62 protein-coding genes, 2 tRNA genes and 1 rRNA gene (1 of these 65 only partly in view) are annotated in these 55,323 nt (G+C 48.5%); 27 read left to right on the top strand and 38 right to left on the bottom strand.

Annotation, left to right across the window (positions count from 1 at the left end):
* The 3 genes from AC3B4V_RS14640 to rpoE all read right to left on the bottom strand — a co-directional run.
* Positions 1-487, bottom strand: partial view of a GntR family transcriptional regulator gene (locus tag AC3B4V_RS14640; protein ID WP_023469560.1) — the 5' portion only. 221 nt of this gene lie to the left of the window's left edge; the window shows 487 of its 708 coding nt (coding positions 1-487); it begins with the start codon at positions 485-487; its stop codon lies beyond the left edge, outside the window.
* A gap of 132 nt (positions 488-619) precedes the next feature.
* Positions 620-2,215 (bottom strand): CTP synthase, encoded by a 1,596-nt coding sequence (pyrG, locus tag AC3B4V_RS14635; RefSeq protein ID WP_023469561.1) that lies wholly within the window; start codon positions 2,213-2,215, stop codon positions 620-622.
* 270 nt (positions 2,216-2,485) lie between these two features.
* On the bottom strand, positions 2,486-3,022 hold the full coding sequence (gene rpoE, locus AC3B4V_RS14630; protein WP_235609843.1) for a DNA-directed RNA polymerase subunit delta: 537 nt from the start codon (positions 3,020-3,022) through the stop codon (positions 2,486-2,488).
* A gap of 158 nt (positions 3,023-3,180) precedes the next feature.
* On the opposite strand from rpoE, the gene AC3B4V_RS14625 reads away from it, so the two are divergent.
* From AC3B4V_RS14625 to AC3B4V_RS14610, 4 genes are all read left to right on the top strand, one after another.
* Positions 3,181-3,624, top strand: a complete 444-nt coding sequence (locus AC3B4V_RS14625; protein WP_312192826.1) for a GNAT family N-acetyltransferase — start codon at positions 3,181-3,183, stop codon at positions 3,622-3,624.
* 45 nt (positions 3,625-3,669) lie between these two features.
* Positions 3,670-3,987, top strand: coding sequence for an ArsR/SmtB family transcription factor (locus AC3B4V_RS14620; RefSeq protein WP_023469564.1), 318 nt, complete (start codon positions 3,670-3,672; stop codon positions 3,985-3,987).
* 65 nt (positions 3,988-4,052) lie between these two features.
* Positions 4,053-4,481, top strand: coding sequence for a DMT family transporter (locus AC3B4V_RS14615; protein ID WP_023469565.1), 429 nt, complete (start codon positions 4,053-4,055; stop codon positions 4,479-4,481).
* A 12-nt stretch (positions 4,482-4,493) separates the two neighbouring features.
* Positions 4,494-4,973, top strand: a complete 480-nt coding sequence (locus AC3B4V_RS14610) for a DMT family transporter (RefSeq protein ID WP_035395771.1) — start codon at positions 4,494-4,496, stop codon at positions 4,971-4,973.
* A gap of 399 nt (positions 4,974-5,372) precedes the next feature.
* Here AC3B4V_RS14610 and AC3B4V_RS14605 read toward each other — a convergent pair whose 3' ends face one another.
* The 4 genes from AC3B4V_RS14605 to AC3B4V_RS14590 are packed head-to-tail and all read right to left on the bottom strand — an operon-like array spanning position 5,373 to position 7,631.
* Entirely contained in the window at positions 5,373-5,843 is a 471-nt protein-coding gene (locus AC3B4V_RS14605; RefSeq protein WP_023469567.1) for a heme-degrading domain-containing protein, read from the bottom strand.
* The gene (locus AC3B4V_RS14600; protein WP_488378809.1) at positions 5,831-6,676 is read right to left on the bottom strand and encodes a Gfo/Idh/MocA family oxidoreductase; all 846 of its coding nucleotides are present in this window, start codon (positions 6,674-6,676) and stop codon (positions 5,831-5,833) included. The genes AC3B4V_RS14605 and AC3B4V_RS14600 overlap by 13 nt, the downstream gene beginning before the upstream one ends.
* Positions 6,586-6,879, bottom strand: coding sequence for a hypothetical protein (locus AC3B4V_RS14595; RefSeq protein WP_488378787.1), 294 nt, complete (start codon positions 6,877-6,879; stop codon positions 6,586-6,588). The genes AC3B4V_RS14600 and AC3B4V_RS14595 overlap by 91 nt, the downstream gene beginning before the upstream one ends.
* Positions 6,876-7,631: a DeoR/GlpR family DNA-binding transcription regulator gene (locus AC3B4V_RS14590; RefSeq protein WP_488378786.1), complete on the bottom strand. Its 756-nt coding sequence runs from the start codon at positions 7,629-7,631 to the stop codon at positions 6,876-6,878. The genes AC3B4V_RS14595 and AC3B4V_RS14590 overlap by 4 nt, the downstream gene beginning before the upstream one ends.
* Positions 7,632-7,757: 126 nt before the next feature.
* Between AC3B4V_RS14590 and AC3B4V_RS14585 the strand changes: the two genes are divergently transcribed.
* The 4 genes from AC3B4V_RS14585 to AC3B4V_RS14570 all read left to right on the top strand — a co-directional run bounded on the left by AC3B4V_RS14585 (position 7,758) and on the right by AC3B4V_RS14570 (position 11,257).
* A complete protein-coding gene (locus AC3B4V_RS14585; protein ID WP_488378785.1) occupies positions 7,758-8,591 on the top strand; it encodes an SDR family oxidoreductase in 834 nt (277 codons plus the stop codon).
* Between the two features lie 94 nt (positions 8,592-8,685).
* A complete protein-coding gene (locus AC3B4V_RS14580) occupies positions 8,686-10,251 on the top strand; it encodes a GGDEF domain-containing protein (protein ID WP_488378784.1) in 1,566 nt (521 codons plus the stop codon).
* 12 nt (positions 10,252-10,263) lie between these two features.
* Positions 10,264-10,593 (top strand): potassium channel family protein, encoded by a 330-nt coding sequence (locus AC3B4V_RS14575; protein ID WP_047394390.1) that lies wholly within the window; start codon positions 10,264-10,266, stop codon positions 10,591-10,593.
* A gap of 13 nt (positions 10,594-10,606) precedes the next feature.
* Positions 10,607-11,257, top strand: a complete 651-nt coding sequence (locus AC3B4V_RS14570; RefSeq protein WP_214724209.1) for a hypothetical protein — start codon at positions 10,607-10,609, stop codon at positions 11,255-11,257.
* Between the two features lie 53 nt (positions 11,258-11,310).
* Here AC3B4V_RS14570 and mgtE read toward each other — a convergent pair whose 3' ends face one another.
* On the bottom strand, positions 11,311-12,663 hold the full coding sequence (gene mgtE, locus AC3B4V_RS14565) for a magnesium transporter (RefSeq protein WP_488378783.1): 1,353 nt from the start codon (positions 12,661-12,663) through the stop codon (positions 11,311-11,313).
* A gap of 227 nt (positions 12,664-12,890) precedes the next feature.
* On the opposite strand from mgtE, the gene AC3B4V_RS14560 reads away from it, so the two are divergent.
* The 4 genes from AC3B4V_RS14560 to AC3B4V_RS14545 all read left to right on the top strand — a co-directional run bounded on the left by AC3B4V_RS14560 (position 12,891) and on the right by AC3B4V_RS14545 (position 15,973).
* Positions 12,891-13,628, top strand: coding sequence for a metal ABC transporter ATP-binding protein (locus AC3B4V_RS14560; RefSeq protein WP_488378782.1), 738 nt, complete (start codon positions 12,891-12,893; stop codon positions 13,626-13,628).
* On the top strand, positions 13,625-14,470 hold the full coding sequence (locus tag AC3B4V_RS14555; RefSeq protein ID WP_058264503.1) for a metal ABC transporter permease: 846 nt from the start codon (positions 13,625-13,627) through the stop codon (positions 14,468-14,470). Before AC3B4V_RS14560 ends, AC3B4V_RS14555 begins: the two co-directional genes overlap by 4 nt.
* A complete protein-coding gene (locus AC3B4V_RS14550) occupies positions 14,467-15,384 on the top strand; it encodes a metal ABC transporter substrate-binding protein (protein WP_488378781.1) in 918 nt (305 codons plus the stop codon). Before AC3B4V_RS14555 ends, AC3B4V_RS14550 begins: the two co-directional genes overlap by 4 nt.
* A gap of 76 nt (positions 15,385-15,460) precedes the next feature.
* Positions 15,461-15,973, top strand: coding sequence for a PCYCGC motif-containing (lipo)protein (locus tag AC3B4V_RS14545; protein ID WP_488378780.1), 513 nt, complete (start codon positions 15,461-15,463; stop codon positions 15,971-15,973).
* Between the two features lie 52 nt (positions 15,974-16,025).
* Here AC3B4V_RS14545 and AC3B4V_RS14540 read toward each other — a convergent pair whose 3' ends face one another.
* Positions 16,026-16,394, bottom strand: coding sequence for a VOC family protein (locus tag AC3B4V_RS14540; RefSeq protein ID WP_223040958.1), 369 nt, complete (start codon positions 16,392-16,394; stop codon positions 16,026-16,028).
* Positions 16,391-16,831 carry a hypothetical protein gene (locus AC3B4V_RS14535; protein ID WP_195864325.1) on the bottom strand — a complete coding sequence of 147 codons (441 nt, stop codon included), beginning with the start codon at positions 16,829-16,831 and terminating at the stop codon, positions 16,391-16,393. The genes AC3B4V_RS14540 and AC3B4V_RS14535 overlap by 4 nt, the downstream gene beginning before the upstream one ends.
* A 189-nt stretch (positions 16,832-17,020) precedes the next feature.
* Between AC3B4V_RS14535 and AC3B4V_RS14530 the strand changes: the two genes are divergently transcribed.
* Together AC3B4V_RS14530 and AC3B4V_RS14525 are read left to right on the top strand one after the other, a co-directional pair.
* Positions 17,021-18,034, top strand: a complete 1,014-nt coding sequence (locus tag AC3B4V_RS14530; protein ID WP_206542181.1) for a zinc-binding alcohol dehydrogenase family protein — start codon at positions 17,021-17,023, stop codon at positions 18,032-18,034.
* Between the two features lie 215 nt (positions 18,035-18,249).
* Positions 18,250-20,682, top strand: a complete 2,433-nt coding sequence (locus tag AC3B4V_RS14525) for a HAMP domain-containing sensor histidine kinase (protein WP_488378779.1) — start codon at positions 18,250-18,252, stop codon at positions 20,680-20,682.
* Between the two features lie 61 nt (positions 20,683-20,743).
* Here AC3B4V_RS14525 and wrbA read toward each other — a convergent pair whose 3' ends face one another.
* Both wrbA and AC3B4V_RS14515 read right to left on the bottom strand, forming a co-directional pair.
* The gene (gene wrbA, locus AC3B4V_RS14520) at positions 20,744-21,346 is read right to left on the bottom strand and encodes an NAD(P)H:quinone oxidoreductase (RefSeq protein ID WP_023469582.1); all 603 of its coding nucleotides are present in this window, start codon (positions 21,344-21,346) and stop codon (positions 20,744-20,746) included.
* Positions 21,347-21,555: 209 nt separating this feature from the next.
* Positions 21,556-23,703, bottom strand: coding sequence for a hypothetical protein (locus AC3B4V_RS14515; RefSeq protein ID WP_488378778.1), 2,148 nt, complete (start codon positions 23,701-23,703; stop codon positions 21,556-21,558).
* Between the two features lie 155 nt (positions 23,704-23,858).
* Here AC3B4V_RS14515 and AC3B4V_RS14510 point away from each other — a divergent pair, with 155 nt between their 5' ends.
* Positions 23,859-25,649 (top strand): LTA synthase family protein, encoded by a 1,791-nt coding sequence (locus AC3B4V_RS14510; RefSeq protein ID WP_488378777.1) that lies wholly within the window; start codon positions 23,859-23,861, stop codon positions 25,647-25,649.
* Between the two features lie 88 nt (positions 25,650-25,737).
* Here the strand turns inward: AC3B4V_RS14510 and AC3B4V_RS14505 are convergent, their stop codons facing one another.
* The 4 genes from AC3B4V_RS14505 to groES all read right to left on the bottom strand — a co-directional run bounded on the left by AC3B4V_RS14505 (position 25,738) and on the right by groES (position 29,513).
* Complete coding sequence (locus AC3B4V_RS14505) at positions 25,738-26,700, bottom strand: HEAT repeat domain-containing protein (RefSeq protein WP_488378776.1); 963 nt, start codon at positions 26,698-26,700, stop codon at positions 25,738-25,740.
* A 12-nt stretch (positions 26,701-26,712) separates the two neighbouring features.
* On the bottom strand, positions 26,713-27,333 hold the full coding sequence (locus AC3B4V_RS14500) for a LysE/ArgO family amino acid transporter (RefSeq protein WP_488378775.1): 621 nt from the start codon (positions 27,331-27,333) through the stop codon (positions 26,713-26,715).
* A gap of 222 nt (positions 27,334-27,555) precedes the next feature.
* Entirely contained in the window at positions 27,556-29,196 is a 1,641-nt protein-coding gene (gene groL, locus AC3B4V_RS14495) for a chaperonin GroEL (RefSeq protein WP_029342811.1), read from the bottom strand.
* A gap of 32 nt (positions 29,197-29,228) precedes the next feature.
* Positions 29,229-29,513 carry a co-chaperone GroES gene (gene groES / locus AC3B4V_RS14490; protein WP_023469587.1) on the bottom strand — a complete coding sequence of 95 codons (285 nt, stop codon included), beginning with the start codon at positions 29,511-29,513 and terminating at the stop codon, positions 29,229-29,231.
* A gap of 220 nt (positions 29,514-29,733) precedes the next feature.
* Here groES and AC3B4V_RS14485 point away from each other — a divergent pair, with 220 nt between their 5' ends.
* Complete coding sequence (locus tag AC3B4V_RS14485; RefSeq protein WP_488378774.1) at positions 29,734-30,426, top strand: CPBP family intramembrane glutamic endopeptidase; 693 nt, start codon at positions 29,734-29,736, stop codon at positions 30,424-30,426.
* A gap of 42 nt (positions 30,427-30,468) precedes the next feature.
* Positions 30,469-30,681 carry a DUF4305 domain-containing protein gene (locus AC3B4V_RS14480; protein WP_230088481.1) on the top strand — a complete coding sequence of 71 codons (213 nt, stop codon included), beginning with the start codon at positions 30,469-30,471 and terminating at the stop codon, positions 30,679-30,681.
* Between the two features lie 41 nt (positions 30,682-30,722).
* Here AC3B4V_RS14480 and AC3B4V_RS14475 read toward each other — a convergent pair whose 3' ends face one another.
* From AC3B4V_RS14475 to AC3B4V_RS14460, 4 genes are all read right to left on the bottom strand, one after another.
* Positions 30,723-31,019, bottom strand: a complete 297-nt coding sequence (locus AC3B4V_RS14475; protein ID WP_023469590.1) for a DUF2089 family protein — start codon at positions 31,017-31,019, stop codon at positions 30,723-30,725.
* A gap of 18 nt (positions 31,020-31,037) precedes the next feature.
* The gene (locus AC3B4V_RS14470) at positions 31,038-31,325 is read right to left on the bottom strand and encodes a hypothetical protein (RefSeq protein WP_488378773.1); all 288 of its coding nucleotides are present in this window, start codon (positions 31,323-31,325) and stop codon (positions 31,038-31,040) included.
* A 181-nt stretch (positions 31,326-31,506) separates the two neighbouring features.
* Positions 31,507-32,802 (bottom strand): cation:dicarboxylate symporter family transporter, encoded by a 1,296-nt coding sequence (locus AC3B4V_RS14465; protein ID WP_047394356.1) that lies wholly within the window; start codon positions 32,800-32,802, stop codon positions 31,507-31,509.
* Between the two features lie 179 nt (positions 32,803-32,981).
* A complete protein-coding gene (locus AC3B4V_RS14460; RefSeq protein WP_029342814.1) occupies positions 32,982-34,040 on the bottom strand; it encodes an NAD(P)/FAD-dependent oxidoreductase in 1,059 nt (352 codons plus the stop codon).
* Positions 34,041-34,224: 184 nt separating this feature from the next.
* On the opposite strand from AC3B4V_RS14460, the gene AC3B4V_RS14455 reads away from it, so the two are divergent.
* The 4 genes from AC3B4V_RS14455 to AC3B4V_RS14440 all read left to right on the top strand — a co-directional run bounded on the left by AC3B4V_RS14455 (position 34,225) and on the right by AC3B4V_RS14440 (position 38,014).
* On the top strand, positions 34,225-35,016 hold the full coding sequence (locus AC3B4V_RS14455) for an ABC transporter ATP-binding protein (protein ID WP_023469594.1): 792 nt from the start codon (positions 34,225-34,227) through the stop codon (positions 35,014-35,016).
* 3 nt (positions 35,017-35,019) lie between these two features.
* A complete protein-coding gene (locus AC3B4V_RS14450; protein WP_055969400.1) occupies positions 35,020-35,931 on the top strand; it encodes an iron-hydroxamate ABC transporter substrate-binding protein in 912 nt (303 codons plus the stop codon).
* A 77-nt stretch (positions 35,932-36,008) separates the two neighbouring features.
* On the top strand, positions 36,009-37,010 hold the full coding sequence (locus AC3B4V_RS14445) for a FecCD family ABC transporter permease (protein WP_055969403.1): 1,002 nt from the start codon (positions 36,009-36,011) through the stop codon (positions 37,008-37,010).
* Positions 37,010-38,014 carry a FecCD family ABC transporter permease gene (locus AC3B4V_RS14440; protein ID WP_214724327.1) on the top strand — a complete coding sequence of 335 codons (1,005 nt, stop codon included), beginning with the start codon at positions 37,010-37,012 and terminating at the stop codon, positions 38,012-38,014. Before AC3B4V_RS14445 ends, AC3B4V_RS14440 begins: the two co-directional genes overlap by 1 nt.
* A gap of 56 nt (positions 38,015-38,070) precedes the next feature.
* Here AC3B4V_RS14440 and AC3B4V_RS14435 read toward each other — a convergent pair whose 3' ends face one another.
* The 9 genes from AC3B4V_RS14435 to AC3B4V_RS14395 all read right to left on the bottom strand — a co-directional run bounded on the left by AC3B4V_RS14435 (position 38,071) and on the right by AC3B4V_RS14395 (position 45,677).
* Complete coding sequence (locus tag AC3B4V_RS14435; protein WP_488378772.1) at positions 38,071-38,538, bottom strand: hypothetical protein; 468 nt, start codon at positions 38,536-38,538, stop codon at positions 38,071-38,073.
* Positions 38,505-39,014 (bottom strand): hypothetical protein, encoded by a 510-nt coding sequence (locus tag AC3B4V_RS14430; RefSeq protein WP_488378771.1) that lies wholly within the window; start codon positions 39,012-39,014, stop codon positions 38,505-38,507. Before AC3B4V_RS14430 ends, AC3B4V_RS14435 begins: the two co-directional genes overlap by 34 nt.
* A 13-nt stretch (positions 39,015-39,027) precedes the next feature.
* Positions 39,028-39,480, bottom strand: coding sequence for a hypothetical protein (locus tag AC3B4V_RS14425; protein ID WP_488378770.1), 453 nt, complete (start codon positions 39,478-39,480; stop codon positions 39,028-39,030).
* A gap of 118 nt (positions 39,481-39,598) precedes the next feature.
* Positions 39,599-39,757, bottom strand: coding sequence for a hypothetical protein (locus tag AC3B4V_RS14420; protein ID WP_014971497.1), 159 nt, complete (start codon positions 39,755-39,757; stop codon positions 39,599-39,601).
* A gap of 127 nt (positions 39,758-39,884) precedes the next feature.
* Entirely contained in the window at positions 39,885-43,628 is a 3,744-nt protein-coding gene (locus AC3B4V_RS14415) for a S8 family serine peptidase (protein WP_488378769.1), read from the bottom strand.
* A gap of 224 nt (positions 43,629-43,852) precedes the next feature.
* Positions 43,853-43,928, bottom strand: a tRNA-Ala gene (locus AC3B4V_RS14410).
* 105 nt (positions 43,929-44,033) lie between these two features.
* Positions 44,034-44,813 (bottom strand): twin-arginine translocase subunit TatC, encoded by a 780-nt coding sequence (gene tatC / locus AC3B4V_RS14405; RefSeq protein WP_029342824.1) that lies wholly within the window; start codon positions 44,811-44,813, stop codon positions 44,034-44,036.
* Between the two features lie 7 nt (positions 44,814-44,820).
* Positions 44,821-45,018, bottom strand: a complete 198-nt coding sequence (locus AC3B4V_RS14400; RefSeq protein ID WP_029342825.1) for a twin-arginine translocase TatA/TatE family subunit — start codon at positions 45,016-45,018, stop codon at positions 44,821-44,823.
* On the bottom strand, positions 45,018-45,677 hold the full coding sequence (locus AC3B4V_RS14395) for a redox-sensing transcriptional repressor Rex (protein ID WP_023469604.1): 660 nt from the start codon (positions 45,675-45,677) through the stop codon (positions 45,018-45,020). Before AC3B4V_RS14395 ends, AC3B4V_RS14400 begins: the two co-directional genes overlap by 1 nt.
* A 167-nt stretch (positions 45,678-45,844) precedes the next feature.
* On the opposite strand from AC3B4V_RS14395, the gene AC3B4V_RS14390 reads away from it, so the two are divergent.
* Together AC3B4V_RS14390 and AC3B4V_RS14385 are read left to right on the top strand one after the other, a co-directional pair.
* The gene (locus AC3B4V_RS14390) at positions 45,845-47,746 is read left to right on the top strand and encodes an ATP-binding cassette domain-containing protein (RefSeq protein WP_029342826.1); all 1,902 of its coding nucleotides are present in this window, start codon (positions 45,845-45,847) and stop codon (positions 47,744-47,746) included.
* Entirely contained in the window at positions 47,746-48,168 is a 423-nt protein-coding gene (locus tag AC3B4V_RS14385) for a hypothetical protein (RefSeq protein ID WP_064299193.1), read from the top strand. Before AC3B4V_RS14390 ends, AC3B4V_RS14385 begins: the two co-directional genes overlap by 1 nt.
* A 131-nt stretch (positions 48,169-48,299) precedes the next feature.
* On the opposite strand, the gene AC3B4V_RS14380 is transcribed toward AC3B4V_RS14385, so the two are convergent.
* Together AC3B4V_RS14380 and AC3B4V_RS14375 are read right to left on the bottom strand one after the other, a co-directional pair.
* The gene (locus AC3B4V_RS14380; RefSeq protein WP_064299192.1) at positions 48,300-48,893 is read right to left on the bottom strand and encodes a flavin reductase family protein; all 594 of its coding nucleotides are present in this window, start codon (positions 48,891-48,893) and stop codon (positions 48,300-48,302) included.
* Positions 48,894-48,912: 19 nt separating this feature from the next.
* A complete protein-coding gene (locus AC3B4V_RS14375) occupies positions 48,913-49,311 on the bottom strand; it encodes a DoxX family protein (protein WP_023469608.1) in 399 nt (132 codons plus the stop codon).
* A gap of 183 nt (positions 49,312-49,494) precedes the next feature.
* On the opposite strand from AC3B4V_RS14375, the gene AC3B4V_RS14370 reads away from it, so the two are divergent.
* The 3 genes from AC3B4V_RS14370 to AC3B4V_RS14360 all read left to right on the top strand — a co-directional run bounded on the left by AC3B4V_RS14370 (position 49,495) and on the right by AC3B4V_RS14360 (position 51,104).
* On the top strand, positions 49,495-49,815 hold the full coding sequence (locus tag AC3B4V_RS14370) for a winged helix-turn-helix transcriptional regulator (protein ID WP_023469609.1): 321 nt from the start codon (positions 49,495-49,497) through the stop codon (positions 49,813-49,815).
* 105 nt (positions 49,816-49,920) lie between these two features.
* The gene (locus AC3B4V_RS14365; protein ID WP_411210824.1) at positions 49,921-50,376 is read left to right on the top strand and encodes a flavodoxin; all 456 of its coding nucleotides are present in this window, start codon (positions 49,921-49,923) and stop codon (positions 50,374-50,376) included.
* Between the two features lie 68 nt (positions 50,377-50,444).
* Positions 50,445-51,104, top strand: coding sequence for a haloacid dehalogenase type II (locus AC3B4V_RS14360; RefSeq protein ID WP_023469611.1), 660 nt, complete (start codon positions 50,445-50,447; stop codon positions 51,102-51,104).
* 47 nt (positions 51,105-51,151) lie between these two features.
* Here AC3B4V_RS14360 and AC3B4V_RS14355 read toward each other — a convergent pair whose 3' ends face one another.
* From AC3B4V_RS14355 to AC3B4V_RS14330, 6 genes are all read right to left on the bottom strand, one after another.
* Positions 51,152-51,721 (bottom strand): hypothetical protein, encoded by a 570-nt coding sequence (locus tag AC3B4V_RS14355; protein WP_055969420.1) that lies wholly within the window; start codon positions 51,719-51,721, stop codon positions 51,152-51,154.
* Positions 51,722-51,749: 28 nt separating this feature from the next.
* Positions 51,750-52,757, bottom strand: coding sequence for a tRNA (adenosine(37)-N6)-threonylcarbamoyltransferase complex transferase subunit TsaD (gene tsaD / locus AC3B4V_RS14350; protein ID WP_223040972.1), 1,008 nt, complete (start codon positions 52,755-52,757; stop codon positions 51,750-51,752).
* Positions 52,754-53,209 (bottom strand): ribosomal protein S18-alanine N-acetyltransferase, encoded by a 456-nt coding sequence (rimI, locus tag AC3B4V_RS14345; protein ID WP_023469614.1) that lies wholly within the window; start codon positions 53,207-53,209, stop codon positions 52,754-52,756. The genes tsaD and rimI overlap by 4 nt, the downstream gene beginning before the upstream one ends.
* A complete protein-coding gene (tsaB, locus tag AC3B4V_RS14340; RefSeq protein WP_133208814.1) occupies positions 53,202-53,855 on the bottom strand; it encodes a tRNA (adenosine(37)-N6)-threonylcarbamoyltransferase complex dimerization subunit type 1 TsaB in 654 nt (217 codons plus the stop codon). The genes rimI and tsaB overlap by 8 nt, the downstream gene beginning before the upstream one ends.
* Positions 53,852-54,301: a tRNA (adenosine(37)-N6)-threonylcarbamoyltransferase complex ATPase subunit type 1 TsaE gene (tsaE, locus tag AC3B4V_RS14335; protein ID WP_023469616.1), complete on the bottom strand. Its 450-nt coding sequence runs from the start codon at positions 54,299-54,301 to the stop codon at positions 53,852-53,854. The genes tsaB and tsaE overlap by 4 nt, the downstream gene beginning before the upstream one ends.
* A gap of 119 nt (positions 54,302-54,420) precedes the next feature.
* A tRNA-Met gene (locus AC3B4V_RS14330) sits at positions 54,421-54,497 on the bottom strand.
* A gap of 129 nt (positions 54,498-54,626) precedes the next feature.
* On the opposite strand from AC3B4V_RS14330, the gene AC3B4V_RS14325 reads away from it, so the two are divergent.
* Positions 54,627-55,097: an NUDIX hydrolase gene (locus tag AC3B4V_RS14325; protein WP_488378768.1), complete on the top strand. Its 471-nt coding sequence runs from the start codon at positions 54,627-54,629 to the stop codon at positions 55,095-55,097.
* Positions 55,098-55,203: 106 nt separating this feature from the next.
* Here the strand turns inward: AC3B4V_RS14325 and rrf are convergent.
* Positions 55,204-55,319, bottom strand: a 5S ribosomal RNA gene (gene rrf, locus AC3B4V_RS14320).
* Positions 55,320-55,323 lie beyond the last annotated feature (4 nt).

Genomic DNA, 55,323 nt, shown 5'->3' with positions numbered 1-55,323 from the left:
AATACGTATAGATCGATTTTTGAACGATGTTCTCATCGAGATACATGACGAGATTTTTCCGGAAATAGGACGCTTCGATCGAAAACGGGTGATCATCGACGAGACGCAGTCGTTTGACGTAATAGACCGGTGTACCGACCGGACATTTCATGCGTTCTGCGACTTCTTCGTCTGCCTTCGTCTGTTCGAAAGCGAGAACGCGCGTCTCGACCTTCCGTCCACTGAAGTCGCTCGTCAATCCTTGTAGCTTTTCGAGATTAACGTAATCACTCTTATAATGATCGCGGACGAAGACACCGCTCCCTTGTACTTGGTAAACGTATCCTTTATTGACGAGAATCTCGATCGCCTTCCGGATCGTGTTCCGGCTGACATCGAATTTTTGGGCGTATTCGTCTTCCGTCAACAGTTTATTCGTATGTTGATAGACGTGCTCATTGATCTCGATCTCGATTTGTTCAGCGACATGTTTATACTTCGGAATCAATGATATTCCCCCCTCTATCTAAAATTTGTAGGAATGAATCCGCTACCATTATAGCAGATATGTATTTTGGCGATAGGAATAAATGAAAATAAACCCGTCTTCTTGAAGAAGACAGGTTTATTTGGATACGACTTACTCTCCGAGTGATGCTTGGATGAAGTCATGGAAGAGCGCTTGTGGGCGTTCTGGACGTGAGATCAATTCTGGGTGGAATTGACACGCGACGAACCATTTGTGTTCTGGAATTTCGATGATCTCAACGAGACGACCGTCTGGACTCGTACCTGAGAAGACCATGCCGTTTGCTTCGAACTGCTCACGGAACTCGTTACCGAACTCATAACGGTGACGGTGACGTTCGTAGACGAGCTCGCTTGAATACGCGGCACGTGCTTTCGTTCCGTCTTCGAGTTTACATGGGTAAAGTCCGAGACGGAGCGTACCACCGAGATCCTCGATGTCTTTTTGTTCTGGCAACAAGTCGATGATCGGGTATGGTGTCGCTGGGTCGATTTCCGCTGAGTGTGCGCCTTCAAGGTTGAGGACGTTACGTGCGAATTCGACTGTCGCGAGTTGCATCCCGAGACAGATACCGAAGAACGGTACGTTGTTTTCACGGGCGAAACGTGTCGCTTCGATTTTTCCTTCGATACCGCGTTCTCCAAATCCACCAGGAACGAGGATACCGTCTGCCGAACCAAGCAATTCGTTGACGTTTTCACGCGTCACGTCTTCTGCGTTGATCCAGTCGATTTCGATGTCACTGTTGAAGGCGAATCCAGCATGTTTCAATGCTTCTGCGACCGAGATGTACGCATCACGCAATTCGACGTATTTCCCGACGAGTGCAATCTTCGTAGTTTTCTCGAGGTGCGTCACTGTGTGGACGAGTTGTTTCCAAGCCGTCATGTCAGCAGCTGGTGTATCGAACTTGAAGTAGTCACAGACGAGTTGGTCCATGCCTTGGCGTTGTAAGTTGAGTGGTACTTCATAGAGTGTCGATGCATCTTGTGCTTCGATGACTGCTTCCGGACGTGTGTCACAGAAGAGAGCGATTTTATCTTTCATCTCTTGTGGGACTGGGTGCTCCGCACGTAAGACGATGATGTCTGGTTGAATACCGTAGCTACGGAGTTCTTTGACACTGTGTTGTGTCGGTTTCGTCTTGAGCTCACCTGCTGCTGCAAGATACGGAACGAGCGTACAGTGAACGTACATGACGTTTTCTTTCCCGATATCGTTTTTCACCTGACGAATGGCTTCAATGAACGGAAGCGATTCGATATCCCCTACTGTTCCACCAATCTCTGTGATGACGACGTCAGCGCCCGTTTCTTTTCCAGCACGGAAGACGCGATCCTTGATTTCGTTCGTGATGTGCGGAATGACTTGGACCGTTCCACCGTTGTAGTCGCCACGGCGTTCCTTCTTGAGGATCGTCGAGTAGATACGTCCAGACGTGACGTTCGCGTTCTGGCTCAAGTTGATGTCGATGAAACGCTCGTAGTGACCAAGGTCAAGGTCTGTCTCTGCGCCATCATCCGTAACGAATACTTCCCCGTGTTGATACGGGCTCATCGTACCCGGGTCGATGTTGATGTACGGGTCGAATTTTTGGATCGTGACATTGAGGCCACGGTTTTTCAAGAGACGAGCGAGCGATGCAGCGGTGATCCCTTTACCGAGTGACGATACGACGCCACCTGTTACGAAAATATACTTTGTCATGTTAAATATTGCTCCCTTCTCTAATTCACATCTCAACAATACAGAGGTGGTAAAAACAAAAAAGCAAAAGTGCCCCCATTGGAATAGGAGACACTTTTGCTGAAATAAGCACGTTGCTTAAAGAAGCCCATGACTAACTTACGTCATTCGGAAAACTTCGTCAAGCCTAATTTTTCAAAGAAAAATTTTCGTACTCGTTCGTCAGCCGTCAACGAAAAAACTGCCATTTCTATAGGGAAATAGCAGCTGTACAGTTGTGGTTGATCGTACTTAGACTTCCTCTTCTTCTTCGAAGTCTTCTAAATCTTCTTCGTCGAGATCGTCATCGAGATCATCGATGGCTGCGACTTTTTTGAACGTATCGTCGTCTTCGCTATCGTCAGCTGAATCATAGTCCGCTGTCTTCGCGAATGTATCGAGATCATCTTCGATCGTCTCGAACTCATCTTCTTCTGCATCATAGTTGAACTCTTCTTCAAACTCATCGAGTTCTCCACGTTGACGCGCTTCGATGACGAGATCCTCATCCGACTTATCGAACGGATACCAAGCGCGGAGTGACCAACGGTTCGCTCCGACGTTGACGAAGTTTCCGTCGATGTTCATGTCTGTATAGAGTTGAGCAAGTTTCTCGAACTTGTCTTCTTCATCTGTAAACGTATGGTACTTTTCGATTTCTGACGTGATGTCATCGAACGTGATTGGCTGTTCGCCAGCTTCTTGCAACATTTCGTTGACGAATTCGATCAGCGAAAGATCAGTAATCTCTTCTTTACTTAAACGGCTGAGGCTCATTGTGACGGCCACTTCCTTTCATTTGCGTTCAATCCATTACTTCTCATTATACGCAAAACGTCTTTTAAAAATCCAGTCTCTATTTAAAAAAAGCTCGAATTGATTCTCGATTCGTGTTTTTCTAACTCCTGAAAAAGGAATATCCAAGGGAGAAGAAGGAGGAATGACAGATGGAGATAACAATCGAACGGGTCAACGATTTTGATGACTTCAACTGGTTACCAATCTTATCAAAGAGTACACAGGAAGGCTATCCCTTTATTGAACGGATGCTACGTGAACGCCGAAATGAAACGTATCGAGAAGACGGAGAAGCAATGTTCGTCGTTTTGTCGCTCTCCGGTCACGTCATTGCGTGCGGGGGTTATATGAAACAAACCGACGCGATCGACGTCGGTCGGATTCGTCATGTCTACGTCTTACCGGAAATGCGACATCACGGTGTCGGTACGCAACTGCTTGAGAAAATCATCCCAGAAGCGCTGTTGACGTATTCCGAGCTCTGGCTCTATACGGACGATGCCAGTACATTTTATGAACGATTCGGTTTTGAGCCGTATACGGCAACCAAAGTGACACATCGACTTTTAAAGCATGCATTCGTCCAACCTTAAGTGTCTTGGATTGACATATCGAGAATCATCGATTAGTTTAAGCGTATGACAAATCAAGTGGATCTATTCAAGGCATTATCGAACGAGGTACGTCTTGATATCTTACGCTGGCTCAAGGATCCCGAGACTCATTTCAATAAGCCGACGGCCCATCTCGCGACGAATCTGTCGGACAAGGGAGGCATTTGCGTCGGAGATATCCAAGAGAAGGCGAACTTATCTCAATCGACCGTCTCCCAATATCTTGCGATGTTGCAAAAAGTCGGATTGCTCGAATCCGAACGTCACGGCAAATGGACGTATTACCGGCGAAATGAAGAAAAAATCCAGGAGCTCGCAGCGTACCTCAAAGGAGAACTTTGATCCGTTCTCCTTGCCTTACATATCGACATTTCTCGATATTTAGATTCGTGAAAGGATGAATTCTGTTGAAAATCGTGTATTATGTACTCGCGTTACTTGCGGGTATCGCTTTAAGTGTCGAAGGGGCCATCTATGGTGAGCTCGGGAACTTCGTCGGAAAACTCGAAAGTAGCTTTTATAATTTCTTCGCCGGTACGATCATCATCGGGCTGATCGTCCTCTTCTTCGGAAAAGGTTCACTCGGCTATACATTCCGCGCACCGAAATGGACCTTGCTCGGTGGTCTACTCGGTAGTATCTACTTGACGATCTTGATCATCAGCATCCCGCTCGTTGGTGTCGGTCTCGCCATGATCAGTGTCATCATCGGACAAATGATCGCCAGCATGGTCATCGAACATTACGGCTGGCTCGGTAGCCCGAAACGTCCGATCAATCGTGACAAGCTGACGGCTTCTGCTTTGATGCTCGTCGCTCTATTTCTTATCTTTTAAGGAGGTTCGCTCGTGAATATTCTATTACTCGGTTTTACATTACTCGGCGGCGTGATGCTGAGCGCCCAGTCCTCGATCAACGGTGCCTTCAGTCAAAAGGCAGGGGCTCTGGAAAGTACGTTCCTGACGTTCTTCACCGGAATGCTGATTCTCGCACTCGCCATCTTGTTCTTCGGTCAAGGGAACGTCTTGCTTTTGCTTGAAGCACCACGTTGGCAACTGAGCGCCGTCTTGTTCGGCGTCAGTTATCTCTTCCTGACGATTCTTGCTGTCCCGCAAATCGGTGTCACGGCAGCTAGTATCGCGACCGTCATCGGTCAACTCGCAGCAGGTATGGTCATTGATCACATCGGTGCGTTCGGTGGCGTCGTCGTTCCGCTCGATGGAAAACGTCTGCTTGGTCTGCTTGCGATGCTGGCTGCGCTTTACTTCGTCTATCGCGGGAACACACGTAAAGACGTATCGGCTTCATCTGATTCGATGGCATCGTGACGATTGTCCTCACGATTCGTTCACGCGCTTTCCTCAGGCGAGACACAAGCCAGTCTCGGCTGTCAGTGACAGCCGACACGGGTCTTGTTTGTCTCTGACAGCGCAATATCTTGCGCTTTTTCCTGTAGGAGTCGCGTGAACAACGTGAGTCCGACTGTTTCTCATGATCTATCAAATAGAACATAAAAAAACCGAAATGCTGAAGTGGATCTACTTCAGCATTTCGGTTTTTTCGTGTCGAACGATCCGTTGATGAACGTGCAAGACGAAGACTCCTGCGGGAAAAGCGGAATGGGTGAGACCCCGTAGGCGCGAATGCGGCGAGGAGGCTCGCCTTCCGCCCGCGGAAAGCGAAGTCTTGCACGAGAATCAACTCAACACTTGTGTTTTATAAATACCTTATTGCCCCAGCTGTTGTCTCTTAAGTAAGCGCAACGCTTCCGTCGCGAGGCGATGATCCGCTTCCTGCGATAGACCGGAAACGGTGATCGTACCGACGACACCGACTCCTTCGATCCGAATCGGGAACGATCCACCGGCATCGGCATAATCAGCTGGCGAAACGGCATACATCGAGTGGTACGAGCGATGTTTACTCTCATTATACCGACGCATGTAGAGTGAGCTATAGCCATGCCGCAAGACGACGTTCGATTTCCGGCGGATCCACTCTTCCTGATCCGGTGCCGTACCGTCGAGCGCCGCGTAATATAAACGCTGCCCGTTCCGTTTGATTTCAACGGCAATCGATAAGTTCTCCTTCATCGCCCGTCCGATCAATTCATGTCCCATCCCGATTGCTTCCGTATTCGTCAAGGACGTCAAGACGAGTTCGTCCTCTTCCGCTAGCAACACCTTCAATTCTTCCATGCATCCCATTCCTTTCGTAAGAGGCGTCGTCCTTCATCACTGCTGATGCGCACCGCTTCAATCAAGCGCATCGTTTTTTCCGCGTCGCGTAAATCGACAGGTACTCGTCCTCCGCGAAGTCCATCCGCCAACTGTTCATAAAACGTCGCATAACTGCCTGGAAGTGTCGCGAGACGCTCGACTGGCTGATCGGCGATCTGGAGGTAACCGTAGGAATCTACTTCGTCTTCACCCAGCTGTTCGTTCATCGGATGACCTTTCGCAAGCCGTCCTTCTTGGGGGTCCATTCCGTATTTAATGTAACTGCCGCGCGTCGCATGAAACTCGAAACGTGGCGTTGGTCCTTGAATGAAGGACGTCGAACGAAGGATGACACGACGTGTACCGTAATGCAGCGTGACATGGAAACCATCATCGACGACAGCACCGTCACGTTGCAGATAGACGTCGCCCGTCAGTGCATCCGGTTCTCCAAACAAGGCAAGTGCTTGATCGAGTAAGTGTGAGCCGAGATCAAACAGGATGCCGGCACCACTTCCCGCTTGTTCCCGCCAGCGTTCACGAACGACCGGGCGATAGCGATCAAAGCGTGATTCAATGACTTGCCAGTCGCCGATCTCATTCATTTCCATCAATTGTTCAAGTGTCAGGAAGTCACCGTCAAAGCGACGATTTTGATAGACGGCGACTTGAACGCCGTGTTGTTTCGCTAACGTTTGCAGCGCCAGTGCTTCTTCGATCGTTACGACAGCCGGCTTTTCGAGTAAGACATGCTTTTTTGCTTCAATCGCTTGTTTTGCCATTTCGAAATGGAGTGCCGTTGGTGTCGTGATGATGACGAGCTCCGTGTTCTCATCCTGTAAGGCTTCAGCAAGTGTCGCGAGACCGTCGCCTCACTGAAATAGCGCGCTACCTGTTCCGGTCGACTGGAGACGACTTGTGTCACTTCAAATGCCGGTAATGCCTGTAAGAACGGAACGTGGAACGTCACCGCTGAAAAACCGAATCCGACGAGCGTCGTTTGAATCGGGTTCATGTTGTTTCCTCCTCTGTCACGTCGAGATCGACATGATAATGTTCTAGTCGTTCTTGCCACGTTGCGTCTGGTACTTGATCCGTAACGAGTACATCGATTTGCTCCCAGTCACAGACCTTATGCAAAAAACGCTTATTGAATTTCGTATGGTCTGCGAGGACGATGACACGGGTCGCGCTTCGAATCATCGCTTTCTTTACGACCGCTTCTTCGAGTTGTTCCGCAAAAAGTCCTTCTTCCGTCAATCCACATGCTCCAAGAAAAACACAATCGACTTGATAATTCAGGATGTCGTCTGCCGTCTTGATCCCACTTAAGCTACGCGCATGCCGGTCGAAACGTCCTCCCGTGACATACAGCTCAATATCCGTGCGAGCTCCGACATAGTCTGCGATATCGAGGGAGTTCGTGATGACTTGTAGTGGATATGGCGGAAGTGCTCGTGCCATCTCAGATACCGTCGTTGCAGCATCGAGCAATAAGCGATCGTTCGCTTGGACGTGACGCGCTGCACGCTGTCCGATCCGCCGTTTTTCCGGTTTCTCTGTCCGCTGTTCATATGCAAGCGTTCCACCAGCACGGACTAATCCATTCTTAACGCGAATGATCTCCCCTTCTTGTTCGAGGACGATGACGTCACGACGTGCAGTATCCCGTGAAATCTGATACTCCTGCATCAATTGATCGAGCGAAATTTCAGGACTCGTCTTGATCCATTCCCGCATCTGTTGCAACCGTTCGATTTGCCCCATCGATTCCTGCCTCCTTTTTCTTTATATTAAGTTTTTTCATTACAATATGCAATTTTAATGCAAATAGTTCAACGATAATTCGGGTAAATAATAGATGACAACTACTTTCAGAACGGAGGAATTGATATGCAAACGATGTTGATCACGGGTGCTTCTTCCGGTATCGGTCTTGCGACGGCGCGGCGATTCGCAGACGCCGGATGGTTCGTCTACGCTGGTGTCCGGAGTCCAGACGAAATGACCGTGTCATTACCGACGCTTAACTTCTTGCCGCTCGATGTGACGGATGAAACAAGCGTGAAAGCAGCCGTTCGTCAAATTGAACAAGAAGTCGATCATCTCGACGTCGTGTTCTGTAATGCCGGTCATGGTTTGCTGCGCGCACTCGGTCAAGCGACGAGTTACGAAATCAAGCAACTCTTCGAAACGAACGTCTTCGGTGTCATCCGAACGATCGAAGCTTGTCTCCCCTTACTCAAACAAGCACCGGACGGTAGTCACTTACTCGCGACTTCAAGCGTCAGTGGTCTCGTCGGTCAACCGATGAATGAACTGTATTGTGCCAGTAAGTTCGCGATCGAAGGGCTGTTCGAAAGTCTTGCGACCTACTATAAACCGTACTTCAACATCGACGTCACCCTGATTGAACCAGCCGCTGTCGAGACGAACTTTACCGCAACGGTTCTCGATCAACTCGAACAGACGGGTGGCTTACACGAAGACGACTTCAAACCGATCATCACGGCCTATTTGCAGACGTATCGGACGCGACATGTCGATCGCCAATCGGCAGAAGCTCTGGCTGAGGTGATCTTCGAAGTCGTCCACCGTGACGAACGTCCGTTACGAATCCGGACGACGGAAGCCGATGAACATTTCGTCGCCCATAAGACGCATCATGATCCGTCAGGTCTCGAAGGGATTGCCAAAATACGACGGCTGACATTAAATCTCGACTGATTTCCCTTTTTTTGAAATTTCAATCCGCCTAAGCAATCTTCGCCCACTATACTGAGACTATCTACCTAAAAATTATCTAGAAGGGCGGAACGCCATGCCATCCTTGTTTCTTTTTACGATCGTCTATCTGATTCCGACCTTCATCATGTTCTACATGTCGATTGATATATTTTTACGCAATCCATCACGTCCGCAACACCGACTGCTTAGCTTATTCACGTTCGCTTACGGGATGTTGTTCCTTGGTGAATTTTTCCGGAATGCCTCCCCGATCGAGTTTAGTCCGGCATTCGTGACCTACTGGTTCGGAAACGCTGGTCTGATCGTCTTCAGTACATCGCTCCACTTCATCTTTCGCGTCTCGAATTTGTGGAAACGAATGCCACGCTTACTGTACCCATGGATCTTCTATCTGCCGATGGGCGTCGTGCTGACGACATACGTCTTCCAGACGAACGTCATCAACAGTCAGCAATTCACACAGGTCGGACAGTTCATCTACCCTGAATTCAACACACAATATCTAGTGACGATGACGGTCGGGAACATCTTCCATCTTCTTGTCATCGGTCTGCTCGTGTACGCACGGACACACTTGAAAGATGCACGTCGTGGCATTATCAACGTCTTACTCAGTGTCGCGATTCTCGTTCTCGCGTGGGATATCGTCTTCGGCTACTGGTCGTTCTACGGCATCATGCCACCGTATGCCTATATGTATGGCGGTTTGTTCTGGGCAGGAGCACTGGCGATCGCAATGCGCCGATTCGATTATCTCGCGTCCTATCAAAAGCGTTTCGCGACGCTCTACAATTTGAATCCTTCGGCAATCCTGCTGCTCGACCGGGACGGACGAATCGAGAGCGCCAACCCAGCCGCTCATCGGCTGTTCGAGACCGATGACTTAACAGCATGTACGTTTTCGACCTACTTGCCGGATAAAAAACAAGCCGATTGGTCGCTGCATTATATGACGCACTTTTTATCACAGCGGAAGTTCAACGAATTCGAGACGAAGATTTTGACAGCACAACAACAAGAACGCTACGTCGTCATGGATGCCGACTTCGTCTTCATCGAACAAGAGCTGCACGGGATGCTGTTGATTCGTGATATCCAGTCCTTCAAGGAAGCGGAGCAGACGATTCGTTTCTTCGCCTACCACGATCCGTTGACGAAGATTGCGAATCGCCGTAGCTTTTACGAACGAGCGGCACAAGAGTTACTCGAGCTTGATCATATCGCGATCATCGTCGTCGATCTCGACGGTTTCAAAGCAATTAACGATACGTACGGTCATCAGATTGGCGATGCCTTTTTGATTCATATCGCTCGTCTACTTGAACATCATGCGGAACAGAATGGGTTCGCCGCCCGTGTCGGTGGCGACGAATTCTTCTTACTCTATCGTCATCCGTCTGTCGCTACGCTCCATACTTATGCTGCGAATTTGTTGACGTACTTGCAAGACAACCCTTACCGGTTCGCTGAAGAAACCATTGAAATTCGAACGAGCATCGGACTTAGCTACTCACCCAATCATGGCGTCGATCTCGACACGCTGATTCAGCATGCTGACCAAGCGATGTACCGCGTCAAACATGCCGGAAAAAATGATTATTTCATTCATGATACGATGGACTCGACGCAACGATCCTAAAGGAGAGATTCCATGATTTCTGTACTGACGATTTTTTCACGCTTATTCAAGGGATTGCGCCGCGCCTTTCACTTATCTTACTTTCGTGGTCTATTGATTCTCTGCCTGTTGACGCTCGTCTCCGGGACGATCTTCTATAGCACGGAAGAAAACCTGTCGATGGTGGATGCACTTTACTTTTGTATCACGACATTAAGTACGGTCGGGCATCCAACGTTCGTTCCGACGACGACGCTCGGTAAGGTCTTTACGATGGCATACATCACGATTGGCTGCGGGCTGTTCTTAACACTGATTGCCACGTTATCGTACGTCCTGATTAAACAACCGGAGGATGAATAAGGGGGAATGATCCATGCGCCAAGCTGCCATCCAAAATAATTTCGATTGGTGTCGCCTCGTCTGTGAGTCAGCCGGTTGCCGGGTGACGGAAACTGATTCGACCTGGCACGCTCAAGGAAGCGTACCGAGCTATTATCCGGAACTGATGGTCCGGCTTCCCCATCAGCGAATTGGTGTCACGGATGTCTATAGCATCAAGGACTGCACGGCAAGCTATGATTTCTCGAGTGCCGGTCTCAGTCATCTATTCACAGCAGAATGGATGACCCGCCCTGCCATACTCGATCGCCGTGCCCTTCCCGTCGATTGGTCCGTCGTGACGGATCTCGATCAGTTCGCTCGCTTCCAGTCAATCCAGGCAACACCGGAGTTGCCCACAACGTTATGGCAACATCCCGCTGTCCGATTCTTCTATTCAGAGGCGCAACAAGCAAGTTGCATCGCCTACTCGAATCAAGTGACGACCGGACTGACGTACGTTAACTCCGATTACCTCGACGAACGCTTATGGGATGATATCGCACGTTTGAGTTCAGCACATTTTCCCGGTCAATCGCTCGTCGGTTACGAGTATGGTGATCACCTGATCACGGCGCTTGAAGCCGGCTTTGACGATGTTGGTCCACTCGCGATCTGGATTCGCACCACGAATGATCACACATGAAAAAACCGAACCGATTCCCTTCCTCTTGACGAAGATGAATCGGTTCGGTTTTTTTACATCAAGCGGCTAATGAATGCCGTGGCGATCCCGAAGTAGACGAGGAGCGATAAGATATCGTTCAACGTCGTGATCAATGGTCCGGATGCAATCGCCGGGTCAATCTTTAGACGATGTAAGATGAGCGGAATGATTGTTCCAGCAAGTGTCCCAAAGATCAACGTGATGACGAGCGAGCTGCCGACGACAAGTCCTAAGACGGCACTCCCTTGCCAGACGTAGGCGATGACGGCGATCAAGATGCCACAAATGATACCAATGATTAAACCAACCCAGAGTTCTCGCAGGATTAATCGAGTCGCGACCCGCTTATCGACTTCACGCGTGATCAATCCGCGGACGACGACCGCGAGCGATTGGGTACCGGTATTTCCGGTCATACCAGCAATCATCGGCATGAAGAAGGCGAGCGCGACGACTTTTGAGAGCGTCTCTTCGAACTGACTGATGATTGATCCGGAGACGAGCCCGATGAACAGTAGCAAGACTAGCCACGGTAAGCGACGGGTCGCAGCAATCCACGGCTTCGTCTCGAAATCAATCGATTTACCGGATGCCGAGAGTTTCTCGATGTCTTCGTTTGCTTCTTCCCGTAAGACGTCAAGCGCATCATCGACCGTGATCAATCCGACGAGAATGTCGCCCTCGACGACGGGTAACGAGACGAGATCATAGCGTTCGAACAGTTGCGCGACTTCTTCCTGATCGGTCTCTGCCGCGACTCGGATCACCTTCGTCTCCATGACGTCACTGATCCGTTCCGTATTTTCAGCTAAGATGACATCCCGGTATGAGATGACCCCAACGAGTTCACTGAGTTGATTGACGACGTAGACATAGTTGATCGTCTCCGAGTATTCGATGTAGTCGCGCATTTTCTCGACCGTCTCACCGACCGTGAAATCCTCGCCGACCCAGATGAACCGGTTCGTCATCAAGCGCCCGGCCGTTTCCGGTGGATACGTCAAGAGATTGCGGACGATCAGAGCCTCGTCCGTCCGCATGCTACCAAGCAAACGGTCGGTCTCTTCCAGTCCCAGTTCCTCAAGTACATCCGCGACATCATCGTTTTCCATTAAATCGAGGACGTGCCCGGCACGCTCGACGTCTAAACGACGTAAGACGGCGAGACGTTGCTCCCCTTCGAGCTCCTCGAGGACATCTGCCAATCGCTCGTGATCGAGATAGTCGAGGAGTCGTGCCTGATCGTCTTCGCCCAACTCTTCATACACTTGCGCGATATCATACGGATAGACCTCTTCGATGACTTGCTGTGCTTGCTCTCGTTTTTCCTTCGCGAGCGCATCGAGCAAGAGCCACTTCCATTGTTGTTCTGCTGTCTGACGCAATCTCCTCACCCCCTGTATTCTGCCTTTTCATCTTAGCACGAGTTGATTCGCGATCGATATCGAAAAACAGTTGACATCTGTTTCCTATGGCTTTAAAGTTTGCCTTAAGGAAACATTATTTGTAGACCGAATCTTTTTCCAGTGATTGGAGTTAAATTTTTTACTCTATTTTTTGCCCTAAGGAAACTTTCCTTCTATATACCACAAAATCAAAGGAGTGATCATTCATGTACGCCCTTGACGTTGATCGTCTCACCGTCTCTTATTTTGATACCCATGCACTCGACGGAGTGTCCGTTCGTCTTCCGTTCGCTTCGTTGATTGGCATCATCGGACCGAACGGTGCTGGTAAATCCACATTCTTAAAAGCCATCCTCGGTCTGATCCCGGCTCGGATCGAGCAGTTACGCGTGCTCGACCAATCACTCGAAGACGTCCGGTCACGCGTCGCTTACGTCCCGCAACGAAGTGCAATTGATTGGGACTTCCCGGTTCGTGTGCAGGATGTCGTGTTGATGGGCTGTTATCCGAAGCTCGGTTTATTCAAACGACCATCGAAGGCCCAAAAAGCGTTCGCCATGGAATGCCTCGAGCGCGTCGGTATGTCCGATCATGCCGAACGCCAAATCGGTGAACTGTCAGGTGGACAGCAACAACGGGTCTTTCTGGCGCGTGCCCTTGCCCAAGAAGCAGAGCTGCTATTGCTGGACGAACCGTTCGTCGGCATCGATGTTGCGAGTGAGCAGATGATCATCGAACTCTTACGGACACTCCGAGCCGAAGGGCGGACGATCGTCGTCGTCCACCATGATTTGCATAAAGCAGAGGACTACTTCGACACATTGATGCTGTTGAACAAACAACTGATCGCTGTCGGTCCGCCGTCTGATATCTTGACACCGGAATGGCTCGAACCAGCATATGGCTTACCCCTATTCGAACGACGCAAGGAGGGACGAGGATGACGTTCATCGAGGCATTACTTCAGTATGAGTTCTTACAAAAAGCGATGATCACCGCCGTCATGGTCGGCATCATCTGTGGTGTGATCGGCTGTTTCATCATCCTTCGCGGGATGTCGTTGATGGGGGATGCAATCTCGCACGCCGTTTTACCTGGTGTTGCGATTTCCTACCTACTCGGGATCAACTTCCTGATCGGTGCTGTCGTGACGGGTCTCGTGACAGCGCTCGGCATCGGTTTCGTTAGCCAGAACAGTCGCATCAAGAACGATACGGCAATCGGAATCATGTTCACATCCGCCTTCGCCCTCGGGATCATCCTGATTTCGTTCTTACGCAGCAGTAGCGATCTCTATCACATCTTGTTCGGCAACGTCCTCGCGGTCCGTCCGAGCGACATGTGGATGACCGTCATCATCGGACTGATCGTCCTTGGCGGAATTTTCTTGTTCTACAAAGAGTTGCTGATCAGCTCGTTTGATCCGACGATGGCGCAAGCCTATGGACTATCGACGCGTTGGATTCATTACGGACTGATGACGTTACTGACACTCGTCACCGTCGCTTCACTTCAGACCGTCGGCATCATCCTCGTCGTCGCGATGCTGATCACACCAGCAGCGACCGCGTATTTACTGACGAATCGCCTCTCAAGGATGCTGTTCCTAGCGGCAGGATTCGGTACGCTGTCCGCCATCGTCGGACTGTATTTCAGCTTCACCTATAATCTATCTTCCGGTGCGTCGATCGTCCTCGTCGCGACGACGTTGTTCGCACTCGTCTTCGTCTTCTCACCACGTCACGGTCTGATGCGTCACCGGAAACGAAAGGAGTCTACTGTATGAAAGTAAAACTTTTTCTGTTCGTCCTCCTCAGCACAGTCTTACTTGCTGCTTGTTCGACACCAGCAGAAGATAATGGAAAGCTGAAGGTCGTCGCGACATATTCAATTCTCGCTGACCTCGCACGTGAGGTCGGCGGTGAACATGTCGATGTCCACAGTATGGTCAAGATCGGGGCAAACCCACACGAGTATGATTCACTTCCAGCAGACGTACAAGCGATGGCAGATGCTGACGTCGTCTTCTACAACGGGTTGAACCTAGAAGCCGGCGGCGCGTGGTTCGATAAACTACGGGCAACGACTGGCAAAGACTCGTCTGACTCGCCCGTCTATCGTTTAAGCAAAGGCGTCGAACCGAAATACCTGACGACGAAAGGCAAGGAATCGGAGACCGATCCGCACGCGTGGCTCGACGTAAGCAATGGGATCCGCTACGTCGAAAACGTTAAGCAGGCATTCATCAAGGAAGATCCGAAGCACAAAGCCGACTACGAAAAAAATGCCGATGCTTATATCAAAAAATTGCAGACGCTTGATCAGGAAGCGAAACAGCAGTTTGCCGCTATTCCGAGAGCAGAACGTCATCTCGTCACGAGCGAAGGAGCCTTCAAATACTTCGGAACTGCCTATGACGTCAAAGCGGATTATATTTGGGAGATCAACTCAGATAATCAAGGAACTCCGGCTCAAGTCCGCCGGATCGTCGATACGATCAAGGAGCAAGATATCCCTGTCTTATTCGTCGAAACAAGCGTCGATCGACGGAGCATGGAAACCGTCTCAAGGGAGACTAGTGTTCCGATCGGTGGTACTCTCTTCACCGACTCACTCGGTGCACCAGGTAAGGATGGCGACACTTACTACAGCATGATGCAAGCAAACATCGAGACGATCACGGAAGCACTCGCCAAGTAAGCGTCAACAAATCGTCACGCCTTCTCGATACGTCTTTCCTTATAATGAAGGCAAGACGATGAAAGAGAGGCACATTATGCAAACACGACTATATCGTTACGCCTTTCCCCTCAGTATCAGCCTGTTGCTCGCTGCATGCGGAACAGCTGATCAAACGGGTGCTCCGAAGACAGAACAGACGAATCACGGAGATCATGCGGACCATTCCAGCCACGGTGCTGGTGATCAACTCGAGAAGACCGCGGGACCAGACACGTTACCCGCTTTTCTGAACGAACAGGATAAGTCGATCCAGACGATTTACCGCTCCGTCGCTAAACATCCTGATCTCTTGAAGAAAATGCCTTGTTATTGCGGTTGCGGCGAATCTGCTGGTCATACAAACAACTATGACTGCTTCATCGAAGAGCAGACTGCTAGTTCCACGACCTGGACGACGCACGGCATCACGTGCGGCACCTGTCTCGATATCGCAGCACAGTCGATTGTCGCTTATCAAAAAGGTAGCTCCGTCAAGGAAATCCGGACTGCCATCGATCAAGCGTACGCGAAGACTGGTGTTACACCGACGCCGACGCCAGCGCTTTAAAAATAGCCTGCTTCTTGTCACGAACCATGTGATCTGAAGCAGGCTATTTCGTTTAGACCGTCACAGCAACTTGCGCCGTCAACGCCATCGTATTTTGTTCCGAATCCTTAAAGAAAGCCATCCACGTCTCTTCCGTCTCGGAACGCGTGATCATGTGTGGTTCTCCGAGAAAAACGACACCTTGTTCTTGCATCCGCTTATATTCTACTTGCAACGAATCAACCTCAAAATATATAACGGAACTCGGATGATCGAATGCCTCTGTCTCTGGCAAAGTTAACATTAATTGAATATTCCCACACTGAAGGAAAACCATCGTCTCGAGTTCAAATAGGACGGATAATTGCAACACATCCCGATAAAATGCTGTACTACGCTTAATATCCTTCACTGGAATTCCAATCTGTTGAATGCGTTTCATTTCATTTCCTCCCTCTGTTTGGCTCGTAAGACAAGCGGTCGACCCGACAACAGCTCATCCAGTTGATAGTACGTATGCGCCCGAATCGGTCGATCCGTTCGTGGCAGGTGACGGAGTTCATACGCTACTTCCAGTAAATAAAATTTGTATTCCTCCCCTTCATCAAAACCGAAGCTCGCGCGCCGTTCTTCGATATACGCAAGGACACGCTCCTGTTGTGAGAACGAGAGCCGCTGGACTTGTGGGGCGAGTGCCTCGTGCGGAGAGAGCACGATTTCCCGCTCCGTGCGATACAATCGATGCATGACGCCACCACTTTGACGCAAGGCAATCAGACGCGCAGGTCGATACGGACGGGGGTGCGGGTGCGCATGGACGAGGTAACGTTCAATGGTAACCTGAGTCGGTCCTGCCGGTAGAGAGATGACGTCATACATACAAAATCGCTCCTTCTCAAAAAATAATAGCTACTCTCATATGCTACCATATCTATCCAGCATTCTTCCGTTGACGACAGAAGGGGAATCCGTTTTCAAAGTTTCGCAACTGGTTTTAAGACGAAGCGAGCGTGGAACAGATGGAGAGAAGCGATTCCTATCTGGAAAGGATGATTGTAGATGTCGAACATGTCCGCTGTCGGTTTCCACCGACACTTACCACTAACGGAACACGAAAGTCTGATTGACCTGGAACTACCACGCCCGGAAGCAACGGGACACGATCTCTTAGTTGAGATCAAAGCTGTCTCCGTCAACCCGGTCGATACGAAAGTCCGTGCTCACGGGAAAGACGAAGACGCCCCGAAGGTTATCGGTTACGATGCAGCCGGAGTCGTCGTTGAAGTCGGCGATGATGCCTCCCTCTTCCAAGTCGGTGATGAAGTTTATTACGCCGGTGCAATCCAGCGCCCCGGTTCAAACAGTGACTTCCAACTCGTTGATGAACGAATCGTCGCCAAAAAGCCGGAACGGTTGACGTTCAGCGAAGCCGCTGCTCTCCCGTTGACGACGCTGACAGCTTACGAAGCATTGACCGATCGTCTCGGATTGACGTTTGATGCTAAGTCGAATCTCGAGAAGACGATCCTCATCATCGGAGCTGCTGGTGGTGTCGGTTCAATCGCGACACAACTCGCGAATCACGCTGGGCTGACCGTCATCGGAACGGCGTCGCGTGACGAGACGATTGATTGGGCGAAGGAACACGGTGCACATCATACGATCAATCACCACGAGGCATTCCGTCCTCAGCTGGAAGCCCTCGGTTACAAATACGTCGACTATATCTTCTGTCTCAATGCGACGGACCAACATTTTGAGACGATGGTCGATGTAATTGCACCACAAGGGAAAATCTGTAGCATCGTCGAGACGGATCAAAAACTCGATTTAAGTGCGCTCCAACAAAAGAGTGCAACGTTCGTCTGGGAGTTCATGTTCACACGCCCGCTGTTTGCGACAGAGGACATGATCCGCCAACATGAGATTCTGACGCAAGTCGCAGCATGGATCGAAGAGCATACACTTGAGACGACGGTGACACAGACGTTAATCGGCATGAACGCTGACAATCTGAAAGAAGCACACCGTCTCGTCGAGAGCGGAAAAACGATTGGGAAGATTGTCGTCGAACATCATTAATGGGCATCGGAGCAGGTTGGGAGTAAAATCCCGTCCTGCTTTTTTGTCGTTCTAAGTTTTCTTTGTGAACCTGTATCTCTTACTTTGAAGATATTTTAAGCATTATGACTATATTTATTCGTCTAAAAAATGTACGATTACGGTAACAAATATTCCACCGTAATACATCTAATCGACGCTTGACTCACATAGACAAAGGAGCATCCATAATCCATATGCGAAAATGGTTCAATCAAAAGATCAGCCGACAGATCATGTCGTCGTTTTATCTCATTCTTATTACACTATCGATCTCTTCCCTGGCTGCTTATTTTTATACGAACCACCAAGTCACGGATGCGAAACAAGAGCTCGATGCGATCAGCTTGCGCGAAGATCGAGCGACAAAACTCTGGGACGATTGGCAGTCCCTTCAATACGAGATGCGGGGTTATATCGTCTTCGGTGACGATGCCGTGCTCGACGTGATTGATGAAAAAAAAGCCTCACTCGAACAACAGACGGCTTGGTTTGAGAAAAATCGTCTCTACAAGGCGGATCAAATCTATGCGTCTGATATTCGTTCGCTCTATAATTCTTATACGAACTTCGTCATGCCGAGCTTAATTAAATATGTCCAAGCAAAACAAGAAGGAAAGATTGACGAACGTTTCTTGCAGATGCCGAGTCTGAAGGCGATGATGCCACAGGTACCACGGGATCCGAACCGCAAGTTCAAGATGAATGCCTCGAACAGTGAGACGATGCGTAAAAGTGTCAACACGATGGAGAGTACGTTCACGAACTATCGGAGTAGTCTCCGTGCGAAAGAACTTGGTGCAAAAGAACAACTTGTCACCCAGACGAAGTACGCTGAGTGGATTTGGCTCGTCAATTTGCTTGTATTGTTCCTTGTCATCTTGCTGATCGTCCGCCCGTTCATCGAACGGACGACACGACAAATCCATCTCTTGAGTAAAGAGAGTAAGCTTCTTGCGAGCGGTGAGCATACGTTACCACTCATTCCACTCAACCGTGCTGACGAGATCGGTGAATTGAGTAAATCGTTCCATCAGATGGCGACAGCCTTGATTGAAAACAAACACCAATTGATGTCGACGAACGTCAATCTCGCAGATGCATTGAAACTGACGCAACGGAACGAGTCCCACTTGCGCCTGCGAAACCAATTGACGGAGACACTGGCATCGCGCGATAGCATCAGTGCTTATCCTTCTGTCATCCAAAAGATGGTTGAGATCACGCAGTCTGATCAAGGCGCACTGATCTTTAAAGAAGGAACAAAAGTCATCGATATCGTCTTTTATCCACAGACACCGCTCACAATCGAGGATTGGATGCCAACGATTGAGCCGTTATTGCGTGAGTCGCGACAAGATAAACGACCGCATACACAGTTCGAGGACGAAGTCGCACGCGCTGTCACACCGGTTCTTGATCCGAGTCAAAATGAGATCATCGCCTATATCTTCTTGTCCCGCGATCAGGATCAGTTTGATCGTTACGAGCAGGAAGAATTAGCCGCCTTCGCGCGCCAACTGGCATTGTCACTCTTGCGGATGCGGACGTTCGACGAGATTGAACGTGAGCGGGAAAAAACGGCGCGACTATTGAACTCGATTCGTGAATCGATCGTCTATATCGAACCCGAAGGCGATATTCAATTGATCAACCGACCATTGCTCGATCTGTTTGACCATCCGGTTGATGACAGTATCGATGAGAACGGACTGATGAACATCACTCCGTCTGTCGTTCAACTCAAGCATCGCGTCGACCAACTACCGGAATTCGAACGTTACTTGAAAAAGACGTTCGTTCAGCGTGAAATCGGTGAAGGAATCACCTTCTCGATCGATCACGAGCGACGCTTCATCAAGACGTATTCCGAGAGCATTCATTATGGTGGACAGTTCCGCGGGATTCTACTCGTCTTACGTGACGTGACGAACGAGGTCGAGATCGATCGAATCAAAAATGAACTCGTCTCGACGATCTCGCACGAACTGCGGACACCACTCTCGTCGATCTATGGCTTTACTGAGCTGATGATTCAGCGTGACCTGCCACCGAAGCGACAGAAGAAGTATCTCGAAGCGGTCCATTCGGAAACAGAACGCCTCTCGCTGTTGATCAATGACTTCCTCGACCTGCAACGGATGGAAGCAAACCGTCAGGAATATGAGATGGCACCGTTCGATATCGTCGCGATGATTCGTGATTTGAAACAGTTGCATAGCCTGTCGTCTTCTTCCCACGCGATTGAAATATTCCGAAACGTCGAACCGCTGATCGTCGAAGGGGATGCGAAGAAGATTCGTCAATTGTTCAGTAACCTGATCAACAATGCGATTAAATACTCACCAGCGGGTGGAACGATCGATATCCAACTGACGCGACACACGTCACGTGTCACCGTCGCGATTCAAGATGAGGGCATCGGGATCCCAGCATCTGCGATGAGTAACCTGTTCCAAAAATTCTATCGTGTCGACAATTCGGACACCCGTCAAATCGGCGGTACTGGTCTTGGGCTCTCGATTTGTCGCGAAATTGCGCGTGGGCATGATGGAGAAATCCATGTCGAGTCGATCGAAGGACAAGGTTCGACGTTCACAGTCGAACTTCCGTTGACACAAAACACATGATGCATATGAAAAAGCGCCAGAATGCGAATCCGCATTCCGGCGCTTTTTAAATTAGGTAATGTTATGAGTTAAGACGGCTTGCCACTTCAACCGTCCGTTTCGCTTGATGGCGCACGGCTGGTTCGACGGATTCGACCATGTTACCGTCTTGGTCGACAGTGACTGACGTACCATATGGATTTCCGCCCGCTGCGAACAAGACAGGATCCGAGTAACCCGGCGCCGCAACGATTGCACCCCAGTGGAACATCGTCGTATAAACTGCGAGAACAGTCGCTTCCTGACCCCCATGCGGATTCTGTGCCGACGACATCGCACTGACGACTTTATTGACGAGTTTGCCTTGTGCCCACAGTCCGCCTGTCGTGTCGAGGAACTGTTGGAATTGTCCTGGGACATGACCGTAACGTGTCGGGACGCTAAAGATGATCGCATCTGCCCAGTCGAGTAGATCCGGTGTCGCTTCTTCGATATCACGTGTGGCATCCGCATGCTTTTGCCACAATGGGTTCGAAGCAATCGCTTCTGCTGGGGCTGTCTCCTTGATTTTCGCAAGGCGGACTTCTGCTCCTGCCGCTTCTCCCGCTTCTTTTGCCCATGAGGCAAGTTGATGGTTCGTTCCGGTTGCGCTGTAATAGATGACCGCTAGTTTCACGTTTGACATGACTTCGCTCCTTTTTTAAAAGACAGTGACGGACAATGGACGTACACGCTTTCTATTCCCGCTTTCTGCGCAAATTAACGTCAATTGTTTGAATTCAAGAGGAAATATAGACCAATTCTTCAACCAAACGTTTGAGCCAAAGACCATTTTAAAATAAAACAGGAATCCCGTAAGACATTTTCTGCCTTGAAGGATTCCTGTACGCTCACTTATTTAACGGTTAAACTAAAGGTCTTACTCTTACGCAACTTGATCGACTCGGCATGTACCGTGACCCGAGTGCCTCGTTTTTGTTTCGGGAACGTCATCGTTTGTGTCTTACCGGTTGCGAGTTTCGTGTACCGCTTCTTATTGATTGTGACGACGATCGTCTTCCCTTTCGTCGCTTTGACTTTCCATGATGTACTCGTCGGACTGAGTGACGTCGTATACGACTTGAGTGTTGGATTGGCTGCTGCCACGACTTTCTGCACGGAGACTTGAAGTTGTGTTCCTTTACGGGCAACGAACGTCACGACTTGACCAATCTTCAACGGTTTGGTTTTGATTGCAAAGATTCGTGTTTTCTTCCGATCGATGTATGCTGTATATTTCCCATCAATGTACAGCTTTCCGTAATCAGCATCCCAATCAAGAACTCCTTCGATCGTCGTATGTTCATCCGTTAGTGGTGCGGATAGATTACTGTAAATCATCACGCTATCTTTCAGAGAGAGTGATTTCGTAGGATACTCACCACTTCGTGTAACACGATATGACGCTAAGTCATTCGTATACGGAATCGTGATCTCGGTCTTTTTCGTTGCTGGAACAGATTGAATTTGTCGTTTCCCTGCATAGATTTTATAGATACCGCCTTCTTTGGCACTTTCTAAGCGGTATGTAATGAATTTAAAATTATCGTTTTTCGACTGGGTAATGCGTGGCACTTCATAACCTACGACGGTCCGGTTCACGGATGTTACTTGATTGAAGTCTCGTGTATTTCCGAACGTCCAACGCGTCACCTGACCGACAAGATTTTTCGTCGACACATTGATTTGGACACGTCCTGTCTCATCGGAGGCAGCACTTCCAAGTTGTTCGCCATCTTTTCCATAGACCGTCACCGGAACATCGCTTTGACCGATGTTGAAGCTATAAGATGTTGTGCCTTCCTTGATGGTTGGAATCGTTGAACCCTGTGCTTTTAAATAACGCTGGTATTGATAACGTGTCCGGTCCTCCAAGACCTTACCGGTTTCAGTCGTGTATGTCGTCCGGTACTCACTATACGGCAAGCGTTTCGGAGTCGTCGTGATCGTGAATAGCTCATTTTTCAGTTCGACATTCCCAGTGAACGATAGTTTACTAGGCTCAACGATACCTGTCGTCCCATCTACGCGCGTCAGTTCAACGCTCGGAGCTAGAACCGTTCCTTCGAGCAGCGTCGTATCATCCTTCGTCAAGTCATCAATTGCGATCGGTTGGCGCAAATAGGACGCAAACGATAACATCGTCGCTTGATCTTTGCTTCGGTAGATGGCTTTTCCATCCGCTAACAGTTCATTCGCTAATTGCTCTGAGTGGTCAACGAGTGTCGTCAATTGTCCACTTGCTGCATCTAAGTAGAATAACGATGACTCGCTTGACGAACTAGAATCGACCAGTTGAACGTACAATCCGTCTTTCGTTTCGTATGCTCCCTCAACGTAATATCCTCGTGAGACTTTCGGTAAGACGATTTGTTGATTGGTGACGACTTGACGCAACGTATCTTGCTCACCATCTAAGATCCAGTCATTCGTTAAAGGCGAGAACCGTTTCACATCAACGGAACGGACTTTTGAGAATGTACCGTCCGAATTCACATCATACCAATCAGCACTGTCTTCTCGTTGGATCGAGAAACGATTCGATCCAATCCATTGCAACCGATCTTGAGAAGTCACTTTCATCGTATCCCGCGTAACGAATTGATCCCCTTCACGGATAAAGATTGATATATCGTCAAACGAGGTATACCCTAGCACCATATCGTGATTCAAGACACGCAGGTACCTCTTGTCTTCTGGAAGCGTCAGCAGTTCCGAAGCTCCCGTCTTCGCATCAATCAAATAATAAGGATGCTCGGTTTCATCTCCATAATAATCTTGGTACAAGAATAACGTTTTATCGGCTGACGTCGCCCGCAATTCCATGTATGGTGAGACGTCTTTCGGATAAGGCGTCGTCTCTTTTGTCTCTAAATCATAAAACCCAACGATTGCTTGATCTTTCGTTTTGACGTCATACGGTGCAGCATCCGCACTTACAGTGAGCGTCATCCATGTGCCGTAGATCAGCGCGGCGCTTCCCATCCAATGTTTCCAGTTCATCTATGTAAAACATCCTTTCAAAAATAAGTGATTACTTCTATTTTATTCCATATTCAGTCATTCTTCTAATGTTTTTTGAAGAAAACACTCAAGCGTTCGACACGTTTCGATTCAGGGTAAAGACTGTATGACGACACACGTAAGGAGTACTGACCATGGCGATTCGTTACACCCTCTATCTGTTACTCGGCATGCTGAAGTTCATGCTGTTTAGTTACTTTACAAAGACCGATCTTTCGCTCTATTTAACACTGATGAACCTTGCCGGGATGCTGATTCTGTCGAGCTGGACGTTATTGATTCCGTGGAATAAACGCCGCTGGATCTGGCTCGGTCTACTTCTCGCACACAGTTTTCTGCTGGCTTCCGACATGTGGTACTACCGCTACTTCGAGGACTTCCTCTCTGTCTCGCTCCTCTCACAGATGACGCAGATGAGTGACGTCAGTAGTGGCTTCACCGCCTTGATCGTACCGCAAGACTTCCTCTTGTTCGCTGATAGTTTGATTTTTATACTTCTGCTTTTCGTTTTCCGCAAACGACCGGAAGTGACGACGACGCAAACACGCCGCCGGACGGCGGGAATCCTTGCAGTCAGTGGTATCGTCTTGTCTGCTTCACTGCTGACGTACCGGACGCTAACGGAAGATCGTCAACCGACGGCAACGATTTCCGATATGCGTGACTATTACTTGTTCGGCTTTTGGGGTTATCACGGGTGGGATGTGTTCAAAGGTGTGACCGGACGACCAAGTGACGGACTGACGACACAGGAACAACAGCGCATTAATCAAAAGGAGCAGACGAATCCGACGGGTCCGAAGCAGACGCCAAATATCATTTTGATACAGCTTGAGTCATTCCAGGCTTCAGTCATCGACCAAACCATCAACGGTGAAGAAGTGACGCCGAACCTGAATCAATTGAAGAAGGAATCGCTCTACTTCTCGTCGCTCTACCACCAGACGCATGAAGGACGAACTTCGGACGCTGAGTTCATCACGAACACTTCACTTTATCCATTGAAATCAGGCTCTGTTTATACGCAGTATCCGACGAATGAATTCGAGCCGCTCCCTGCATTACTTGAGAAAAATGGATACGATACGGCAGCGATGCATGCCTACGAAAAAGGTTTTTGGAACCGTGACGATGTCTACAAGAACATCGGTTTTAAGCACTTCTTCAGCCGAAAGGATTATTCAAAAGAGAAGAAAATCGGCATGGCGCTGAACGATCAACAGTTTTTCCTCGAATCGATTGATCATATGGAGACGCTGCAAGAACCGTTCTTCTCGTTTTTAGTCGCGCTGACAAGTCATACGCCGTATGAGATCGACAAGGAAGATCAGACGCTTGATCTATCTGGTTATGAGGATTCAATGCTGAAACGGTATTATCAGACTGTTCATTACGTCGATACCGGTGTCGGAAAGATGATCGACGAGTTGAAACAACGCGATCTTTGGGATCAGTCTCTCGTCATCTTTTATGGCGATCACGATAGTGGACTTGTCAATGAAGACAGCGAGATGCGCAAAAAAGCGGATGTCTCGTCTCCGGTTGCCGCCTTTGAGCTCGAGCGCCGCATTCCGCTCTTCATCAAAAAAACCGACCAGCAAACCGGTCGGGTCGTGAAAGAAAATGGTGGACAGATTGATATTGCACCAACGATCATTGACTTATTGAATCTCAAGACGTCCTATATGATGGGTCAATCCCTCGTCGACGACAAACCGAATCTGACAGGCTTCCGTGATGGTTCGTTCCGCTACAAGGACTATTATTATGAAGCGGATTTAACGAAAGCATCAGGCGAAGGCACTTGTTATGATGTATCGACTGAGAAAAAGGTCGAGATGAAGTTCTGTCGCAGTCAGGTGAAGGATGTGAGTAAGCAGTTAAAGCTGTCGGATAAGATTATTGAGGAGAATGAACTGGAGTAATCACATCGTATCTCACTTTCATAATGAATAAGTCTGACTGTTCACTTCTAATGAATGGTCAGGCTTTTTTTGTTTATAGTTAGCCACATCAAGAATAAGTAAAATGATCTTCGAACCATCGCCATTCTTCGTCAAACAAAAGTTCTTTTTTTGTTTGAATGATCCAATGAAATAATTTAGGAATCGCCTGATGGGAGTACTGGTATCGATGTAAAAATCGAAGAGCGATTAGGACTTCATCTGTTTGTATTTGTCGCGTTCGCTTCAATAATGTTTGTACACGTTTGATCACCGGTTCAATCGCTACTTCATCACCATGTCGCTCAATTGCGACTAACGCATACTCTCTCACATTGCTAGATCGATCTTTTAGTCCATGCAAAAATATTGAAAGATCTAATCCATTTCCAAGTTCACTCAGTGCAGCTAAAGCCGAATGTCTCACATCTCCTCGAGAATGATCCAACAAAGGAGTCAAATAAGGAACGGCTCGCTCTGTTCCAATCGTGGCTAAAACAAAATTAGCATTCATGATATCAAAAGAGTTATTTGATGTCGTAATCAAACGAATTAGCACATCCTCTGCTGTCTCATCTCGACAGGCTCGCAATGCTTGAATCGCAGCTTTTCGAACGGACGACCGAGAATCGTCTATATATTTTACGATTCGTTCTGTATCAGGAATGCATTGTTGTTTTGCTAGTTCTTCCAAAATGCTTTCAAGAAGACTCGGCTTTGTCTCTTGCTCTAGTCTCTCAAGCAATAACATCCCTGCACGAACATCTCCCGAATTCACACCAATCGTTCCAATCATAAAATAAAGATGTTGTTTTTGTTCTGCTTGTTTCACTTTATTGAGTAAAGTGTTTAATATCGGAAGCATATTCACGTCCCTAAATTGACGGACTCTTGCATAAGCTAACTCGGATGGTGATCCTTCGTTCGTATAGTACTTCAATTCTTCATGATAGAGGTATTCTTCATCAGACATCTGTTCAACTAAATATAAAATCTCATCGTCCTTCATATTTGGTAGCTGCTCCTTAACCATTTAAATATCTATTTAACTTTGTTCTAAAGCAAACTGAATTAATTGATACGATAGCCAGAACATTAAGCATCCTATTCCAAAATCTAGTACTTTCCACGCTTTTGGTTGTTTAAACACAGGAATGAGCCACCTCGAACCATATCCTAATCCAAAAAACCAAACAAATGAGGCAATCAAAGCTCCGATTAAAAAATTGACTTTTTGATCAAATGTCAGAGTCCCAGCTATACCACCGATGACAACGACCGTATCTAGGTATACATGTGGATTTAAAAGTGTAATTGCTAATGTAACTAAAATTGTTTTATGAATGGGAATGATTTTAACATTGGTTGAAATATCGATTGCACTTGACGATGAAAACGCACTTCGAAAAGATTTGAATCCGTATAATAGCAGAAATAGTCCTCCAACAATCGCAAGACCAATATTCGCAAACGTATTATTTTTAATAACAGTACCGACCCCTAATACACCCGTGCACATCAGTATCACATCACATAAGAAACACACCAAGGCTACCCAGAAAATATTATTTTTTAATAAACCTTGTTTTAAAACGAATGCATTTTGTGCTCCAATTGCGATAATGAGCGTCCCAGACGTTATTATACCTTTTAAAATTTCATTCATTTGATGACCCCTATCTCTCTTTAATCTCTAACATAAGTCGACGATTAAATGTTAAATCTCCCCTCATTCACTTCTAGTTAATTCTATATATGTATATCGCTTAAACATTAAGTATAATATTACAAATAAAAGAATAATTATTCAACTCATTCTGAAAGTATGAAGTATAAAAAAAGTACCAAACCCTATTTACTAGGATTCGGTACTTTTAGATGAAATGTCTTACATCATTCCGCCCATTCCACCCATGCCGCCCATATCAGGCATTGCAGGAGCAGATCCGGCTGGTTCTGGTTTATCTGCGATGACGGCTTCTGTTGTTAAGAACATCGCTGAAACGGACGCTGCGTTTTGAAGTGCTGAACGCGTTACTTTCGCTGGATCAACAATTCCTGTTTCGATCATGTCGACATACTCGTCCGTTGCCGCATTGTAGCCCATTCCTGGCGCTTCATGCTTGAGACGCTCGACGATGACCGAACCTTCTTGACCCGCGTTTTCCGCGATTTGGCGAAGTGGTGCTTCGAGTGCACGAAGAACGATGTTGACACCTGTTGCTTCGTCGCCTGTTGAGACCGACAGAATCGATTCGACGGCTTTCGTGACGTGAATGAGAGCTGTTCCCCCACCTGCTACGATGCCTTCTTCAACCGCTGCACGTGTCGCGTTAAGAGCATCTTCAATCCGAAGCTTACGTTCTTTTAGTTCTGTCTCCGTTGCTGCCCCGACTTTAACGACGGCTACGCCACCTGCGAGTTTCGCCAGACGTTCTTGTAATTTCTCACGATCGAAGTCGCTTGTCGTCTCTTCGATTTGTGCACGGATCGTCCCGACACGTGCTTCGATTGAATCGCCGTGTCCGTGACCTTCGACGATCGTCGTGTTGTCTTTTGAGACGACGACTTTCGACGCGCGACCGAGTTGCGTGATTTGTGTTTCCTTGAGATCAAGACCGAGGTCTTCTGTGATCAATTCTGCGCCTGTGACGATCGAGATATCCTCAAGCATCGCTTTCCGGCGGTCACCGAAGCCTGGTGCTTTGACTGCTACCGCGTTGAACGTACCACGGAGTTTATTGACGACGAGTGTCGCAAGTGCTTCGCCTTCAACGTCTTCTGCGATAATAAGGAGTGGTTTGTTTTGTTGAACGACTTGCTCGAGGACCGGAAGAATCTCTTGGATGTTTGAGATCTTTTTGTCCGTGACGAGGATGTACGGGTTCTCAAGGACCGCTTCCATCTTATCTGAATCGGTGATCATATATGGTGATGCGTAACCACGGTCGAACTGCATCCCTTCGACGACGTCGAGTTCTGTCGTGAAGCCGCGTGATTCTTCGATCGTGATGACACCATCTTGACCGACACGTTCCATTGCTTCTGCGATCAATTGACCGACTTCTTCGTCCGCTGCTGAGATTGCTGCGACTTGTGCGATTGCTTCTTTACCTTCGATTGGTTTTGCGATCGTGTGCAACTCTTCGACAGCGCGACGAACCGCTTTTTCGATTCCTTTACGGATGACCATCGGGTTTGCGCCCGCTGTAACGTTTTTAAGACCTTCACGAATCATCGCTTGTGCGAGGACTGTCGCTGTTGTCGTACCATCCCCTGCGATCTCATTTGTTTTTGAGGCAACTTCTGCAACGAGTTTTGCGCCCATGTTCTCGAAATGATCTTCGAGTTCGATTTCTTTTGCGATCGTCACACCATCATTCGTGATGAGTGGTGAACCGAACTTCCGCTCGAGGACGACGTTGCGTCCTTTTGGTCCGATCGTGACTTTGACTGCATCCGCTAATGCGTCGACCCCGCGGAGCATTGCCCGACGTGCTTCTTCACTGAATAAAATCTCTTTTGCCATGACTGAAATCCCCCTTTAGATGATTGACTGAATTACTCGGCTACTGCCAAAATATCGCTTTCGCGTAAAATTAAGTATTCATTGCCGTCGACTTTGACCTCCGAACCGGCATATTGTGCATAAATGACGTGATCTCCGACACTCACTTCAAGTGGTACACGTACGCCTTGCTCTGTCACACGGCCTGTACCGACAGCGACGACTTTACCCTCTTGTGGTTTTTCTTTCGCTGACCCAGGAAGAACGATTCCTCCGAGTGTTGTTTCTTCTTTTTTAACGACTTCGATCACGATGCGATCACCAAGTGGTTTTAACATGCGAAACATCCTCCTTGAAAATGACTGTTTTTTAGCACTCACTTTCATTGAGTGCTAACATATTTTTATCTTATACGCTTTCTCTTCTGAATTCAAGCCTGAACCTTTATCCGTTTTCCCGAAATCGACACCTTTGAATCATCGTCAATCGTGCGCCAAGACCGTTTGTTTGTTACAATCGGGACAGTACCTTCATTACAAAGGAGTTGTGTCCTGTACGATGAAAAATCCAATCAGTCTGCCTTTTCTGATGGCGGAGAAGTGGCAAAAGCGTCACGTCATCCCGATCATCATCTATCTGATCGTCCAATTGGTTCCGGGTTCGTTCCAGTATTTCCTTCCGAAAAACGTCATTGCTGACGTCGCCGGTTGGTGGCTTGCGATCGGCTTCACGGTCGCCGTCATCGTCTCTTACTACTGCCTGCGTCCCGATTGGCAGAAGTGGAAGGCAGAGGGACGTCAAACCGATCCGATGGATACGTTGAAATGGATCGGAATCGGGATCGTTCTCTTGTATGCGCTCTTGATCGGTGTCAACTTGATCGATGCCTGGATGGCAGGCGGGATCGAGAATGTCGCGAAATCGCAAAATACGGATCAGATCATTCAAGCGATTCAAGTCATCCCACTCCTGCAAGTCATGGTCGTCCTGCTCGGACCGATCATGGAAGAGTTCTTGTTCCGGCATATCATGTTCGGCAATCTCTCCTCGAAGCTCGGTTTCTTCTTCAGCTTCATCTTGACGGGTGCCTTGTTCGGACTGATTCACCAAGACAACAAATTTTTAATCTATGTCGCGATGAGTTTCGTCTTCTCGCTCGTCTTCGTCAAGACGCGCCGGATCATTGCTCCGATCGCCATCCATGTCTTTAACAACGGAATCGTCGTACTCGCCATCTACGCGATGTCTTAATTTACGAAAGGTCGTGTTTTCATGCGTCAAAGCTCGAACTTCATGGCAGTGTTCTATGCCATATTCGGTATTCTCTTCATGTTCCTCGCCTACAACAACTCGGTCGAAGCAGGAACGGTCTTTAACTTCTGGACGATCCTGCTGACGTTGTTCGCTGCGATCGACTTCTACCGTCTCTACTTGATCTTCCGCTTCCGCGCAGCAGCAAAGAAGATGATCAAGAAGGAACAGGACAAAAAGAACGACAAGCAATAAAAAAACGAGATTTCCGTCAGACGGGAATCTCGTTTTTTGGTTTATTCTTTCGCTTGACCCTTGCGGTAGGAGTCGATGATTGTCTTCGCCACATCGAGACTCAACCGTTCATCTAAGACCAAGTTCTTGATCATGTTGACGAATTCGACATCTTCCTGCTGCACCGAATCAATCCGCTCGATCAACTGGTTCAACTTTGCCCGGACGGTCGGGTAGGATACTTGATAGGCCGTTGCCATATCCTTCAATGAACCAGAGCTCAAGACGAACTTCCGGATGAACTCGAGATGCTCCTGTTCGAGTGCCAGTACCCAAGCGGGTACGTCTTGTCGTTCCATCGTGTTCCCTCACTTCTCTTACAAATCTTGAATCTCCATTCGTTCTTTTTCACGCTTCAGTTGCTTGCGACGTGAGTTAACTCCCATCTCGGCCATTGAGATCATGAGTGATAAACAGGCAAACGTTCCTATCCGAATCACTGACTCCCGATCCGACGTGTGTGGTCCTGTTCCGAAATACCAGTAAATTCCGAGCCCAATGATGATGGCTGGAATAATGAAACTCCAGACTCTTCCTCGCCGTGCTAAGTAAAATTGTACGATACAGACTGTGACAATACCAATGATGATTCCTACCGTTTCCATCCTATCGCCTCTCCCCTATGATTATATCAATAATATTAACTTTATAATTAATAATATTCAATAAAATTTTAACTATAATCAAAAATAAGGGATTTTATTTAAAAACAATCGACTTTAATCTATTTTCAGGGACGAAAAAAAGAAGGACTGACGATTCAGTCCTTCCTTGTATTTACGACAATCACGCACTGCGGACGTCGTCTTTTTTACCTTCTGTCGACATGAAGGTCTCGAGTTGGTCTTCATCCAGGACACCTTCCCACTTCGCGATGACGAGTGAAGCGAGCGTGTTTCCTGTGACGTTGACGACCGAGCGCATCATATCCATGATTCGGTCAATCCCCGCGATGAAGGCAAGTCCTTCTGCCGGGATACCAACCGTACCGAGTGTTGCGAGTAACACGACGAATGAGACGCCAGGAACGGCAGCCATCCCTTTTGATGTCAGCATTAAGACGAAGACAAGCGTCAGCTGTGTTCCGATCGAGAGATCAATGCCGTACATCTGTGCGATGAACAAGGCTGCGAGCGCTTGATACAGCGCTGATCCATCAAGGTTAAACGAATAACCCGTCGGTACGACGAAGCTGACGATTGATTTCGGAACACCCATCTTCTCGAGTTTTTCCATAATCCGTGGCAGTACCGTCTCAGACGACGCCGTCGAATACGTCAGCAATAACTCGTCCTTGAAGATACGCGTGAAATCAGAAACACGAATGCCGACCCACTTCATGATGGCACCGAAGACGATGACCATGAAGAGAAGCGCTGTGACGTATAATGTCGCAATCAGTTTAAACAATGAACCGAGCGATTCAATCCCGAACGTCGAGACCGTGACACCGATCAAGGCGAAAACACCGATCGGCGCGAATTTCATGACGATATTGACGAGATTGAACATCGCTGCTGCGACGCCTTCAAAGAAACGAACGACCGGTTGGCCCTTCTCTCCTGCAAAACCGACACCGAGTCCGAATAAGACCGAGAAGAAAATGATGGCAAGCATGTCACCGCGGACCATCGCGTCCAAGATGTTCGTCGGGACGATGTTGACGATCTTGTCGACGAGTCCTGCGTCTTGTGTCGTCTCTTCCGTTTCGACATACGTCGAGATATCCGTTTTATCGAGTGTCGACATGTTGATACCAGCACCCGGTTCAACGAGATTGGCTGCGAACAGCCCCGTGAAGATGGCGATCATCGTCACGATCGTGAAGTAACCGAGCGTTTTGACGCCAAGACGTCCGAGACTTTTCGGACTACCGACTGATGAGACACCGAGGACGATCGTCGTGAAGACGATCGGAACGACGATCATTTTCATCATCCGGATAAAGATGTCACCGATTGGCTTAAGCCACTCCGCGACATGGGGATTCCCATAAAATACACCACCGACCGTGATCCCGAGAATCAAGCCGATTAAAATTTGCCAGGCAAGGCCAATTGGCTTACGTTTCGTAGTTGTCATACTCTTCCTCCTTATACATCCGTCTTACTTGTATCCTACATGTAGTGGAACATAAGTAGAATTTTGTCCTAAATACAGTACGTTGTCAAATCGTTCTGTTATAGTACAAAACTAGATTCTGTATAAAAAAACGTCCAAAATCCGCTTGTTTCCAAGCATTTTGGACGTTTTAACATTATTCAAGATTGTTGATTGACGCGTTCCTCAATCAACGCACGATTGCGTTTTTTAAAGACTTCGTTGTGTGACGAGACCATCGCCACTTTTGGCGCTTCCGGCTCAATGAAGCGTTTTGCCCGATTGACGGCATTCGCCGCATCTTGAAAGGCACCTGAGATCAAATGGACCTTCCCGTCGTGTGAAAGAATATCTCCGGCAGCATATAGACCCGGTACACTCGACTCGCTCGCCGCGTTCCCTGCGATATAGAAGTCATCGACCCGTGCGATATCGAGATCACACGCGTCAAGCAGTGCCGCGTCCTGCTCGTAGCCGTGATTGATGATGACTTCATCAATTGGAATCTCGACGATTTCGTCTGTTTGACAGTCGATCAATTCGACTGATGCGATCCGTTGATGATCAGGACTTGCGATCAGCTTGTGAATCGTCGTGTTGAGGAGACAGACAGCAGAACTTTTGACGAGCTGGTCGACTTGCGCCTCGTGCCCCGAGAAACAATCCCGGCGATACGTGACGTAGACTTTTTTTGCGACCGGTTCGAGCTCGTTCGCCCAGTCGATCGCCGAGTTCCCACCACCTGAGACGATGACGGTCTTTCCTTTAAAGCGTTCAATCGATTTGACCGTATAGTTCAAGTTCGACACTTCAAAGCGTTCCGCACCTTCGACTTTTAATTTTTGTGGATTGAGGATGCCGCCGCCGACCGCGACGATGACCGTCTTCGAATAATGGATTCGACCCGATTCTGCTTCTAAGACGAAGTTGCCGAAGACGTCTTTTGCGATCGAGATGATCTTTTCATTCAATTGAACAGTCGGTTGGAACGTCAGTCCTTGTTCGACGAGTTGAGCCATGAGTTTTTCACCAGTGATCGGTGGCTGTCCGCCGACGTCCCAGATCATCTTTTCCGGATAGACGTGCAATTTTCCTCCGAGTTCTGCTTGATACTCGATCAATTTCGTCTTCATACCCCGAAGACCACTATAGAACGTCGAATATAACCCTGCAGGTCCTCCGCCGATGATCGTTACGTCGAACAACTCCTGTTCCCTCATCTCACTCACTCCTCATCTTTGATTACGATTGATTATCATTCTCACTCCCTCATGATAACGTGAACATCTCTTGAACACAAGAAAAAATGTTGACAGCGTTTTTACAGGACTGGTATGGTTAATGAGACGATAGTGATAATCATTATCAGTGAAAACGGAGAGAACAACGAAGGAGTCGTCGCGTATGGTACGTCTAGCAACAGAAGAAATCAATATCGGCTACGGTGATCGTCCCATCGTCAAAGACTTGTCCGTCCAAATTCCCGATCGACAAATCACGACGATCATTGGGGCGAACGGATGCGGCAAATCGACTTTATTGAAAGCGATGACACGGATCATTCCTCATCAATCAGGACGTGCATTGCTCGATGGTCTCGATATCGCTAAGGAAAGCACGAAGCTACTTGCCCGGAAAATGGCTATTCTGCCACAAACTCCAGAGAGCGCAAGTGGTCTGACGGTCGCAGAGCTCGTCTCATACGGTCGTTTCCCGTACCAAAAAGGATTCGGACGCTTGACGAAACACGATTACGAGATCATCGATTGGGCACTCGAAGCAACGGATACGATGGCATTCAAACACCGTCCGGTCGATGCACTGTCGGGTGGTCAACGTCAACGGGTCTGGATTGCGATGGCACTCGCCCAAGAGACGGACATCATCTTCCTCGATGAACCGACGACTTATCTTGATCTCGCCCACCAACTCGAGGTGCTCGAACTGCTCGAGCATCTCAACCGGACCGAAGGACGGACGATCGTCATGGTCCTGCATGATTTGAATCAAGCGGCACGGTTCGCCGACTATATCATCGCCATGAAAAACGGTGAAGTCGTCAAAGCCGGAACGTGTGAGGAAGTCATCGCAAAAGACGTCTTACAAGAAGTATTCCATATCGATGCTGAAATCGGACGCGATCCGCGGACGAACAAGCCGATGTGTATCACCTACAACTTAATCAAGGGAGATTGAATCATGAAGAAACTACTTTTACCGGTTCTACTCATTCTCACGCTCGTCATCGCAGCGTGTGGCAATACGGAGAAAAAAGACGACGCAGCGTCTGGGTCGAAAAACGAGACGATTACGTACAAATCGGAGAACGGTGACATCAAAGTTCCGGCTAATCCAAAACGTGTCGTCGTCCTCGCTGGTTTTGCCGGCAACGTCATGGCACTCGACGTACCTGTCGTTGGTGTCGATTCGTGGTCAAAAGCGAATCCGAAGTTCGACAAGCTCAAAGATGTCACGGAAGTATCGGAAGAGAACGTTGAAAAAATCATCGAACTCGAACCAGACTTGATCATCGGCTATTCAACAACGAAAAACCTCGATAAAATCAAAAAGATTGCTCCGACGGTCACGTACACATACGGAAAAGTCGACTACTTGACGCAACATATCGAAATCGGTAAATTGCTCAACAAAGAGCAAGAAGCACGCGACTGGGTCAAAGACTTCAAAACACGTGCTGCTGCTGCCGGTAAAGACATCAAAGCAAAAATCGGTGAAGATGCTACTGTTTCTGTCATCGAAAGCTTCGATAAACAACTCTACGTCTTCGGCGATAACTGGGGTCGTGGAACAGAGATTCTCTATCAAGAAATGAAATTGAAAATGCCGGATAAAGTCACGAAGATGGCATTAAAAGACGGATACTACGCGTTGTCACCAGAAGTCCTTCCTGAATACGCAGGCGACTACCTCGTCTTCAGTAAGAGTGCGGAAGCGGACAACTCATTCACGAAAACGGATACGTTCAAGAACATTCCAGCCGTCAAAAACGATCGTGTCTTCGAAGTCGATTCGAAGGAGTTCTACTTCAACGATCCGCTCACACTCGAACGTCAACTCGAGTTCTTCAAGAAAAGTTTCCTTGGCGCATAATGAATAAGGGAGGGAACCTGCGGGATCCCTCCCTTTTTTGTGGCTCACTCACTGAATCAGAAATGGAGGCGACATTCATGTCAGCTGGTCGAATTCCGTTCGGCATTAAAATCACACTCGGTCTCGTCCTCTTTTTCGGGATGTTCTGGATCGCGATGACGTTCGGCGCTGCCGATACGACGACGCGCGAAGTCTGGAACGCTTTGACGTTCGGACCGTTGAATGAAAAAGCAAAAATCGTCCAGGAAATCCGCTTGCCACGGGAACTGGCAGCGATCCTTGTTGGAGCGGCACTCGGTGTCTCAGGTGCCATCATGCAAGCGATGACACGCAATCCCCTCGCCGATCCTGGTCTACTCGGTCTGACAGCAGGTGCGAATGCGGCACTCGCGCTCGTCATCGTCCTGTTCCCGAAAATTGACTACTTCGGCATCATGATCGCGTGTTTCGTCGGAGCAGCACTCGGGGCAGCACTTGTCTTTGGAATCGGCGCTTCGAAAAAAGGCGGCTTCTCCCCGCTCCGGATCGTCCTTGCCGGTTCCGCGATCTCAGCTTTTCTATACGCGATTGCGGAAGGGATCGGGATCTACTTCAAGATTGCCCAAGATGTCTCACAATGGACGTCCGGAGGACTCGTCGGGTCGACATGGGGACAACTGCAAGTCATCGCGCCGGTCATCGCGATCGGTATCGTGATTGCGTTCATTTTCTCACGGCAATTGACGATCCTCAGTCTTTCGGAAGAAGTCGCGCTCGGACTCGGACAGAACATCCAGCGGATCAAAGCAGTCCTCTACGTCGTCGTCATCCTGCTTGCCGGTGCTGCTGTTGCCCTCGTCGGTAATATGGCATTCATCGGGCTGATGATTCCGCATATCGTCCGTGCGATCGTCGGGACGGACTATCGGTTCATCCTGCCGATGACCGCGATTTTTGGTGCAACATTCATGTTGCTTGCCGATACGATTGGACGGACGCTGTACGCACCCTATGAGACGCCAGTCATCGCAATCGTCTCGATGCTCGGGCTACCATTCTTCCTCTTAATCGTTCGGAAAGGAGGGCGTGCTTTCTCATGATGGAATCTCGTTTACGCCGTCGCCAGCAACTGACATTTTGGACGTTACTGGCACTATTGATCGCAACACTCGTCGTCAGCATCGGTCTTGGACCTGCTTCTCTCTCGTACGATCGTTTACTGCCGACGTTACTTGGAAACGGTTCGTTCAAAGAGGAGTTCGTTCTCTATTCACTCCGCTTACCCCGACTGCTCATCACCGTCATGGCGGGAATGGCACTTGCCTTATCCGGTGCAATCCTTCAAGGGATCACCCGCAACGAACTCGCTGATCCTGGTATCATCGGCATCAACACGGGAGCTGGCGTCGCCGTCGCCTTGTTCTTCCTGTACTTCCCAACCGATGTCGGGTCATTCATCTATCTGTTACCGGTCGCTGCCTTCTTCGGTGCACTCGTCACCGCGACAGCGATCTACCTGTTCTCGTACGACCGTGTCCAAGGACTCCAACCGATTCGGTTGATTTTGACCGGTGTCGGCTTCTCGATGGCACTGTCTGGAATCATGGTCATCCTGATTTCATCGACGCGTCGTGAAAAGGTCGACTTCATCGCCAAATGGCTCGCCGGTAACATCTGGGGGACAGACTGGATCTTCGTTTACTCGCTCTTGCCGTGGTTACTCGTCTTGATTCCGCTGACGTTCTATAAGGCGAATAAGCTCAATCTGCTTGCCTTGAATGAACCGGTCGCAATCGGTGTTGGCGTCGCGATTGAAAAAGAACGGATCCAACTCTTGTTGACAGCCGTCGCGCTCGCTGCTGCTGCCGTCTCTGTCACCGGTGGGATTTCCTTCATCGGTCTGATGGCGCCGCATATCGCCCGCGCGCTCGTTGGACCACGGCATCAATTCTTCCTGCCAATTGCCCTCTTGCTCGGCGGCTGGTTGCTTGCGTTCGCTGATACGATCGGGCGCAACATCGCGGGACCAGACGGCGTACCGGCTGGGATTGTCGTCGCCTTGATTGGAGCACCGTACTTCATTTATCTCCTGTTGAAGAAATAATCAAAAATCCGCATCAAACAGCTTCTTTTTCGCTGATTGATGCGGATTTTTTGATTTTATCGTTTCCACCACGCACGTTCGATTTCACCCATCGTCACGTACGCCGGATCGATTTGTTTAGCCAACCGGTTCAGTCGATTGACACTGAGACTGACTCCACCAACCCAAAAGAGGAAGATGCCAAATAGATAACCAGGGGAACTTGGAATCGACAGCATGACGACGGCAATTAGCCACGCCACAACATAACCGATGATTGTCAGACGAGCTACTTTTTGAACAGTCTGTTGATAGATAGTCGTTGTTAAATACGACTTCATGAGTCGTCGTCGGACGATTTCTCGAGCGACTGCGGTCGCGCAAAGACAAAAGAGCATGATCGGGAAAAAGACGGATGCAATTGACGTCATAAACCAAGCAAATACTGCACAAATTAATCCAGGAATCAAAAAGAAATAGGCGACGACACGCACCGGACATTTCATTAAATTCAGACGTGCTTGTCGCTCGAATAGGTGTTCCATTGCGATGTTCCTTTCTGTCTGACGAAGCGGGCTACTTCTCCGTCGCTGATATAGTCCGGGTCACGCGCCCCGTCGCGTCGGATGATCCATTCGCTGATGGAATAGAGCGGTGTTAAAATCGCAAAGATTGCCACAAGCATCTGCCAGAACGGTCCCTCTATCGTCTGGGTGATGACGATCGTCAAGATCGCGTACAGCAGGACGTGACTACCGATGCGTAGTAAAAATTGTCGACGGATCTGAGCTTTTGAGATATAGCCGTCTAAAATTTTTCGTTTTTTTAGTTGATAGCGAAAATCGGAGCCGAGAAAAAGGGCTGGAATCGTCAAAATCAACAAGGGGATATCGGTCCACTCGATCAAGATACCGACTGTTATGAATAAGAGCACGTTCCAATACCAGCGTGTGCCGAGCCACTCGACGTCCCGGTACGCGAGCGCAAGTTTTTGTAGACGTTCTTCACGAGCCGTTTGCATAGCCTCTTCTCCTTTAGCGCGCTTTGTGAATTTCTTTTTCCGTGATATACGTTGGATCAATCTTTCGTGAGACGAACTCTAACGTTTTTCGGCAGATCCAGTAAAAAGGAATGACGACGATGATCAGACCGATCAAGAAAGACGTATTTGGTCGATCGGCTGCCCAGACGATCAGACCAGCAAGCGCTCCGTATTGTAAGATACCGATCAACACATGCACCTGATAAAGCCGTCTTGCAGAAGTCTCTGATGTATATTCCGCAACAAGCGCGAACCGCTTGCGTTGTACGAACATGTCGTAGCCAAAATACAATAACGGGACGATCATCGCGTAGATTGGTTTCTCGAGTGTGTTACTGAGCGCTAAGAATGCCGCAAGCATGACCCACATGCCGGTCTGTGTCTTTTGGTGCATCTCTTCGTATAGCGCCGCTAAGGCATCCGTTTGTGTATGTACGTGTTCCATAATCATCCACCTCTCTATACTGTTATATACTTACATTTTACTGGATCGGTTTCATCTGTAGTACGAATTTCAAAAAAAAGATGTCCTACCGCTTAGGGTAAGACATCTTCCATGAAGACTACGCACTGACCTGGATGATCAGATAGATGACGCTATAGGCAACGATCGCGAGCGGTATCATCGCGACACCGATCAGCCAGCCGTTTTTGTCACGGATACCAAGATATAAGACGAGACACCCTACGATGAAGGCGATTAAGGTCGTGAACGGATTCATGGTTGTTCCCCCTCTGACTTGTTTCTGTTCTTAAAATTCCCCCTCTTCTCGTCTCATAAACCCTTCAAGGCGCTTCGGCACGCAAGAAAAGCCAGACGGATTTCCGCCTGGCTTCATCTTTTGTTCCTTATTTTTTCGTGATGACGACTGTTTTCGTAACAACGTGTCCACCGAGATCCTTCAGTTTCAAGTTGTACGTGTTTTTCCCCTTCTTGAGCGTCACTTTTTTCGTGATTGTCTTTTTGAAGGCTTTCATCTCGTACGGCTCTTTGAACGTCCGGCGGTATTCCGCGCTACCGTTGAAGTCAAAGCGTAATTCGCTGTAGTTATCGCGAAGAACGATCTTCATCTCAGCTGTTTTTGTTTTGCTTGAAACGGTTTTTGGTGCTGTGACGCGAATCGTCGGTAATTCTGTGTCGATGATGACTTGACGACTGAACGCCACACGGTTTCCTTTACCATCGTACGCTTCGACCTTGAATGACTTGACGCCATCCGTCGTATACGTCACGTCGTGGCTGAACGCATAGTTTTGTTGAGCCGCATCGAAGCGAAGTTTGACAGATTTACCATTGATTTTGAACGATTTGATGCCTGATTCATCAGAGACGTGACCTGCGATGTTGATGACTTTTGATGTCGCAAGACCAAGTGCGACTGGTGTATCGATTTGAACGTTCGGTACCGCTTTATCGACACCTGTCGTGTTGACGTCTTTTTTCACACTGTTTCCTGCATAATCCTTCACGACGAAGGCAATCTTCGCGCGCTCTGGAAGATCCGTCAACGTGTACGCTTTTTCTGTTGCAGCAAGCGGCTGTTTCAAGACACTCTTACCATTGACGAGGATATCGTATGACGCGACACCTGTTCCTTGGTCACCTGCTGTCCACGAGAGCGTTGATTTCGACGCATCCCATTTCACGGTTGCAGCTGGTTTTTTCGTATCGACATAGACTGGGAAGAGGTTCGACTGCCATTTTGCATTCGGATAATCGATCACGGATTTGACTTTATAGTAGTAAAGACCATCCTTGACCGGTTTCCCGTTGATCGTTCCGTCCCAAGCAGCGCTTGTGACTGGTGTGTATCCGTCCTCTGAACCGCTATCATAGTAGTTCTTGACGACGTCCGTTTGCGTATCGAGCTTCTGAAGTGTTGCTTTGTTACGGTCAAGAATCGAGTACTCAACTTTTTTCGCATTACGGAGGAACGAGATGATCGGGAAGGCTTCATCTGCGCTACCATCGTTGTTTGGTGAAAACGAGACTTTGTTTGCGACGACATCGCCAGCAGCGTTTGCGCCGAGGAATTCGAAGTTATCCTTCACTTCTGTCGCTAGACCTGTCAAACCATAGAACGTGTTGTCTTCATCGTATAATGGTGCGTCTAGAATCGGAGCTTGATCCCATTTCCCTTTAAAGCCAACGTAAGGAACCGTCAATTCTGGATTCTTACTCTTCGTATCGATCAGACGAACGAATCCTTCGACGAAGTAGCCGTTCTCAAAGACTTGTTCGAGCGGAAGTTCGTTTGCCCAGTCCGTTGTATCCTTCAGATCGACCGATACACTGACTTTCGTTGAGCTCTTCGGATTAATCGAGACCGAACTTGCTTTCTTCGAGCCCACTGCGAATGAGATCGGATATGTGCCTTTGTTTGCATCCACCGTACCGATCGTTCCCTTTTTAAAGATGCCGTTTGCTTCGAGGAAGTTTGACCCTTCTGCACCGAGATCTGATTGAACCGTTCCGGCTAACTTATATGTCACTTTTTCACTGCTGTAGTTTTTCAAATCAAGTGTGAACGTGAACTTCTCGCCGACTTCCTTCAAGGATGCCTTACCTTCACCTGACTTCGTCTCTGTGACGACGACTGGTGTCTTCATGGCAGCACGAAGATCCATCAGTCCAGCTCCCTCACGACGTGGGGAGTAGAAGTTGCCTGTTTTTAGCTGCGCATTGTATTTTCCTTGATCGAGTTGCGGACGCGACGTGTTCATCAAGATGTTCTTCGCGAGCTTAACGCGTGTCGCACCATCGACTTTAAAGTCCTTCGCGATCCGTTGCATGACGAGTGCCGTTCCACCAGCGACGTGTGGTGCCGCCATCGATGTCCCACTCATGACACCATACTCGTTATCGTTGAGCGTCGAGTAGATTTTTCCACCTGGTGCCGTGATTTCTGGCTTGAAGTCAAGGCTTGGTGTGACACCCCAAGACGTGAAGTCAGACATTTGTCCTGCGACCGGGTTATCGGCTGAGACTGCTTTTCCGTCGAACGTGACAGCGATTGCCTTGCCCTCTTTTGCTTTTGCTTCAAGATCGTTTCCGTCTGCGATGCTGAGTGTGACGAGTGGAATCGTCGGATTGTTGAGCGCCATACTGACGTAATCCCCATGATCGACTCGACCGCGGACGATGACACCTGCTGCCCCTTGCTTCTCAGCTTCTGCTTGGATCATACCGTAGTTGAAACCACCGTTACGCACGACGAAGACGACTTTCCCCTTGACGTCTTTGCCTTCGTAGTTCGAAGCTTGACCGTCACCGACATAGACGACATCCTTCTTCTCTTTATCGAAGACAGCAATCGGATTCGGTGAATCTTGTTTTTGGTATGCCAAATAACCAGCATCCTGACCGTCGATCGTCAGCGCCATGCCTTCGAGTGTCAATTTCGTATTTTCGAGTGATGCGACTTGGAGTGCTTGGCTTGTTAAACCTGGGGCACCGACGACACCAATATCCGGGTTCGCTGTGTACGGGTTACCTGCACCATGACCTGCGAATGCCGAGTTACCAGCAGAAATCGCACACAAGATGCCGTTGTTCATCGCGTTGACGATTGCGCGTTGTTCTGGATCATCTGCATTGACGAACGATGCCGTCGAACCGAGACTCATGTTGATGACATCGGCTCCGAGTGCAATCGCATCATCAATCGCTTTAATGTAGATATCGCTGAATGTCGATGGCATTCCTGGATCGTTTCCGAAGACTTTCATCGCGAGGAGCTGTGTTTCCGGAGCGACTCCTTTGATACCACCGTTTGCTTCATCGCCGTTTGCTCCGACCGTACCCGCGACGTGCATCCCGTGCATCGATGCGCCCGCACCTAAATCACGGATTTCGCTATCGTGATCGGCATAGTTATAGCCGTACGGTACTTTTTCCGTGAAGTACTTTCCTTTTAAGCCTTTTGTTTCTTTCGCACTATCGACTTTCGAAGAAGTCAAATCGATCTTCGTCTCAGGGCTCAAGACCATGTCCTTATGCGATGGATCGATTCCCGTATCGATGACGGCAACGATTGTTCCTTCCCCTTTAAAACCATAGTCCTGCCATGTTTCCTTCGCATTGACCATGTCCTTGCTGTACAGCATGTCTGGCTTGGCACCTTTAGCAACTTCTGGACGCGCATACTCATGGGCGATATGTACGCTCTTGACTCCGCTCAGTTGTTTAATGTCTTCGATGTCCCCGAACTTGACTTCACCACTGAATCCGTTGATGACGGTTGTGAAGCTTTCCTTATATGTAACGGGAATCGCCTTTTTAGCGATGGCTGACTTGACTGATTTTTGGACATTGACGAGGCGATCTTTGATCGACTCTTTTTCGGCATTGCTCAATGTGCTATACCGCTTGTTTTGAGCCTGGGCGATTTGAATCGCCGGCTTCTCTTCCATCTCGATGACGACACGAACTTTATCCGATTGTTTGTAGTTCTTCTCTTGCCCCGATTTCTTCAGCGAGAGCGCTTGCGGTTTTTGACCCGTTGCTTTGTCTTGCGACGACAGTGCACCTTGCGCACTGACTAGATTGGAAGACGTCATTAAGACGGCTGCCATAAGTGCAATCTTCTTCATGCGTTCGTTTTCCCCTTTTCTGTAAAACCATAGTAGTACTACTGATAAAACAGTTAAACGAAAATTCTGTATATTTAGTTTAATGAATTTAATGGAAATAAACAATTTATATTTGCCTATTTTTTTAATTTATTTGTTTTACATGACATTTTATATTTTTGAGGAATTTAACTGGGAGTAAAATAAAAACTCCTCGAAGCCTCGAGGAGTTGGATATTTGGTATTGGTGGAGACTATCGGGATCGAACCGACGACCTTTTGGCTGCCAGCCAAACGCTCTCCCAGCTGAGCTAAGCCCCCATGAATTATCTTTAGTATACGTATCACTAACTGCTTTATCAATATAAAAATAACGCTTTCATAAAAAAGAATTCCTTCCAAAAATCGTCGGAAGGAATTCACGATTCATTTATTCAATTCACGCATCAAATCCGCCTGTCGTTCAAGCTCTGCCTGTTGCTCGAGGATCAGGACTTTTTTGTACGTCCGCGCAGAAATCAAGATGCTGATCTCATAGAGAACGAACAATGGAACCGAGATCATCAAGTGTGACGTCACGTCCGGCGGTGCGATCAATGCCGCAACGACGAACAGCGCAAAGTACGCATATTTCCGATTCTTTCGCATGAAATATGGCGTCACGAGACCCAGACGTGTCAGGAACATCGTCACGACCGGCAATTGGAAAAGAAGACCGAACGGCATCGTCAATCGGATTAAGAAACTGAAGTAGTTCTCCACTCCGATGACTTGTTCGATTCCGAGCTCTTTCCCGAGATCCGTTGAGACTTCAAGCAAGAAGGGAAGCAACCAGAAATACGAGAAGGCTACGCCAGCCAAAAACAGGAAGAAGATGACCGGAATATAAGTCAATGTCGCTTTTTGCTCCTTGTCATAAAGTCCTGGTCGGACGAATGCCCAGAGTTGATACATCCAGAACGGTGACGCTAAAATCAGCGCAATGATGAACGCAAGATTCAAATACAACATTAAAGGATCGGCGACGTTGAAGGCATTCAAACCGATACCGAGCTCTTTTAAGTCCGCTTGCAAGAAGCGAACGAGCGGTCGGACGAGCGGAAATGCGACAGCGAACAGGACGACGACGATGATAAGCGACCAGACGATCCGCTTACGCAGTTCGTCAAGGTGCGACGTCATGCTTTGCTCTTGATCAACCGTCATGATTCAATCACTTCTCTTTCGGTTCGTCCTTTTTATCGTCGTCCATGATGCCATTCGTGGCATTTTTGAACTCTTTCAATGTCTGACCCGCAGCGCGTCCGAATTCTGGTAACTTTTTCGGTCCGAAAATGATCAATGCGACGACCGCGATTAATCCGATGCTCGCAGGTCCGATACCTAGTGTGAGCGGAATAAGGTTTTCCATTATGATTTCACTCCTTCAGCTGATTGCGAATAATGCTTCATGAAATAAACTAACGACTGCAACTCGATCGATAAATCAATGTGATGGACCCGGACGCTAGCTGGCACGTTCAACCGCGCTGGCGTAAAGTTCAGGATGCCTGTCACACCATACTCGACTAACTCATCCGCTACTGACTGCGCGAACTGGGATGGAACCGTCAAGATGGCAACATCGACCTGATTCGCTTCGATTTGTTCTTTCATGTCCGAAACATGATAGATTGGAACGTCATGCGTTGTTGTTCCGACCTTCTCTTCGTCCGCATCAAACGCAACGACTATCCGAGTACTATTATTCTTTAAAAAGTTATAATTTGCAAACGCTGTTCCGAGATGACCGACCCCAATTAAGGCAACATTCGTCACCTCATCTTGATTCAAGGTTTTGCGGAAAAACGTTAAGAGATGTTGAACGTTATATCCATACCCCTTCTTCCCTAATGCCCCAAAGTAGGAAAAATCGCGACGAATCGTTGCTGAATCAACCTTCACCGCCTCGCTTAACTCAGCAGAAGAGACGCGGAGCTTGCCTGAATTGTATAAACTTTGGATGAAGCGATAATATAGCGGCAACCGTTTTGCTGTCGCTTGTGGAATTTTTGTGTCTGGTCCATTCATCCTGCAGTTCCCCCTTCGGCCACATCCATCGTGGCACCCAAATCTTTGCAAAAAGCTTTCTACTTTCCTTGATTGTAAACCACTTCACATAGAGTCACAAATAATATATTCCGCAGGACCTCGCGCTTTTGTTCGTGATAGACTAAAGGGTGGAAGGATGGATGGAAATGATACTCTTACAAGTCAACCAACTCTCGAAATCATTCGGCGTCGAGCCGATTTTAGAAAATATCAAATTGGAAGTACAAGAGCGCGACCGCATTGCGCTCGTCGGACGAAACGGTGCCGGTAAATCGACCTTGCTCAAAATCATTGCTGGCGAACTCAGTCATGACTCAGGTGACATCATGAAAGGCAAGGATGTCAAAATCGGTTATCTCGCGCAAGACAGTGGTCTTGAATCGAATGAAACGATCTGGAACGAGATGCTGACCGTCTTCGAACATCTTCAGGAACAAGAACGAACACTACGCCGGATGGAAATTGAAATGGGTATGGAGCATATCTTGAACGACCCGGTCGCGTACGATCGTCTCCTGAAGACGTATGATCAAGCGCAACACGACTTCTCAGAAGCGGGTGGTTATCAGTTCGAAGCAAATATCCGCTCTGTTTTGCACGGCATGCGCTTTTATCCGGATGATTACTCGCGCCGGATTCAGACATTATCCGGTGGTCAACGGACACGGCTTGCCTTAGCGAAGATGCTCTTACAAGCACCAGAGCTTCTCATTCTCGATGAGCCGACCAACCACCTCGATATCGATACGCTCGCGTGGCTCGAAAGTTACCTCGGTGGTTATCGTGGTGCCGTCCTGATCGTCTCGCACGACCGGTACTTCCTCGACCAAGTCGTCAATGTCGTCTACGAACTGTCGCGCAATGTCTGTCGTAAGTTCACGGGGAACTATACGAAGTACTTGGAGCAAAAAGCGGCCTTATACGATCAGGAAATGAAGCAGTTCGAACAGCAGCAAGAAGAAATCGCGAAGATGCAGGACTTCATTCAACGGAACATCGCCCGGGCGACGACGACAAAACGTGCCCAGAGTGTCCGGAAACGGCTCGAAAAGGTCGACCGACTCGACCGACCAGATGGAGATGAGCGTAGCACGGTCCTGTCCTTCCCGATTGAAAAACAGAGCGGGAACGACGTTCTGCAAGTCAATCAACTGGCGATCGGTTATGAAGAAGCTGTCTCAAAAGACATCACCTTCCGCTTGCAACGCGGTGAATCACTGGCACTCGTCGGACCGAACGGAATCGGAAAGTCGACGCTTCTAAAAGTCCTCGTCGGTCGCTTACGCCCCCTCTTCGGTGATTTCCGTTTCGGAACCGGCGTCTCGATCGGCTATTACGATCAAGAGCAGGCGGAACTCAATGATCGGAACCGTGTCATCGATGAGATTTGGAACGAATGGCCACTGATGCGTGAACAAGAAGTCCGGTCCGTCCTCGGGCAATTCCTGTTTAGCGGTGACGATGTCTTCAAGATCGTCCATGAGTTATCCGGTGGCGAACGCGGACGTCTCGCGCTCGCGAAACTGAAACTCCGAAAGACGAACGTCCTCGTCCTCGATGAGCCGACGAACCACTTGGATCTGGATTCGAAGATGGTCCTTGAAAACGCGCTCGTCGACTACGAAGGTACGCTGCTATTCGTCTCCCACGACCGTTACTTCATCGACCGGATCGCGACCCGCGTCATCGAGATGAGTGAAGCCGGCGTGACGGAATACCTCGGTGATTATTCGTACTACACGGAGAAGAAGGCGGAGCAAGAAGAGATTGCGCGTCTTGAAGCCGAGGAAGCAAAAGCCGCAAAGGTCACGGCGTCGAAGACGATCGACAAGGAAGCACAGAAAGAAGAACGCAAGCGCCGTCAGCAGATCGAGCAACTCGAACAAGACATCGAGCGGCTCGAACAGCGTTCGGCAGAAATTGAACAATTGCTCTGTGAACCGGAAGTCTTCAACGATATTCCGAAAGCGACAGCTCTTTCAGCAGAACGTGACCAGATTGATGTCGATCTACTCGAATTGATGGAACGATGGGAGAACCAACACTGATGCGGACGAAAAGTTTTTTCATTAACTTGATTCAAGGACTGCTATCCGGCATCCTTTATTTCGTACCGATGTATGCGGACTACGTGTCGACCTTCATCCGGCCGGATGCTTTTAATGCCGCGCTTCCTTTGTTCCTCCTGATTTCTTGTATGATCGGTCTCGTCATCCAGACATGGAGCGGTCTTTTCGTCAGTTTACTCTCGGGATTATGCTGTACGCTCCTGACGACACAGCTATTCGTTGAACTCAATGACCCGTTGATCCTATCGTATTACGGTAGTGTCTCACCGCTCACCGCTTTCTTGATCAGCTGTGTCGGCATTTGGGCACTCGCAATCGTCTTTTATTTGCTCGATGGTTATCAGTACAGTAAACGTCATGGTCTTGAAGCCTCTTCAAACGAAATCGATCCGCAACCTTGAAGTCCGATCGATGAATCAGATGAACGACATGAGAAAAAGGAGTGGAGATTCCGGTAGCTAGACCGGTCTCTCCACTCCTTTTTGTTTGAATCAAAACGAATCGTACGATGAATCAGGCATTCACGCTTCTATCATTTTGTCGGTCGGGCAATCGTAAACGTCTTCCCGATCGTCGCATAATCATTCCCTGCTAAACGAGCGACAGCCTTCAATCCTGCTGCGTCAATCCGGAACGAATCGACGAGTTCATCCGCGACGTGATAGCGCAGTACTTCCCCAATCAAAAGATCGGCACCTTCTAGCTCGACGTGTTGCGTCAAGCGCATCTCGAACCGGATTTTCGCTTCCGCGATTCCAGGTACTTCGATCGCGTCACTATCGACGAGCGTCAAATCCGTCCGCTCAAGCTCACTTTCACCGTAAGCAAGTGGCGCTGCTGTCTCATTGACTGCGTCGACGATCTCTTCGCTGACGATATGGATGACATAACTTTGTTTTGCAAGGATATTACGTGCCGTATCCTTCTGCCCCTGATCCGTCCGTTGTACGGCGATCACCAGTTGCGGCGGACTGCTTGAAGCGACCGTAAAGAAGGAAAACGGTGCGGCGTTGACCGTCCCGTCTTCTCCTTGCGTTGTCACGAAAGCAATCGGACGCGGAATGATGCTTCCGATCAGTAATTTATAATTGTCTTTTGCGCTAAGCGTTGATGCCTCGAACTTCATGAATGACCCACCTTTTTCTTCACCCGATGAGTGCAGCGAGTGAATAGTCTCCAGCACCGATCATCGCTACACCAAGCGCGATGACGATCAATGCCATGTTGTATTCGTACCCGTTCTGCGTCACCCAGTAACCATTCGCACCGTGTACTTTAACGATCGCGACAAGCATCGATCCGATGATGAGGAGTGCTGCGATCCAGAGGAATACGCCTCCTGCAAACAACAAGCCGCCGATCAATTCAGCAAGACCTGCTGTAATCGCGAGTGCCTTCCCTGGCTTCATGCCAATTGATTCGAACCAACCGCCTGTTCCAGCGATTCCGTGTCCGCCGAACCAACCAAATAATTTTTGTGTCCCGTGTGCAGCGAACGTTAAGCCGATGATTAAACGAATGATTAAAAGTCCTGTATCCATCATTTCTCTCTTCTCCTTTTACCTAATGTATTTTAGTTACTTTAAGTAACTCAATAAACAGACTATATCTTATCACTTACTAAAAGTAAATAGATTTGTTTTAGTTCTTTTTGTTACATTAAGTAAAATGATTCGATTTTTTTAGCAGAAGCGGGTATACTACAACTATAGAAAGGATGAGTGCTGATGGAAGAAGTCGCAATCCAACCGGCTCTTTGTCCCAAAGTCGAACATGCCTTTGAAATCTTAGGTAAGAAATGGACGGGTCTGATCTTACGTCACTTGTTGACGAAGACATGTCGTTTCAATGAGATTCAAGATGCCATTCCCGAATTATCAGGTCGTATGCTCACGGAACGTATGAAGGAGCTCGAAGCGGAAGGCATCGTCATCCGGACTGTCATTCCCGATCGTCCGATTAAGATTCAATACAGTTTGACCGACAAAGGGCGCCAACTCGAACCGGTCATTCGTTCCATTGAGGAATGGGCCGAACTACAAGACTAATGTATAAAAAAGCATCTTCTTCGGAAGGTGCTTTTTTATGTGTCCTTTGACATTGATAATCATTATCAATTACAGTAGAGAAGTACAGTGAAAGGAGGAAGATGCATGCATATCGCGATTGGATTCGTCAGCATGTCCGGTAATACGGAAGATATCGTCTCGCTCATTCAACATGAACTCGAGCAACACGATGTCGACGTGACGATCACGGAACTAGATCAATTCGTCGGGGAGGACTTATCACGTTTTGATGGTCTATTACTCGGCTCATATACATGGGGAGACGGTGATTTACCGTATGAAGCAGAAGATTTTGTCGAGGAGCTCCGGGAACAATCCTTACAAGGAATACCGGCGGCTGCTTTTGGTTCGGGGGATCTTGATTATCCGAAGTACTGCGCAGCCGTTGATTTGATTGAAGACGCATTAAAAGAAGCTGGGGCGACCCTCGTCACGGATGGCTTGAAGATTGAGTTTGATCCGAATACCCCGGAGAAACAAGCCGCTTGTCGTGCGTTCGCGCAAACGTTTCATCGCTTTTTACAACAGGTTCATTCTTGAGTGTCGTTTGAATCCGTACTGTAAGGGAATCGTTAAAGCAGACTCTATGAAAGTGAGATGAATGTTTTATGACGATTCAAGCACTCGTCTTTGACGTCTACGGTACATTATTCGATGTCCATTCCGTCAAAGAACAAGCCGAAGCGCTTTATCCGGATCACGGAGAAGCGATCAGCAAACGCTGGCGGGAGAAACAACTGGAGTACTCTTTCCTCCGGCAATTGAACGGACAGTATGTGCCGTTCAGCCAAGTAACACAAGATGCCCTCCGCTATACGTTACTCGAACTGAAGCTCCATGTGACCGAGGAACAAATCACGACCTTAATGGAAACGTACCTGACGCTTGATGTATATCCTGAAGTCAGCTCCGTTCTCGAGACGATGGCGGACAAGCGTCTGGTCGTCTTCTCGAACGGTTCCCATGATATGCTCGATCCGCTGATTGAGCAGTCAGGCTTAGCCGATCGGTTCGAACATCTCGTCAGTGTCGATGATATCAAACAGTATAAGCCAGCACCTGCATCCTATATGCATGCCTTAAACACGCTCGGTCTAAAACGCGAGGAGATCCTCTTCATGTCCTCGAACGGTTGGGATATCACCGGGGCGAAGAGTTTCGGCTTCAAAACGGCATGGATCAATCGAAATGGACTTCCGGTCGAGGAATTGAATCTCGATCCCGATCGCATCTATGATGACTTGACGGGTATCACTGAATGGCAATGAACGAACAACAGCGGACTCCTATTTAGGAATCCGCTGTTTTCATGTCTTCAGTAATTCGAAAGACGTGAGTAACCCTTCTTGAATAGATCGAGTTTCAGACCGCCTTCTTTTTCGATGAAGAAGAGGTATTCGTTTTGATCCGTATCTTTATAGAAGACCTTAAATAACGTCAACGTCCGCTTTTTATTGTTCTCGACAGCCGTCACCTCGTGCTTTGAGATCACCTCGGCTTGGACTTGTTCTGCATCCATCTTTTGAATCATTGGTTCGAATGACTTCTTTTCTTGATCCGTCACCGGTGTTCCGGAAGCAATCATGAAATAATCATCACTCGCCTTGTTCGTTAAACCATACTTCCGATCGACGATGACGACGTTACTGAGCTTACCATTGATTGTCTGATCAAAAGCATATAACTTTTGAATCCGGGTCTTTTCCCCTTCTGCTCGTCCGATTTCGTAAAGTGGACGTTGTTTCGTATTCGTCTCGACCGCTTTTTTATCGGGTACGAGTTCTTCCTTATAGGCGACTTGGTATGCGTTGACGATTTCTCGGACCTGAAGTCCGATCGCGACGATGACCAGTACCGCTAACAATGCGATGATGACTTTTTTCATTCCATTTCCCCCAAGTTGTTCGGATTCCTTACTTTAAATCTAGCCCAGGTTCTGCGTTCATGGCAAGTGTCGAATAGCGTAACGCGCGATATGGATGAATCGCAGCCGCTCCGATCATCGCCGCATTATCTCCACACAGGTGCATCGGCGGAATGATGAGATCGATTCCTTCCTTCGCACACGCCGCTTCGAGACCTTGGCGTAATCCTTTGTTAGCAGCGACGCCACCAGCAAGCAGCAATTGACGTCCCCCTTTATCCTTCACGGCACGGACCGCCTTCGTCACGAGTACCTCGACGACGCTTGCTTGGAAACTCGCGGCTAAATCTTCCGGAATGATCGTTTCCCCCCGTTGTTCGGCGTTATGCACGGCATTGATGACTGCTGACTTCAAACCGCTGAAGCTAAAGTCATACGAATCCTTTTCGAGCCAGACACGCGGAAAATGGAACGTATCCTGACCAGTCTGTGCCAATTGATCGATCCGTGGACCACCTGGATATGGTAACTTCAACGTCCGAGCAACTTTATCATATGCTTCCCCCGCGGCATCATCCCGTGTTTCACCAATGACTTCATATACACCGTCTTCCGGCATGTAGATCAGTTCCGTGTGCCCACCTGATGCAATCAAACAGACGAGCGGAAACTCAAGCTCTTGCACGAGACGATTCGCATAGATATGACCTGCGATATGATGAACACCGATCAATGGTTTATCATGCGCAAAGGCCAGTGCCTTCGCTGCGCTGACACCAACGAGTAATGCTCCGACCAGTCCAGGTCCTTCCGTGACGGCAATCGCGTCGATATCGTCGATCGTGACGTTCGCTTCCGTCAAGGCGTCATCAATGACGTATGTGATCCGTTCGACGTGATGCCGTGAAGCCACTTCAGGCACGACGCCACCGAATCGTTTATGACTTTCGATTTGAGACGAGACGACGTTCGATAAGACGTCGGTTCCTCCACGGACGACGGCAGCCGCCGTTTCGTCGCAACTCGATTCGATTGCTAGAATCAATGGTTGTGTCATAGGTCTTCTCCCTCCAGCTCCAGCCAGTAGATGGCAGCATCTTCATTGTTATCTTGATAATATCGTTTTCGGACACCGACATACTGAAATCCGAGTTTTTCATATAAAGTCCGCGCTGGTGTGTTCGAGACACGTACTTCGAGTGTCATCGCCCGCAAATCAAGTGCACGACCGACGGCGATCAATGCCGTTAGCAGATCTTCCCCAAGCCCTTGTCCACGGTGCGACTGCTTGACGGCAATATTCGTAATATGTCCCTCATCCGCGATATGCCACAGACCAGCAAACCCAACGATACCATCTTGATCGGCAACGACATAATAGGCATTCGGATTTTGTGTCATTTCCGCTTCGAAGGCATCTAGCGTCCACGGTGTCGCAAACGATTCGAGTTCGACCGCGTGAACACCTGCAGCATCCTGTACGGTCATCCGACGAATGCCCTTACTCATGACGCTGTGCCTCGATCCATTTCGCTTCTGCTTCAGCCAGGCGCAGGTATCGTGGCTCAAACGCATGCGCTTCGACCGTCTGGCGCGTTGCACCGAGTAAAGCGAGTACGCCGGCACGTGGCGTCCGGAAAGCAGGAGCCGCCTTTTCAAATGGTTGAAGAATCTCTTCGAACGCATCGACGTCTCCTGTGACGAGCGTATCTGGCGGTAACGTCTTCACAAAAGAAGAAATCTCGACATGCTGTTCTTCACCAATTCGTTTCCCGGCGTCGTACACTCCGACAAACCCTGCTCCACGCCGCGCATCTTGAATCGCCGCAACGCGTCCTGTATGACCAGTCGAAGCTGCCATCAGTTCAAGTGTCGAGATGGCAACAAGCTCGATACCGAGTGTATAAGCAAGCGTCTTCGCTGTCGTCGCTCCAATCCGTAATCCCGTATAAGAACCAGGACCGTCAGCAACAACGATGCGTGTCAGTTGAGCCGGTGTCCATTTTGCTTCCACCATCAAGCGCTCAAGCAACGGCATGAGTTTCGTCGCATGATTCAAAGACGTGACGTAAGAAGCTTCTGCTACAATCTGTTTCCCGTCTGAAAGAGCGACTGATAATTGTTTCGTCGATGTATCAATAGCTACGATTTTCATGATTTCAATCCCTCACATAATGTAATGTATCGTTCTCCGATCGGCGTCAGCTCAAAACGACGGCTATCATCACCCGTTCGCGTAATCGTGATTGCCAACCGTTCAGGGGGAAGACTGTCCGCGATCAATTCAGACCACTCGACGACGGCGACGCCTTCACCGTTCAAATATTCTTCAAGTCCGATATCATCACCGGAACCTTCCAGGCGATAGACATCCATATGATAAAGAGGAAGACGTCCCGTATAGACTTTCATGATCGTAAAGGTAGGACTGTTGACGTGGCGCGTCACACCTAACCCTTTCGCAAAGCTTTGAGTAAAGGTCGTTTTCCCAGCACCTAAATCCCCATCAAGCGTAATGACCATCCCTGCTTCTGCACGTCGTCCGAGTTCAAGGGCCAAGGCAGTCGTTTCTTCCAAGCTGTTCATTTCCAGTTCTATCATACGATGTCTCCTCCTTTAATACGTACTGTTCGTCCTTCTCTATTGTACCGAACGAAAAAGGCAAAAAAAAATACGAAACGCTGAACGTTTCGTAGTAAAGTTGAAGTTAAGTTTAAAATTGGTTGCGGGGGCCGGATTTGAACCGACGACCTTTGGGTTATGAGCCCAACGAGCTACCAGACTGCTCCACCCCGCGATGATATAACGTTTCGACAGATATTAATATAACATGCGTCTTTTAAATTGGCAAGTCTTTTTGCCTTATTTCTTTTTACTAACTGTCATAATGAATATTCTTCTATACTGATACGAAAGGAGTGAGCAGATGGGATACTTATTAGATTTACGAAAAATCGTAGGCAACCGACCCTTGATCAGCGTGGGTGCGACCGTACTCGTCATGAACAAACAACATGAACTGCTATTTCAATATCGTTCGGATACACACAGTTGGGGACTTCCCGGTGGTTCGATGGAACCAGGTGAGACACTTGAAGAAGTCGCGATGCGTGAATTACAGGAAGAAACCGGACTTCAAGCACGCAGCGTTCAGCTGCTAGACGTCTTCTCGGGTCCTGATTACTTCTTCCGTTATCCAAATGGCGATCAAACCTACAGTGTGATCCATCTCTTTCAAGCAAAAGGCGTATCGGGTACATTACAAATGACGGACGGAGAGAGTCTCGACTTACGGTATTTCCCGCTGAATCAATTGCCAACACCGCTTGAAGCGCGTGCTGCAGCGCTCTTACGCCAAGTTACGCCTCGTCTTCTTAGCACAATCCCTTCTTTTTAATCTAGATGCTTCGCTTAAACTGACTCGATGGCGGATTGACGTCCATTCGTCAGTTTTTCCTTTTCCACAACAAAAAACCGACCTGCAATCTGCAGATCGGTCAAGTGCCTGGCAACGTCCTATCCTCACAGGGGGAAGCCCCCAACTACTTTCGGCGTTCAAGTGCTTAACTTCCGTGTTCGGCATGGGAACGGGTGTGACCACTTGGCTATCGTCACCAGACGAT

Source organism: Exiguobacterium sp. E17S (assembly GCF_057772545.1).
This window is presented reverse-complemented; position numbering and strand designations above follow the sequence as displayed.

Excerpts from the sequence above, each read along its gene's own strand:
- AC3B4V_RS14585 (WP_488378785.1), top strand. The coding sequence starts at position 7,758 with ATGCAAACGATGTTGATCACGGGTGCTTCTTCCGGTATCGGTCTTGCG.
- AC3B4V_RS14465 (WP_047394356.1), bottom strand. The coding sequence starts at position 32,802 with ATGACAACTACGAAACGTAAGCCAATTGGCCTTGCCTGGCAAATTTTA.
- AC3B4V_RS14525 (WP_488378779.1), top strand. The coding sequence starts at position 18,250 with ATGCGAAAATGGTTCAATCAAAAGATCAGCCGACAGATCATGTCGTCG.
- pyrG (WP_023469561.1), bottom strand. The coding sequence starts at position 2,215 with ATGACAAAGTATATTTTCGTAACAGGTGGCGTCGTATCGTCACTCGGT.
- AC3B4V_RS14400 (WP_029342825.1), bottom strand. The coding sequence starts at position 45,018 with ATGGAAAACCTTATTCCGCTCACACTAGGTATCGGACCTGCGAGCATC.
- AC3B4V_RS14325 (WP_488378768.1), top strand. The coding sequence starts at position 54,627 with ATGGGATACTTATTAGATTTACGAAAAATCGTAGGCAACCGACCCTTG.
- AC3B4V_RS14425 (WP_488378770.1), bottom strand. The coding sequence starts at position 39,480 with ATGGAACACGTACATACACAAACGGATGCCTTAGCGGCGCTATACGAA.
- AC3B4V_RS14440 (WP_214724327.1), top strand. The coding sequence starts at position 37,010 with ATGGAATCTCGTTTACGCCGTCGCCAGCAACTGACATTTTGGACGTTA.
- AC3B4V_RS14540 (WP_223040958.1), bottom strand. The coding sequence starts at position 16,394 with ATGAAACGCATTCAACAGATTGGAATTCCAGTGAAGGATATTAAGCGT.
- AC3B4V_RS14605 (WP_023469567.1), bottom strand. The coding sequence starts at position 5,843 with ATGGAAGAATTGAAGGTGTTGCTAGCGGAAGAGGACGAACTCGTCTTG.
- AC3B4V_RS14455 (WP_023469594.1), top strand. The coding sequence starts at position 34,225 with ATGGTACGTCTAGCAACAGAAGAAATCAATATCGGCTACGGTGATCGT.
- tsaB (WP_133208814.1), bottom strand. The coding sequence starts at position 53,855 with ATGAAAATCGTAGCTATTGATACATCGACGAAACAATTATCAGTCGCT.
- tsaD (WP_223040972.1), bottom strand. The coding sequence starts at position 52,757 with ATGACACAACCATTGATTCTAGCAATCGAATCGAGTTGCGACGAAACG.
- AC3B4V_RS14360 (WP_023469611.1), top strand. The coding sequence starts at position 50,445 with ATGACGATTCAAGCACTCGTCTTTGACGTCTACGGTACATTATTCGAT.
- AC3B4V_RS14485 (WP_488378774.1), top strand. The coding sequence starts at position 29,734 with ATGAAAAATCCAATCAGTCTGCCTTTTCTGATGGCGGAGAAGTGGCAA.
- wrbA (WP_023469582.1), bottom strand. The coding sequence starts at position 21,346 with ATGTCAAACGTGAAACTAGCGGTCATCTATTACAGCGCAACCGGAACG.
- AC3B4V_RS14535 (WP_195864325.1), bottom strand. The coding sequence starts at position 16,831 with ATGTATGACGTCATCTCTCTACCGGCAGGACCGACTCAGGTTACCATT.
- AC3B4V_RS14470 (WP_488378773.1), bottom strand. The coding sequence starts at position 31,325 with ATGGAAACGGTAGGAATCATCATTGGTATTGTCACAGTCTGTATCGTA.
- rimI (WP_023469614.1), bottom strand. The coding sequence starts at position 53,209 with ATGAGTAAGGGCATTCGTCGGATGACCGTACAGGATGCTGCAGGTGTT.
- AC3B4V_RS14395 (WP_023469604.1), bottom strand. The coding sequence starts at position 45,677 with ATGAATGGACCAGACACAAAAATTCCACAAGCGACAGCAAAACGGTTG.
- AC3B4V_RS14570 (WP_214724209.1), top strand. The coding sequence starts at position 10,607 with ATGCGCCAAGCTGCCATCCAAAATAATTTCGATTGGTGTCGCCTCGTC.
- AC3B4V_RS14385 (WP_064299193.1), top strand. The coding sequence starts at position 47,746 with ATGCGGACGAAAAGTTTTTTCATTAACTTGATTCAAGGACTGCTATCC.
- AC3B4V_RS14460 (WP_029342814.1), bottom strand. The coding sequence starts at position 34,040 with ATGAGGGAACAGGAGTTGTTCGACGTAACGATCATCGGCGGAGGACCT.
- AC3B4V_RS14550 (WP_488378781.1), top strand. The coding sequence starts at position 14,467 with ATGAAAGTAAAACTTTTTCTGTTCGTCCTCCTCAGCACAGTCTTACTT.
- tsaE (WP_023469616.1), bottom strand. The coding sequence starts at position 54,301 with ATGATAGAACTGGAAATGAACAGCTTGGAAGAAACGACTGCCTTGGCC.
- AC3B4V_RS14430 (WP_488378771.1), bottom strand. The coding sequence starts at position 39,014 with ATGCAAACGGCTCGTGAAGAACGTCTACAAAAACTTGCGCTCGCGTAC.
- AC3B4V_RS14575 (WP_047394390.1), top strand. The coding sequence starts at position 10,264 with ATGATTTCTGTACTGACGATTTTTTCACGCTTATTCAAGGGATTGCGC.
- AC3B4V_RS14590 (WP_488378786.1), bottom strand. The coding sequence starts at position 7,631 with ATGGGGCAAATCGAACGGTTGCAACAGATGCGGGAATGGATCAAGACG.
- AC3B4V_RS14505 (WP_488378776.1), bottom strand. The coding sequence starts at position 26,700 with ATGGTTAAGGAGCAGCTACCAAATATGAAGGACGATGAGATTTTATAT.
- AC3B4V_RS14625 (WP_312192826.1), top strand. The coding sequence starts at position 3,181 with ATGGAGATAACAATCGAACGGGTCAACGATTTTGATGACTTCAACTGG.
- AC3B4V_RS14365 (WP_411210824.1), top strand. The coding sequence starts at position 49,921 with ATGCATATCGCGATTGGATTCGTCAGCATGTCCGGTAATACGGAAGAT.
- AC3B4V_RS14450 (WP_055969400.1), top strand. The coding sequence starts at position 35,020 with ATGAAGAAACTACTTTTACCGGTTCTACTCATTCTCACGCTCGTCATC.
- AC3B4V_RS14480 (WP_230088481.1), top strand. The coding sequence starts at position 30,469 with ATGGCAGTGTTCTATGCCATATTCGGTATTCTCTTCATGTTCCTCGCC.
- AC3B4V_RS14475 (WP_023469590.1), bottom strand. The coding sequence starts at position 31,019 with ATGGAACGACAAGACGTACCCGCTTGGGTACTGGCACTCGAACAGGAG.
- AC3B4V_RS14370 (WP_023469609.1), top strand. The coding sequence starts at position 49,495 with ATGGAAGAAGTCGCAATCCAACCGGCTCTTTGTCCCAAAGTCGAACAT.
- AC3B4V_RS14545 (WP_488378780.1), top strand. The coding sequence starts at position 15,461 with ATGCAAACACGACTATATCGTTACGCCTTTCCCCTCAGTATCAGCCTG.
- AC3B4V_RS14510 (WP_488378777.1), top strand. The coding sequence starts at position 23,859 with ATGGCGATTCGTTACACCCTCTATCTGTTACTCGGCATGCTGAAGTTC.
- AC3B4V_RS14620 (WP_023469564.1), top strand. The coding sequence starts at position 3,670 with ATGACAAATCAAGTGGATCTATTCAAGGCATTATCGAACGAGGTACGT.
- AC3B4V_RS14380 (WP_064299192.1), bottom strand. The coding sequence starts at position 48,893 with ATGAAGTTCGAGGCATCAACGCTTAGCGCAAAAGACAATTATAAATTA.
- AC3B4V_RS14435 (WP_488378772.1), bottom strand. The coding sequence starts at position 38,538 with ATGGAACACCTATTCGAGCGACAAGCACGTCTGAATTTAATGAAATGT.
- AC3B4V_RS14375 (WP_023469608.1), bottom strand. The coding sequence starts at position 49,311 with ATGATGGATACAGGACTTTTAATCATTCGTTTAATCATCGGCTTAACG.
- AC3B4V_RS14555 (WP_058264503.1), top strand. The coding sequence starts at position 13,625 with ATGACGTTCATCGAGGCATTACTTCAGTATGAGTTCTTACAAAAAGCG.
- AC3B4V_RS14530 (WP_206542181.1), top strand. The coding sequence starts at position 17,021 with ATGTCCGCTGTCGGTTTCCACCGACACTTACCACTAACGGAACACGAA.
- AC3B4V_RS14355 (WP_055969420.1), bottom strand. The coding sequence starts at position 51,721 with ATGAAAAAAGTCATCATCGCATTGTTAGCGGTACTGGTCATCGTCGCG.
- AC3B4V_RS14420 (WP_014971497.1), bottom strand. The coding sequence starts at position 39,757 with ATGAATCCGTTCACGACCTTAATCGCCTTCATCGTAGGGTGTCTCGTC.
- groES (WP_023469587.1), bottom strand. The coding sequence starts at position 29,513 with ATGTTAAAACCACTTGGTGATCGCATCGTGATCGAAGTCGTTAAAAAA.
- tatC (WP_029342824.1), bottom strand. The coding sequence starts at position 44,813 with ATGACGGTTGATCAAGAGCAAAGCATGACGTCGCACCTTGACGAACTG.
- AC3B4V_RS14515 (WP_488378778.1), bottom strand. The coding sequence starts at position 23,703 with ATGAACTGGAAACATTGGATGGGAAGCGCCGCGCTGATCTACGGCACA.
- groL (WP_029342811.1), bottom strand. The coding sequence starts at position 29,196 with ATGGCAAAAGAGATTTTATTCAGTGAAGAAGCACGTCGGGCAATGCTC.
- AC3B4V_RS14595 (WP_488378787.1), bottom strand. The coding sequence starts at position 6,879 with ATGAACCCGATTCAAACGACGCTCGTCGGATTCGGTTTTTCAGCGGTG.
- AC3B4V_RS14390 (WP_029342826.1), top strand. The coding sequence starts at position 45,845 with ATGATACTCTTACAAGTCAACCAACTCTCGAAATCATTCGGCGTCGAG.
- AC3B4V_RS14580 (WP_488378784.1), top strand. The coding sequence starts at position 8,686 with ATGCCATCCTTGTTTCTTTTTACGATCGTCTATCTGATTCCGACCTTC.
- AC3B4V_RS14500 (WP_488378775.1), bottom strand. The coding sequence starts at position 27,333 with ATGAATGAAATTTTAAAAGGTATAATAACGTCTGGGACGCTCATTATC.
- AC3B4V_RS14445 (WP_055969403.1), top strand. The coding sequence starts at position 36,009 with ATGTCAGCTGGTCGAATTCCGTTCGGCATTAAAATCACACTCGGTCTC.
- AC3B4V_RS14560 (WP_488378782.1), top strand. The coding sequence starts at position 12,891 with ATGTACGCCCTTGACGTTGATCGTCTCACCGTCTCTTATTTTGATACC.
- AC3B4V_RS14415 (WP_488378769.1), bottom strand. The coding sequence starts at position 43,628 with ATGAAGAAGATTGCACTTATGGCAGCCGTCTTAATGACGTCTTCCAAT.